The organism is Methanoregula sp. (assembly GCF_035543475.1).
Classification (GTDB): domain Archaea; phylum Halobacteriota; class Methanomicrobia; order Methanomicrobiales; family Methanospirillaceae; genus Methanoregula.
Window position 1 is genome coordinate 57,672 of the sequence record NZ_DATKKA010000019.1, and the last position, 57,671, is coordinate 115,342.

Below are 57,671 nucleotides of genomic sequence, written 5' to 3' on the forward strand. Positions count from 1 at the left end.
CGTGGGCTCCAGATATGGAAGGGCCTGGAGGCACAGAGAAAACTTGAGCGAAAGCTGAGCACCAGCGAATCCATCCTGCGTGCAATGCTGAATAACCCGATAGAACCCATTGCCCTGATCGATCGGGACGGTACCATACTCGATTTGAATACTACCATGGCAAATCGTCTGGGCATGAATCCGCAAGCCCTGATCGGAACCTGCGCATTCAGTTATTTCACGAAAAATGTTGCAGCGTTACGGCGCCGGTATATTAAAAGAGTTTTCGAGACGGGAAATGCAGTACGCTTCGATGATGAACGCGATGGGATGTGGTATGATAATATTTTCCAGCCGGTCGTGGATCCTACCGGAAAAGTTATACAGGTCGTTGTTATCAGCAGGGATATCACCGAGCGCAAACGGATAGAAGAGACCCGCAGGATGTACGAAGTCCGGCTCAATTCTGCCATGGAGACCGGCAACCTGGCATGGTGGGAGATGGACCTGCCCGGCGGGGAGGTAAGGTTCGATGACCGGAAAGCCGCCATGCTGGGATATTCTCCCGATCGGTTTCATCATTATTCAGATTTTACGGCACTCCTCCACCCGGACGATCTTGAACCAACGATGCAGGCCATGCGCGATCATCTGAGCGGAACGCTGGCACAGTACTACACAGAATACCGTATCCGGTCAGCTGACGGGGAATACCGGTGGCTCCGGGATGTCGGGGGTATCACGAAACGGCATGCCGATGGCACACCGGCAACGGTGACCGGTATCGTCATTGATATTACCCCGGGAAAACATGCAGAGGAATCTCTGCGTGAGAGCGAGGCAAGGTACCGTATCCTGATTGAAGATCTTCCGGACTATGTCATCGTGCACCGGAATGGCGAGCTGTTGTATGTCAACAATGCGGTTTTGCAGTTACTGGGGATTTCCAAAGAAACCCTGCTCCATTCCAATATATTAACATACATCGCTCCGGAATCCCGGGATACCATTCTCAACGCGATAGAAAAACGGGATCAAGGCAGATTCTTGCCACCGTATGTTGCCAAGCTCCTCATACCAGACGGCTCGGTACGCTGGGTGGAGATCCGGGGTTCCAGCATCACCTTTGAGGGAAAACCGGCAAATCTCAATGTCCTGACCGATGTTACCGAAAAAAAATGGGCAGAAAAGGCTATCTTTGAAAGTGAATTGAAATTCCGGACTCTTGCGGATTATACCTTTGGGTGGGAATACTGGATCGGTACCGACGGTGAATTTATTTATAGTTCACCCTCCTGCGAACAGATCTCGGGATACTCACCGGAGGAGTTTTACCATAAGAAAGGTCTCATGGATCAGATCGTATTTCCCGAAGACCGGGAAAAGGTACGGGAATATTTCGAAAAGATATCTGATTCCGGGGATCCTGAAATTGGGACTTATCGCCTCCTGACCAAAGGGGGCGTCACCATTTGGATCGAGAACGTCTGCCGATCTATTCATAGCTCGGAAGGGGAGTATATCGGACTTCGGGGGAGCATCCGGGACATCACCGGGCGCAAACGAACGGAAGAAAACCTCCAAAAGAAACAACATGAGCTCGAAACGGCTCTCGACAAGTTAGCAACAACCGAAGAAGAGATCCGTTATAATTATGACCGACTGGTGGTAAGTCAGGAAGCTCTGAAAAAAAGTGAAACACTGCTCAACGAGACCCAGCATATTGCCAAATCTGGGGGATGGGTGTATGATATTGCCACTCAAAAGGTAACCTGGACAGACGAAGTTTTTCATATTCACGGGGTATCGAAAGATTACGATCCCGGCGACCCTCATACCAATATGAGATTTTATCCTCCTGATGATCAGAAAAAAATAGATCAGGCTTTCCAGGAACTTGTTGAGCGGGGAAAATCCTATGATCTGGAATTGCAGTTGGATACCGCCCGGGGAAAGAGAATATGGATACGTACATTTGGGAAAGCTGAGCGCAGGAAAGGCAAAATCGTCCGCGTTTTTGGCAATATAATGGATATTTCCGAGCGTAAACGGATGGAAAAGGCCCTGCGTGACAGCGAATTGAAATACCGTGAACTGGTAAGTCATATCCCATTTGGTGTCGGGATTGTTACTTTTGACGGTCGTGCTCTTACTTTCAACGATGCAATGTGCCGTATCTTTAGGGCGACTCCCAAACTATTGAAAGACACTAACTCTGTGCTTGCGTATTCTAACCCGGACGAACGTGCCCACTTGTTTAACCGCCTTATAAATGAAGGTGATATTAAGAATCACGAAATAAATCTGAAACGGAGGGACGGCACTTCTTTTGAAGCAAGCCTCAATCTTATCAAGTTTGTCCTCAATGATGAACCCGTCGTCTTCGTTGTAATCGAGGATATAACGGAGAGGAAAAAGGCAGAGCGGGTCCTTCGTGAAAGTGAGACCCGGTTCAAATCACTTTTCCAGAACTCTTCGGACATTATACGGATTCTCGATAAGGATGGGAAAATCTTATTTGAGTCTCCATCATCGGAGCGTATTCTCGGCTATCCACAGGGTACTCTGATCGGGAAGACTGCCATAAATTACATCCACCCGGATGACCGGGAGCGGGTTATTAAGGAGTTCCAGATGGTTGTTGACCGGAAAAACACCGGTGTACCAACAGAGTTTCGTATCAGGAGGGCAGACGGCACATACACATGGGTTGATTCCATTGGTGTGAACCTTCTCGGGGTCCTCGGGGTTGACGGGATCGTTATTACAACCCGGCAGATTGACAAGCGCAAGGAGATGGAAACTACACTCAAGGAGAGCGAGGAACGGTACCGTAACATCTTCAACCTTTCGCCGGTGGGAATCCTCATCTCGGATCCGAAGGGGATTGTCGTGGATGTGAACGATGCCCTGCTGGAGACTTTCAACTATACAAGGGAAGAAATCCTGAAGATAAATTGTTCCGCATTGTATGCTCATCCGGAAGAGAGGGAAAAAATTGTTGAGTCCCTCCTTCACAAAGGAGTGATCAGGGATGATGAGGTGATATACAAACATAACGATGGAAGCACATTCCCCGGAATTTTAAACAGCTCCCGGGTGTTACGGGGGGAAAAAACACTGTTTCAGTCAACTATTATTGATATCACCGACCGCAAACTGATGGAGGAAGAGATCCGGTCATTAAACAGGGCGCTGGAACAACGGGTTGTGCAGCGCACCAATGAGCTCCGCGCATCACTTGAGGAGAAGGAGATCCTCCTCCGCGAGATCCATCACCGGGTGAAGAATAACCTCCAGGTCATTATCAGTATTATCAGGCTCCAGAAACACCAGATTATTGATCCCGGGACGCTCGCTGTCCTTCTCGACAGCGAAAGCCGGGTACGGTCCATGGCACTGGTCCACGAGAAACTCTACCGTTCACAGGACCTGGCACATATCGATATCGGAGACTATCTCAGGACCCTTACCCAGTACCTGTTTACTACCTATTCGATCAACCAGAAACAGGTGACATTCCATGTCGAGATCACTAACCTCGAACTGGATATCAACCGCGCGATCCCGGTCGGTCTTATCCTGAACGAGCTGATCTCCAATTCCTTAAAACACGCATTTCCTCAGGGAAGGGAAGGGAGAATAATGATAACAGGAAAACAGGAAGGAGAAGGCGAGATCGTCCTTTCCATCAGGGATGACGGGACCGGGATGCCGGCTGGTTTTGACTGGCGACACTCTCCGTCCCTGGGAATGCATCTTGTCATGACCCTCACGGAACAGGTTCAGGGAACAATTGACATGGCCGACAGCGAAAAAGGGGTACATTTCATTATCAGGATCCCCGGGGATCCCGGACGGTGACAGAATGCCAAAGGCACGGATACTGATTGTAGAGGATGAATTGATCGTCGCAGAGGATCTCAGCACGACACTGAGTTCTCTGGGCCACGAAGTCGTGGGGATCGCCGGATCCGGAGAACGCGCTATAGAACTGGCCGATGAGAAAAACCCGGAAGTTATTCTCATGGATATTATGCTCAGTGGAAAACTTGACGGTATTGCCACTGCCAATACAATCCACGCGAAACATGATATCCCTGTGATTTATGTCACCGCATACGCTGACGAGGCATTGATCGCACGGGCTAAAAAGACAGAGCCATTCGGTTATATTGTCAAGCCGTTCAATGAACGGGAGGTCCAGTCAAATATTGAAATTGCACTTTACCGTCACAAGATGGAACAGGATATCAAAAAGCGCGATGCAATCCTGTTTGCTGTCGGTTCCGGTATAGAATGGTTCCTCCGGGAGTTTGCCAGCAGCCATAAAATCCTTCCCGGAAAATCTGCCAATACATCCAGACCGCCGGGGTATTACCCCATACTTGAAAGCATCGGGAGCGCCATGAACCTTTACCGGATTGCGGTTTTCCGCTATGATACCCATGATGCAAAAACAATGACCCTAAACGGTGAATGGACATCCACGGGGTCTGCTTCGCTGATCAATGCGCCCCATGTTGAAAAGATCGATCCGATCCGGTTCGGGCTAGCATCCCGACTTGCAGAACTTAAGCAGGGTCGTCCGGTCATTATCAGGATTGACGATTTTGATTCGGCAATGAAAAAGATCTTTGCCTCATACCGGTTTGCAAGTATGGCTGTCTTCGAGATCCAGGTTCATGAAGAGCCATACGGTCTGGTCTTCTTTATCGATAAAGAAGATCGCTCTTGGCCGTCAGAGGAGATTGAGGCCATGCGCATCGCGACAAACATTCTCGGGAGTGCCATGGGTCTCTCTGCAAAAAATGACTAAAATGCGGTTTACAATGGACTAAAAGGAGGATATGCATGGAAAAGATTGCAGTAATCGACGATGACCCTTCCATTGTTGAAGTTTTTTCGGACATGCTCACGGCATTCGACTTTCAGCCCTCCCCCTACCTTAACCCCGTGGAAGCTCTCGAGCGTATTCCCGGGGAAAAACCGCTTCCGTCACTCATTCTGCTCGACCTGATGATGGTTCCTATAACCGGACTCCAGTTCCTGGAAGAACGGAGAAAAAACGAGACCCTGAAAGCAATACCGGTTTTTATCGTATCGGCCTGGGATCTCCCTGAAGATGATCGCAAACGATTTGGATCAGAAATCTCGTGCGTGATCAGGAAACCGATTCTCCCAAAGGATCTGGTAAATCTTATCCGTACCAAACTGGACCGGGGAATTGAACATAAATCCGGGGCGGACTCTGCATAATCAGTTTTGATGTTCCGCAAAAATGCCTATGTTCCTGGACCTGCTAAAATGCGGATGGGTGTAAAATTCTGTTCCACACCAGCATAAAGACGACACGATCTTTGGTATTACAGGACTTAATGCCGTTTTGCGGGATCGTGTAGAAATTGCCCTTTGGATAATTGGCTATTCATTAAAATCCAGCCGGATTCTCCCGGCAAACTTCTATCCCGACTGGCGCCATAATTCGTTCCTTTCTTCATTGAGGGTAAATACCTGCCTGTGGAGGGCGGTGGTGCCGGAACGGGATGCATGAACCGAAACTCTCCCGGAAAATACCGGGAGGGAAAATTTGAGATCCCGACAATGCACCAGCCCCCTCTCCGATTCCTTAAAATATCATAAGGGAGTAAGCCTCGGTGAGGGGTCATTATGCAGAAACAAAACGTTTCCCGCTCTCCCCCATGGGGTTATGCCGGCCTCATTCTTGCCGTCATGGTACTGCTGCTCATGGCAAATCCCGTATCTGCAGGATCGGGTGAGACCGGGCCCACCGATGTTTCCATCTCCGTAACCGTCCAGCTGCAGGTCGGGGAAAAAGGGACCGGGACCCCGGTCCCCCAGGTTTCGGTGTACCTGGATGGCAGTCTCGTGGGTACCACGGATAACTCCGGGTCCATCACCCTCTCCAAAGTTGTGGTACGGACACACATCCTGAAACTGACAAAGAGCGGGTACCTTGACTATAGCGCGTCCTTTACCCCCAGCTGCAACCCGGGGTCCTGCCCGTCAACGGAAGTGCATGTGCTCAACGTGATGGTCTCTACCATCCCGACCACGGTCGTGGTGACCCCGACCGGGAGCACAACGCGGGTAGTGACGCCCTTCCCGACCACCATTCACGTAACGCCTTCGCCTTTGGTGACTCACAATACCGGGACAACAAAAACCTGCACAGACCCGGATTACCCGTACTACAACAGTAACGACGGGCGGTGTTACACCATCCCCTGTTTCGATACAAATTATCCGTATTACAATCCGACCGACGGGAAATGTTACGCCACTCCCTGCCTCGATCCCAATTACCCCGATTACAATCCGGGCGACGGGAAGTGCTACGCATCGACCACCTGCTCGGACCCCACGTACCCGTACTACAACAGCGACGACGGGAAGTGTTACACCACTCCCTGTTTCGATACAAATTATCCGTACTACAACAGTGACGACGGGAAATGTTACGCGACCCCCTGTTCCGATCCCGAGTACCCCACCTACAACCCGGCTGACGGGAAATGCTACGCATCGACAACCACCTGTTCAGACCCGGGTTACCCGTATTACAACAGTAACGACGGGAAGTGTTACGCCACTCCCTGTTTCGATCCGAATTATCCCACCTACAACCCGACCGATGGGAAATGTTACGCATCCACGAGCTGTTCAAACTCCGCCTATCCGTATTACAACAGCAATGACGGGAAGTGTTATTCCACGCCCTGCTTCGATGCAAATTACCCGTATTATTACAACGGGCAGTGCAATGCCTGCGAGAACGGGTACAGCCAGTACTCAACAAGCGGTGGCAACTGCTGCCCTGACGGGTATCCCTACTATTACAACGGGCAGTGTCATGCCTGCGAGAGCGGGTACGGCCAGTACACGACAAGCGGCGGCAACTGCTGTCCGGCCGGGTATCCCTACTATTACAACGGACAGTGCAATGCCTGCGAGAGCGGGTACGGCCAGTACACAACAAGCGGGGGATACTGTTGCCCGGACGGGTACCCGTATTATTACAACGGACAGTGTCACGCCTGCGAGAGCGGGTACAGCCAGTACTCGACAAGCGGTGGCGCCTGCTGTCCTGACGGGTATCCTTACTATTACAACGGGCAGTGCTGGAACCAGCCATAGTGCGGGAAACACGGCAGGATCATTTTTCCTTTTTCCGGGGCCGGAAAACCCATCGATCCATTAAAATATTTTAAGAGAGTAAGCCCCGGTGAGGGGTCGTTCGTGCAGAAACAGAAATTCTCCCGCTTCCCCCGGTGGGGTTATGCCGGCCTCACCGGTGCCGTTATCGTACTGCTGCTCATGGTAAGTCCCGTATCTGCCATTACTGACGTGTCCTCGGTCATATCGGTCCAGCTGCAGATCGGACAAACCGGGACCGGGACTCCCGTCTCCCAGGCTTCGGTGTACCTGGACGGTACTCTTGCAGGTACCACTGATGACTACGGGTCCCTTACCATCCCCGGTGTTGTGGTAAAAACGCACACCCTGAAATTTTCAAAGAGCGGGTACCAGGATTACACCACGTCTTTTACCCCCACGTGCAACCCGGGTTCCTGCCCGTCTCCTGAGGCGCATGTTTTCAACGTGATGGTGCCTGTCCAGCCAACCCCGGCACAGGTGGGCACAACCCCGGCAACAAGTCCGGATGCAAACGTCCAAAGTGGCGTAACACCCCAGGCCTACCGGACCCAAGCCGCAAGCACGCCCGCAAACGGATTCCAGAATGGCGTGACCCCGCAGGCGTACAGGACGCAGGGCGGGTCCGTCACCCCGGGGGGAGTGGCAGGGCAGCAGACCACTGCCGGGACTCTGGCGATCACCCCGGTCATCGCCCTTGTCCTGATCGCGGGGATCGCCGTGATCCGCCGGGGCCGGAACTCCCGGTAAGCGTATTTTGTTCCTGCATGCCCGGCGGATGAAGGGTTCTGCCTCACGGGAAGGCACGAGGCAACCGGAAATTATTTTCTCTTCGTTAACGCGAATATCCACGTTGTAAGCGGGGTGCCGGCCTGAGGGCACGCACACCCTATCCTTTTTTGTATCCGCCACCAAACGTCACGTAGTACCATGACGGTGGAACGGGACGACCCCGGCCAACACGCTGCAGGACCGGGAGACCAGCACAGGGACAGGAAGATCATTTCCGGCATCCGGAAACACGGCGTACTTGCCGGTGTCATTCTCGTGGCGGTGATAACTGTCTCCCTGCTCCTGCTGGCATTGTATCCCGGCACCGGCACCTCACCCCAGGCATGCGGCGAAAAGGTCATCGGGTACATCAACGCAAACCTCGTCCCCGCGGGTACGAGTGCAACCCTCGTCTCCGTATCGGAAGAGAAGGGTGTGTACCTCATCAAAACCGCGTACCAGTCGCACGAGATCGATACCTACGCCACAAAGGATTGCACCCTGTTGTTTAACGGCGGTACTGCCCTGACCTCCTCACCGGCAGGTCCGGCCGGCCCGGGACCGGCACCGGTGATCTCCGCCCGGCCGGAAGTGGAATTGTTCGTGATGTCCCTGTGTCCCTACGGGACGCAGGCCGAGGCCGCGATGGCACCGGTGGTCCGGCTCCTGGGGACGACCGCGGATTTCCACGTCAGGTACCTTGCAACGGTGGGAGATGCCACCAGTGCCGCCCCGGTACAGTCGCTGCACGGCCCGGCCGAAGCGGCAGAAGATCTCCGGCAGGCCTGTATCCAGTCCCATGATCCTTCGCTCTTCTGGACATACCTGGAAAACTTTGATGCGCAGTGCTATCCCACAGGGCAGGACAGTACGGCCCTTGTGAGCTGCGGGAACCAGACCGCCCGGGACCTGGGGATTGATACCGGAGACATTACGACCTGCGCCCGGGGCGATGAGGGGTTGTCGCTGCTCGGGGCCGATGAGAACCAGTCACTCCGGGAAAATGCCGACAGTTCGCCAACCCTGCTCATCAACGGAGTACCCTACCAGGGTGCCCGGACGCCGGATGCGTACAGGCAGGCCATCTGCCGCAGCTACGCGGTCGCGCCCCCTGCATGCAACACTACGCTTGCCGCCCCGGTGGTTACCGGCAGCGGGGCCGCGTGTGGATGAAAGGATTAACGTCCCCTGCCGGCAATTGTCTGTCTGGGAAAGACCGTGACACGACAGAGAACCATGGCATACAAGATGAGACTGGCGGGAGTGTTAGCGATCCTCGCGGTGTTCGCCCTTGTTATTCTTCCTCCCGCAACCGCCGACTCCCCCCCGCCCGTGACCACCCTGACCGTGAATTTCGAACAGAATTCGGTCCCGGTGAACGATACCATCCAGTTTACCCTGAACTGCTCTGCATATGAATGCGGAACCGGGGGCTGCGAAGAGGGAGAAGCAGTCAACGGCTATGGGGATGTCTACTCCATCACGGCAGTATGCCCGTCATCCGGGTGTTTCATGACGGAATACCGGTACGAGGATTACCCGAGCCTGACCTCCTGCGATTTTACCGGCGAAATGAAAGGCGAACAGATGGTGATCCTCAACCTGGCCCATCCCTTCTCCTGTACCTCGTTTAACGGGAACTCCCGGTCATGCGATCTCCATATAAATCTCGCATCCGCCACCATCACGCATCCCGGAACACCGGCAATAAATGCCACGCCCCTTCCGGACAATGCCGGTGTGGTCGTGATGTCAACCCCGCAAGGACCAGCGCAACCGGAAAGCCTGCTGGATAGCATCCTGTGCTTTTTCAAAACGGTATTTGGCGGGACCTGTTAGGATGATCTACCCGTCCCTGTTTTTTCTTGCCTTAGGAATAAACTGTCTTGTTGAGATCCCCATCCTCTGGTTTTGTCTTCGCACGGTCCTGAAAATGCAGAACGTCCCGGTCACCCGGATCGTGTTTACCGGGATTCTTGCAAATGCGCTCTCCCTTCCGTATCTCTGGTTTGTACTGCCCTCATTTTTGGGAGGAACGTACTTTCTCCCCATCGGTGAACTCATCGTGATTGCGATCGAGGGCGTTGTCCTGAACCAGCTCTTGCGGACACGCCCGGGAACCTCGCTTGCCCTATCAGCGGTCATGAACACCGTATCGTTCCTTGCCGGCTGGTGGGTTGTGAACCTCTGACGGGCCGCAGGCAAAAAGGGCCGGACGGTATTCCCCTTTGCAGGGGTGCTCTCGCACGATATCGCTATGTTTTTATCCCGCCCTGCCAATCCCGTCAGCTGAGGTGAGAAGGTTGAAGATTGGTGAAAAAAATGTCGGAATGATCGACCGGATCGTCAGGATCGTTCTCGGGATTGTGCTTCTTGCAGTATTTGCCCTCAACGTGGTCGCAGCGCCGTGGTCATATCTCGTTGCACTCATCGGGTTGATCGCACTTGTAACCGGGGCTGTCGGGACCTGCACGTTATATTCCGTTCTGGGAATAAGCACGCAAAAAAAGCAGGCGTAAAAAAGGCTGTTCTGCCACAAAGAAGAAAGCGGCGTTCACGAGGTAGTGCCAGGTACCCCATGCGTATTTTGCCGGATCCGCATCACGTTTTTTCCAGGTCCCGGGCCATCGCCTCTTTGATCATGTCCATTGCTTCCCGGATGGTTTCCCGGGCATCCTCCCGCTCGATCCGGTAGAGTTTCTGCAGGGGGGCAAGGGCCCGGGGATCCCCGAGCATGCCCAGCGCCCAGGCCGCTTTCAACCGTACCCGTGCATCGTCGTCCCACAGGGTGTCGATCAGTGGCTGCACGGCCCCGGGGTCTCCCAGTCTTCCTAACGATTCCGCCGCCTGCCACCGCGTCCCTTCATTATCGTCAAGGAGTCGTTCGATCAGGCCTTCAAGGGTACTGGACGTTTGTCATCACCTTCTCTGGGAGGTTGTTCCTGTCCGGGGGCAGGAAGCCTTCATGATCCCGGAAGCACCATGGCGTACTTCATTTTTCCCGTTGGATGCTTCCGGTTTATCAGGATTGCCAAAAAAAATACTCTTATTAAGTTCTTGGTAGAGCAATATCCATCATCATACACCTGTCCCTGTCATGTATTCCGTTCTCTATGTCGACGATGAAGCCGGGCTGCTTGAGATCGGCAAACTCTTCCTTGAGCAGAGCGGGCACTTTTCTGTCGACACGATTGTCTCCGCACCAGCCGCACTTGCCCTGATGAAGGAGAAGACCTACGACGCCATCATCTCGGATTACCAGATGCCGGTGATGGATGGCATTGAATTTTTAAGAAAGGTCAGGGCTTCGGGAAACATCATCCCGTTTATCCTTTTTACCGGGAGAGGACGCGAGGAGGTGGTCATCCAGGCGTTAAACGAAGGCGCCGATTTCTATCTCCAGAAAGGCGGGGAACCGGTGTCGCAGTTCGCCGAACTCGAGCACCATGTCATCCAGGCCGTGAAACGAAAACAGGCCGAGAACGATCTGGCGAAAAGTGAGGACAAATACCGCCGGATTGTCGATACCGCGGACGAGGGTATCTGGCAGATGGATGAGAAGTTTGACACGGTTTATGTAAACCGGCGCATGGCGGAGATGCTCGGGTACACTGCAGAGGAGATGCAGGGCAAAAATCTCCTGTTGTTTGTTGCAGCCGAAGACCTGCCGGATCAGGCCGCCCGTCTGGAGGAACGCAGGCAGGGGAAGAGCGGGCGGTACGAGCGCCGCCTTGTACAAAAAGACGGGAGTATCCGGTGGATGCAGGTATCTGCAACCCCCCTCATGGACCCGCAGGGCAGGTTCGCGGGGTCCTTTGCCATGTATTCCGATATCACGGAACGTAAATCTGCAGAGATGGAGAGTGCCCGCCGCAACGAGGACCTCCAGACCGCGTATGAACAGCTGACGGTGACCGAAGAAGAGCTCAAGCAGAATTATGACGAACTGGCAAAAAGCCAGCGCCTGCTCCAGGAAAGCGAGAAGCAGTACAGGAACGTGGTTGAGGACCAGACCGAATTTATCTCCCGGTTTTTGCCGGACGGAACCCATGTTTTCGTCAATGAAGCGTATTGCCGGTATTTCGGCATGCAGCGCGACGAGCTCCTCGGGCACCGGTTCAGGCCGGAAATCCCGGTCGAAGACCGGGAGCGTGTGGACCGGTTCTTTGCTTCCCTGACCGTGGATCATCCGGCCGGTACTATCAAGCACCGGGTTATCATGCCGGATGGCACCCTGCGGTGGCACTGGTGGAGCGACCGGGCCATCTTCGATCTGTCAGGGACGGTTGCCGAATACCAGTCGGTAGGCCGGGATATTACGGAAGAAAAGATCACAGAGATCGCATTGGAAGAGAGCAAGCGCCGCAACGCCGCCATGATCGCTGCGATGCCCGACCTTCTTTTTGTGATCGCACGTGACGGAACCTGTCTCGATTTCCAGGCAGCAGACACGAACCTTCTGGCCCTGCCGCCCTCCCGGATCATCGGAAGGAATCTGTTTGACGCCGGCTTTGATGAGGATGCAAAAAAGGCGGTCCTTCATGCAATATCAGCAGCAATTGAGACCGGTGCCCTCCAGCAGGTCGAATACAAACTTTCTGTGCCTGCCGGCACCTCCTGGTTCGAGGCAAGGATCGTCCGGCTTACTGCCGACCGCGTCCTTGGCATCGTCCGGGACATCACCGCCCGGAAGGCAGCGGAAGAGGAAATCAGGGATGCCTGCGATAAACTGGAAGACCGGGTAAACCAGCGGACGGCCGACCTGAGTGCTGCCAACCAGATGCTGGAAGAGGAGATCGAGACCAGCAGGCAGATCGGTTCCGCATTGAAGGAAAGCGAGGAGCGGTTCCGGACATTGATCGAGAAAGCCCCCGAGGCAATCCTTGTTTTTGACATGGATCTCGACCGGTACGTGGAGGCGAATGCAAAGGCCGAACAGTTGTTCGGGTGCAGCCGCCAGCAGTTGTTCGATGCCGGTCCCCAGCAGTTCTACCTGCCTGACCAGTCCGACGGCCGGCCATTCCGCGAAACCGTCCCTGAACACCGCAGACAGGTGATGGAGGGCGCAGAGCTCGTGTTTGAACGGCGTATCCGGAACGCCCGGGGCGAAGATCGCGTTGTTGAAGTACGGCTTGTGCGCCTGCCCTCATCCACAAAGAGGCTCATCCGGAGCAGTTATATCGATATCACCGATCGCAAACGGGTCGAAGAGTTACTCAGGGAGAGCGAAGAGCGGTATCGCACCATTGTCGAACAGGACTACCGCAGCATCCTGGAAAACATGCAGGATATTTTTTACCGGACCAACCGGAAAGGAGACCTTATCCTTGTCAGCCCTTCCGGGGCTGCACTCCTCGGGTATGCGGGGACAGAGGAGATGATTGGCCGGCCTGCCGCGGAATTTTATGCCGATCCGGTACAGAGAGAAGCCTTCCTTGCGGCCCTCGAAAAAAACCAGTCGGTCGCAAACAGGGAGGTCACCCTCAAAAGAAAAGACGGCACACCGGTCACGGTCTCGACGAGCAGCCATGTCTATAAAGATGCCAGCGGGAACTATGCCGGGGTGGAGGGGATCCTCCGGGATATTACCCCGTTAAAACAGGCCGGGGAGGCCCTGCGGGAGAGTGAGTCCCGGTACCGATCCATCCTCGATGCCATTCCCGATGTTGTTGCAATAACGGATCTCCAGGGAGTGATCCGCCAGGTCTCCCCCGCGGTACAGAAAATTTTTGGCTATGGGCAGGAGGAGATCCCCGGTAAGCCCATTGTCATGTTCCTTGTCCCGGAAGACCGGGAGCGTGCCGGGGCAAATATCGCGCTGATGCACAAGGGAGTTTTTACCGGTCCGGGGGAATACCGTGCACTGCGGGCTGACGGGAGTACGCTGGATATTATCGCTAACGCCGAATTTGTGAGGGATACTGCAGGAAATCCCACCGGCATGGTGTTCGTTGTACACGATATCACCGAACGCAAGCGGATGGAAATTGCGCTCCGGGAAAACGAGGGAAAATACCAGTCAATTATTGAGGCGTTACCCGATGCGGTCAGCGTTGTCGACAAAGATTTTCATGTGACCTTTGCCAATGCCAATCTCCTGTCATGGCTGCATGAAATAGGGCAAAACAATGACATTATCGGAAAAACGATCCTCGATGCATTCCCCTTCCTTTCATCCGCCGTCCTGGATGAGTATCGCACGGTCTTTTTGAAGGGAAAAATTATCGTCACCCAGGAGTCTGCCCGAATCGGCGATACGGAGATTGTGACCGAGACCCATAAGATCCCCATCGAAGAGAATGGGAAAGTAGTTGCAGTCCTTGCCATTATCCGGAACATCACCGAACGCAAGGAGGCGGAGAATGCACTCCGGGCAAGTGAAGACCGGTACAGGCACCTGATTGAGACCACCGGCACCGGCTATGTTATCCTGGATACGGAGGGGAAAGTCATTACGGCAAACGATGAATACGTCCGGCTTACCGGCCGGTCATCACTTGCCGATATAACGGGGAAACCGGTGACCGAATGGACTGCCCCCTATGATCTCACGAGGAATGCCGCAGAGGTTGAACAGTGCCTCAGGAAGGGACGGACATGGGGGTTTGAGATCGATTATCAAAAGCCGGACGGTACCATCCAGCCCATAGAAATCAATGCAACGGTTGTTTCCTCCGCAAACGGGCTGACCATCCTGACCCTCTGCCGGGACATCACCGGGCGCAAGCGGATGGATGAGGCACTAAGGGAGAGTGAAGACAGGTTCCGGAAGATCTTCGAAAACAGTCCCCTGGGTATGGTCCTTGTTACGCCGGATTTCCGGTTTTTTGCGGTCAACCCGGCATGGGCATCCATGACCGGATATTCAGAAAAAGAACTGCTGGATATGTCATTTAAGGATATCACTCACCCGGAACATCTCGACAGTGATCTTGTGCACATACAGGAACTGGCGGCAGGAACGATTCCGGCATATAATACTGAAAAACGGTATATCAGGAAAGACGGCAGTATCCTCTGGGGATTGGTCCGGATCATGTCCATCCGCGATCAACAGGGTTCCCTTAAGTACTTTGCTGCCCAGATCGAGAACATCACCGAACGCAAAGCGGCTGAGGAGGCACTCCGGGAAAGTGAGGCCCGGTTAAGACGTGCAGAAGAGATCGGCAGGTCAGGCAGCTGGGAGTTCCGGCTCAATGAAGGTACGGTCGAGGCTTCCCGCGGGGCACGTCTCCTGTATGGCCTGGGAGAAACGCAATGGACCATTGAAAAAGTCCAGATGATTCCCCTTCCCGGGTACCGTCCTCTCCTCAATGCTGCCTTACGGGACCTGATCGCTGGAAAATCTCCCTACAAGTCAGAGTTCAGGATCAAAAGGCCGTCCGATGGAGCGGTCCTGGACATCCAGTCCGTCGCGGAGTACGATCCGGAACGCAACGTTGTCTTCGGTGTCATTCACGATATTACCGAACGCAAGCGGGCGGAGGCGGCCCTCAGGCTAAGCGAGGAGAAGTTCCGGGGCATCTTTGACACAATAAATGATGGGATTCACATTCACGAGATTATGCCCGACGGGAAGCCGGGAAAATTTATTGAGGTAAACGAAGCCGCCTGCAGGATGCTTCAATATACGCGTGAAGAGCTGCTAAAGTTCGGGCCTCTTGACATTGTTACTGAATACCACAGCCGGCCTTTCAATGACATAATCGCAGAACTGTCTGCAACAGGCCAATCGATTTTTGAGACCGGACACCGGAGAAAGGATGGAACTATTGTTCCGGTCGAGATCAATTCCCATGTGGTTACACTTCAGGGGAAAAAGGTGGGTGTAACAATGATCCGGGACATCAGCGAACGCAAGAGGGCTGATGAGGCGCTCCGCCAGGTAAACCGGAAACTCAATCTTCTCTCCAGTGTCACCCGACACGATATCAACAACCTGTTGACCCTACTGCAGGGCTACCTCCACCTGATGGAAAAGAACCGGTCCGAGCCCGCATTTGCCGAGTATTTCGGGAAAGTGAAAACCACCGTGGAGCGCATCTCTGCCAATATCACGTTTACCCGGGAATACGAAGAGATCGGTATCAAAGCCCCACTCTGGCAGGATTGCCGCGCTCTCGTTGACATGGCGGTAACGAAAGCCAACGTGGGAAAGATCAGCGTGATAAACGATCTCCCCGGGGGAACTGAAATATTCTCCGACCCGCTGGTGGAGAAGGTCTTCTCTAACCTGATCGACAATGCTCTCCGGCATGGCGGGGGGAATCTGACACACATCCGGTTCTTCTCCAAAAAAGCCGGTAATACTCTTATTCTCATCTGCGAGGATGACGGGGCCGGGATCAGCAGCGGGGATAAAAAGCGCATTTTCGAGAGAGGATTTGGGAAAAATACCGGCCTTGGCCTCTTTTTGTCCCGCGAGATCCTCTCGATTACCGGAATTACCATTTCCGAGACCAGCAAGCCGGGTAACGGCGCCCGGTTCGAGATGGTGGTGCCAAAAGATATGTACCGCCTTGCCGGAGTGCAGGAAGAAACGGGAAAGTAAAAAACGGCTGCGGGGATTTTCTCCGGGGAAAACAGCCCCTGCGGGATATGTACCCGAAGGGTTGCTTACGCGGTTTTGAACCGGTACCCGCCCCGGGGGATCGTAATCTCGAACCGTGAGCCTTTGCCCGGGACCCCGTTCTCCCGTATGGTCATCTGGGTGATGGAGAGGATCTCGCGGGCAAGGAACAGGCCGTAGTCTCCCGGTTTCCGAAACCCGCGTTCGAAGATCATTTCCTTGTCATTTTGGGGGATGCCTGCCCCGTTATCTTCGATAAGGAGGACAAGACCGGCGGGAGACTCCTCGTAACGGAGGGTCACCTCTGTCACGTGTTCCCCGTACAGGGTAATGGCCTGCAGGAGAGAGAAAAACGCCCGTTCCAGCAGGGGGTCTGCATAGATCTCAAGGGACCCAAGGGAACTCCTGCGGGTGATGGTGCGGAAGTCCAGGTGGGAGATTGCGTAAATGAAGACTTCTTCGGCGTTTACCCAGAGTGGGGGCCGAAGCCCCATATTCTGGTAATCCTCGGCAAACGCAAGGGTATCTCCCATTGCCCGGATCAGTGCCTCCTCTTTTTCGAAATACGCAGATTCCTTCCCTTTTGTCCCGGTACTTTTTTCCAGGTCGAAATAGCCAAGCAGGGTAAAGGCCTGGCTTTTGAGATCCTGCGTGGTGAGGGTGTTGAGGATATGCAGTTTCCTGCGGGCAAGGTCGAGTGCAGCCCCGGTCCGGTACCGTTCGGTGATGTCCAGCGCTGAGGTCAGCACGTACGTCTTCCCGCCAATCTCCAGGAGCTCAAGGCTGACGAAAAGAACCGGGTTCTCAAGGGTTTTCGTGCGGTAGGTGGTGATCTCCCGGTTCCGGATATGCCCTTTCTTCCGGAGCTCGGCATACAGGCCGGCGCGTACCCCGGGATCGAGACTGATCCCCAGTTCATCGGAGTTCTTCCCGATCACGTCCTCGCGGTTAAACCCGTACAGGGTAAGCCATGCAGAATTCACATCCACAAAATTTCCGTTTTGGGCGTCACAGAGGGAGATGGCGATCGGGGACTGCTCGTAAATAATCGAAAATTTCCTCTCGCTTTCCCGGAGTTCTTCCTCCAGGCGCTTTTGCCCGGTGATATCGATAGAGATTCCCCCGAGAAGCACCGGCTTTCCCTCAATGCGGAGGGGAAATTTTATGGTTTTGAAGGTGCGCATGACGCCGTGAGAGTCCGTCACGTTTTCCTGGATCTCAAGGGGGCCTTCTGCAAGGGCTTTCCTGTCGTCATCAGCCATCTGCAGCCCGGTCTGCCCGTCAACCAGTTCGGGAGTGTTCTTTCCCTCCCAGTCATGGATACCCAGCAGGTCCTGGAGATAGGGATTGACATACAGCGTCTGCCCGGTGCCGCTCTTGACAAAAGCGGCAGCCGGCAGACGGGACATAAACTCACGGAACCTCTCCTCGCTGTCCCGTAATTTCCGTCCGGCTTTCTTTTGCTCGGTGATATCCTGGATCACACCCAGTACCTTTACCGGGGTGCCGGTCTCGTCACGGACCATTTCCCCTACAGACCGGACGATCTTTGTACCGGAGCCGTCTGCTGCCGTGATGGTCATCTCGATATCGTACGGCCTCTTTCCTGCAAGAAAATCTTCCCGTGCCTGGATGACCGTGTCCCTGTCGGTGGTGCAGGCGTCCACCTTATCAACAGGAATATCACCTGCAGGAGAGGGGACAAGACCGTATATCCGGTACGCTTCATCGGATCCCCACAGCCTGTTCTTGCGCAGGTCAATTTCCCAGCTCCCGATATGCGCAACGGTCTGGGATCGTTGCAGTCTCTGCTCATCATTTTTGAGGTTTTTCTCGCTCTCTTCCAGATCGCTCGTCTTTTTCCGGAGGGCAAGCGAGAGATACGTGATGATCGCGGCGATCGCAATAAAAAAGATTACGCGTTCAAGGGCACCTTCGATGAGAACAGGGTCCCGGCTAAACTGCGCGAAGAGGTCAAAATAGGCCAGGGATACCAGGACAGAAATTACAAATCCCCGTTTTGCATAAAAAAAACAGAAGAGGATGATGGGGAAATAAAAGAAGTTCTGGTAGACGGAATAGAGCCCGTTTTCAAACGAGACAATGCTTACCGCAATGCAGAAGATGGTGAGCACTACCCCGGCAATCCAGGGGGCATTTTTCCGGATAGCCTGTTGCGAAAATGCCTGGACGTCCATGTTCACATACTCCTGCCTTCCTGCCGGAAACAACCGCTTTCCTTCCCGGGGAGTCCCCCGGCCCGGCACCACCGGGGCCGGAGATCCCGTTTGCGGGGATGTTTCCCGGAATTAATCCTACATTGTGTGACCGGGGATTTAAACCGATTGTCTGTGACCACCTCTGAGGTGCCGGGCGGTGGTACGCACGGGGGATTGTACGGGAGGAAAAACCCGGACAAAAACGCTTCCCTGGAAAATCCTTTTTTGTCGTGTGGCCGGTTTCAGGGATGAAATTAAAAACCGAGGGTTCATCTGTCCTGACGTTTGATCCTGATCAGTACCAACACATCAACAAAAGGTGACACAGATGCACACAATTCTCGTGGTGGACGATCATCGTGCTGTCGCTGATGTATTTGTAGAGATGCTGGAACACGGAGGGTACCGCACCTTTGCCGCCTATGGGGGGGAGGAAGGTCTCGAAACCCTCAAAACAGTTACCCCGGACCTTATCCTCCTCGATATCATGATGGAACCACGAGACGGCTGGGAGGTACTGGAAACGATCAAAAAGGATGCGGCCACGGCATCGACCCCGGTCCTCATGCTCACCTCAAAACAGCTGACTCCTGCCGAAATGGAGAAGTACGGCGATGCAATCGAGGATTATGTCCTTAAGCCGGTCACCGACTTTGAGCTGTTTTCTGCGATCGAGCACGTGCTCCAGCGCCGGCAGGCGATCCGGTCCAACGTGGACCGGGCCACCCGGGAGGGTATTGACAGCGAGATTATCCGGGAATATGCCCTTCTTGTGCGGAGCATCGATATCAACAAGCGGTTCCTGAATATTTTCGAGACCCGGTATAATCTCAATAACTCGTTTTCCACCTCGAATGACAGTATCGGCCAGGCGCTCAAAAACCTGGATGCCACAATAAGGGTCCAGAAAACCCGCCTCCAGGAGATCGAGGCCAGAATCCGGTGACAGACCGGGGTTTTTCCCCCGGCAGGTCGCATCCCTCCCTCCTCTACCCGCACCTTTATGGGATCCGGGAGGATATTGACCACCATGCCACTCAAAGAGCAGATCCTGGAAGTCATCAGTGGCCCTCATGTTGCCGCTGTTGCAACGCTGGACGGCAAACACCCGGCGGTCCGGTTCATGGTGCTTGCCGGCATGCCTGACATGACCCTGGTCGGGGCGACGATGAAGGCCTCAAAAAAGGTCGGGCAGATCCAGAAAAACCCTGACGCAGCCCTTGCCATCTGGTCGGGAAAGGAATACTCCGATCCGTACGTGGAGATTGTGGCAAAAGGCAAGGTCCACGATGATATTGCCACGAAAAAAAAGTACTGGAACCCGATGCTCGAACAGCACTTTAAGACACCGGAGAATCCTGATTTCGTGGTGCTCGTGTTCACCGCGGGCGAGATCACCTACCACGGAAAGAACATGTCGAGCGTGGACGTCTGGAAACGCTAAAAAACCATCCCTGTTTTTTTGTAAACGCCGTCCTTTTGCAACGCCTTGACCGGAAGCCCCGGATGCCCTGCCGTACCTTCCCGTTTTCCCCGATGCGCCCCCATCCATACCTTCATCATGCTACACGCCATTAATTCTACATCTCCCGGAGATGTTTGCATTAATAATCATGGAAAAAAACCTGGCAGTTCCGATGGTCAACCTGAATTCAATCCCGATGGGACACCGGTTGTCCGTATACGGCTGCCTAAAAAGCGGCTCAATGAGCAGTTCGCCCGCGCCGACCTGATGATGGGCGCAAACCATATCCGTGTCCAGTGCCATGATGGCATCGAACGGATGGGCAGGATCAAGGGCAAGATCAAGAAACGCGCCTGGATCCGCGAAGGCGACATCCTGATTGTCGCTCCCTGGAGTTTCCAGGACTCAAAATGTGATATCCTGTACCGGTACCTGCCTCCCCAGACAGTCTGGTTACGGAAGAACAATTACCTGTAACCCCTTTTTGGGGCACAGATCTTTTTTTTGGATTTTGCACCTGTTACCGTGCATCATTCTATCTGCCGGGAGAGCGAAGACTGTACGCACGCTTAACCGTTTTGCCCTCCGGGAATTATTCGAAGGAACCCGTTTTTCCGGCATCCTGGCTCTTTTGCAGAACGTTTTTTGATCGCAAAAACCCGTGACTCCGCAGAGCAGCAGGGAGCCGGGCCAGAGGAATACCTGCAAAAACCCGGATCATGAAAACCCTGAAAGTTTATCCTGAAGCAGAGGGCACCCGGACCGGATACACGATCCTGTATACCTGCCCCTCCTGCATGACCAAGAGCACCATTGTCAACAGCTCGCCCCGGGACCATTTTAAAAACGCACGGATTGTCTCCTGCCGGCACTGCCGGATACGCGTTACCGTGCTGACGCCCGGGAGGGGAACGTAAAAGGCTATCCCGGCCCGGGCCCGTTTCCCGCCGGCAACGGTTGATCCGGTACTTTTTCCCGTAATCTCCCGGTCCGGTACTTCAGCCGGCGCTCGCGGGACAGCACTTTACCTAAAAAACCCGTATCCAAAAAAAAAAGACTGCCCGGTCAGGGTGCTTCTTCGGGCTTGAGCAGGATCCGGCCCCGCGACGTCAGGCGCAGGACGATCTCGCTTGAGGATTTTCCCTCATCAAGACAGTGTTTGGAGAGGAGAATGCGGACACCGGACCGGATGCTGCTCTCGCTGCGGTCCGGGTACAACGTATTCACGATATCCCTGATATGACAGCCCTGCCTGTCGGCAACAGCCCGGAGGATATCGAGCTGAATTTCCGTGGGCACGAAAATTTCCGGAGTTTCATAGCTGATTTTTTCCATGGTTTTCCCTGCGGTTGTCCTGGTGCTTGTTTTTTAGAAAATCAAAAAGTCCCTGTGGCGGTTTTTTTGCTGCAGGGAGAATCTTCTATCTATTATTGGACGGCTGAGATGATGTAACCATGCCCCGGGGAACTGCAAAAAAATCTTCACTTATCGCTCTTTTTATCCCGTTTAGTCGTAAAACAGAATATATTGGTGTGTATTTAATATCGGGACAAGGATGGAATTTTTATGAGAACAGAGCGACTGGTGTATTTTTCAGCAGAGGAGGAAGAGTTCGCAAACCTCCTCATCGGGATCGGACTCCGGAAAAACATTGCAAAGGTCCTGGTGTTTTTGGCAAACCACCCTGAGGCGAGCTCCCGCGCCGTAGAACGGGGTGCCGATATGCGCCAGCCGGAAGTGAGCCTTGTCATGCGGGCCCTCATGGATTATGGCTGGATCTCCAGCCGCGAGACCCGGTTCGAGAGCAGGGGGCGGCCGGTCTGCATGTACAGGCTTGCAAAGCCTCTTCCCGAGATCATGGACTGTATTGAGTCAGAGAAAAGGAAGGAAGCCACTGACCGGCTTGCCATGATCCAGAGACTGCGGAGTTTTGTCTGAAGAGATCCGGACGCTTTTTGCCCGGGTGCCGGGGATACGACGGGCGGTGTGAGACTGGACGACCACGGGCGACAGCCGGATGGTGTGTCCCCGGCCCCGCCTGCCTTTTGCAAGAGAAGTCTCGCTCAGGAAATTCAGAAAATTCTGATTTATCTGATAAGGTTTAAGAACGAAGAGCGTGCAGCTCTTCCCGGGAAGGGACTATGGCTAAAAAAAAGGAGATCCATGTCACCGGCGATCTGGAAACGTCCGTGTGCAAATGCGGGCCGGATGCCGTCTGCCGGCTCGAAGCCGTCCTCTCCATTGACGAGCGGGGACAGATGGTGCTCCCCAAAGACGTCAGGGAGAAGATCGGGGCAGGGGCCGGGGAAAAGTTTGCGCTTGTCAGCTGGGGAAAGGAGGGGAAGATCTGCTGTCTTGCCCTTACCCGGGTCGAGAACCTGAATGATCCTGTTCGCGATCTCTTAGGGCCGATGATCCGCGGAGAGGACTAAGGCGCACCGGCACATTTTGCGGTGCAGGGGAATGGGACATGGCAGCATTCGATCCGTCCATCATCGGCATCTTTGTCTTCGGTCTCATTGCCGGGATCTGCCCGTGCAACAGTGTCCTGTGCCTGGGACTGATCGGGTATCTCACGAGCGGCGAGACAAAACTGTCCCTGCAAAACATCCTTATGCTGACAATCTCGTTCTGCATCGGGACCGTCCTTGTCCTCCTCCCGCTCGGGTTTATTGCCGGGTTCATCGGGAAGTACCTCCTCTTTATCAGCAGTGCAGCCGCATGGGCGATCGGCGGTGTGCTGCTCATCCTGATGGGGCTGCAGCTCCTCCATCTCTACAAGCCGCCGATACGGAGCATCTTCCGGTTTTTTAAGGTGCCGGTCTCCTACACGATCACCGGCGCGTTCCTGCTGGGCCTGTCATTCGGGGCTATCACGGTTGGCCGCGGCGCCCCGATGCTCCTTATCGTCCTGACATACATTGCCCTGTACCAGACCGCAGTCGAGGGAGTGTTTACGATGCTTGTGTACGCGGTCGGTCTCTCCATCCCGCTCATTGCCATCAGCTCGCTTGGCGGTGCCGTGGGAAAGCAGATCAAGGAGAAGGCCCGGATCAGCGGCGAGGTCTTCGACCGGGTGGTTGGTGTCCTGATCATCGCGATCGGGATCTATTTCCTGTACCTCGCGTTCGGGTAACGGGAGTGTTGGCTGCACACCCGCACGCGGGGCAACGACAGTCCCCGGGCAAGCTCCGGGGCCCAAAAGGACAAATGGATCTGCGGATTAATACTCCGTAAGGTGGGTCCCTTGGAAAAAAAGTCCATCCTGATTATTGAAAAGGATGAAGCTTCTGCGAAAAAACTCCGGGAAATGCTGGTTTCCTTCGGGTACGAGATCGCCGGTATCGCACGCACGGGAGAAGAGGCTGTCGATATCGTGGACAAGCAGGTCCCTGACCTGATTCTTTCGGCCATCAGCCTCGGCGGAAAGATGAGCGGCATTGATACGGCAAGGGACATTCTCTCGCGCCAATTTGTCCCGGTCATTTACCTCACGATGTACGCGGATCCCGACATCGTTGAGAAGGCAAAAGAGACCCGCCCGTACGGGTACCTGATCAAACCGTACGACGAACAGACAATCCGGACCGAGATCGAAATAGCGCTCTACAAATTCGGGCTCGACCGGAATTTCCAGGCCGAGCATGCCCGGCTTGCCGAGTGGGTACGGCAGCGGACCGAGGAACTCGCAAAAGCAAACGAGGAGATCAAGGTAAACGAGGCAAAATTCCGCGAGATCTTCAATGCCGCGAATGACGGGATCGAACTGCATGAAATTGATGATAACGGCCTTCCGGGAAAGTATGTGGATGCAAACGAAGTCTCCTGCAGGATGCTCGGGTATACCAAGGAAGAGCTCCTGCAGCTTTCGCCGCTGGACATATCTGCGGAGTACCACTCTATTCCTCTTACAGAGATCGGGAACCAGTTACTGGCAAAGGGTTCCGTGATCTTTGAGACCGTTCACCGGAAAAAGGATGGGGGAACGGTCCCGGTTGAAGTCAACGCCCACGTGGTTGAGATCGGCGGGAAACGGCTGGTCCTTTCGGTCATCCGCGACATCACGGAACGAAAACAGCTTTTCAACGAGGTGGTCAGGTCCCGCGACGAATGGGAGCGTACCTTTGACGCTGTCCCGGACCTGATCGCGATCATCGATGAGAACTACCAGGTCCGGCGGCTGAACAGGGCAATGGCAGATGCTTTGGGCCTTTTACCGGGGGCAGCCGCCGGCAGGCACTGTTACGAGCTTGTCCACCATGCCTCGTCTCCTCCGGTTATCTGCCCGCACACTCAGCTCCTTGCGGACCGCAGGAGCCACACGATCGATATCCATGAGGAGAACCTTCACGGGGATTACCAGCTCACGGTCTCTCCTCTCTTTGGCCAGGACGGGAAAATCACCGGCAGCGTCCATATCCTGCATGACATCACCCGGCGAAAGAAGAACGAACAGGCCCTCAGGGCCATGAGCGGGGAGCTCCAGGCCATCATCGATAATGCCCCTGCCATGATCTGGTACAAGGACACAGGGAATACGTTTATCCGGGTAAACCCCGCAGCTGCCCGGGCCTTTGGCCGGCCTCCCGACCAGATCGTGGGAAAGAACGCCCGGGATCTGTTCCCCCAAAAACTCGCCGATCAGTACTACAAGGACGATCTCGACGTAATCAGGACGGGAAAACCAAAACTCAATATTATCGAGCAGATAACCGATGCATCGGGAGAAACCCGCTGGGTGCAGACCGAGAAGTTACCCGTTTTTGGTGAAAACGGGGCCGTCACCGGCCTCCTCCTTTTTATGGTGGACATTACGGACCGTAAGATGGCCCAGGACGCCCTTGCCCTTGCCAATAAGAAACTCGGGCTCATGTCAAGTATTACCCGGCACGATATCCTCAACCAGCTCACCGCCCTGAACTCGTACATCGAGCTCTGCAGGCTGGCCTCGCCTCCGCAGGAGATTGAGGAGTATATCAGAAAGCTCGCAAAGATCTCCTCCACGATAGAACGCCACATAAAATTCACCCAGGACTACCAGACGATCGGTGTGAATGAGCCCATATGGCAGGACGTGGGAGGCTGCATTTTCCGCTCTGTTGCCGCGCTCCCCCTGGGACGTGTCCAGGTCACCACGGACATCCACGAGGTAAAGGTGCTGGCAGACCCGCTTCTGGAGAAGATCTTTTACAACCTGATTGAAAACGCCCTCCGCCATGGCGGCACAACGATGACATCGATCCATATCTATTCCGAAGAAGTGGATTCGGGATTAAAGATCATTATCGAAGACAACGGGAATGGAATTGCACCGGAAGATCATCCCCACCTGTTCACCAAGGGATTTGGCAAAAACACCGGCCTTGGTCTTTTCCTGTCGCGTGAAATCCTCGAGATCACCGGGATGAAGATCCAGGAGAACGGGACCTTTGGCAAGGGGGCAAGGTTTGAGATCTCGGTTCCAAAAGGGGTGTACAGGATAAGCACCTGATATTTCCCTGAAATACACCCGGTACCGGGATGCCTGATCCCTCAGTCTTTTTTGCCCGGCCCGCTGCCTCGGCAAAAATCAAAGTCCAAATCTCTTTTTGCACGGTTCATAACCGCATCTTCCGGAATGCATACGTCCCGATGAGGATCATGGCTGCCGAAAAGAGGCAGATAATAAGAAAATCAAGGCCGACAGCGAACTGGTGCAGCCCCACAAGGATTCCACGGATCCCGTCCACCGCGTACGTGGCCGGGTTCAGAAGAACAAACGGCATGAGCCAGCCGGGAAGATTGTCGATGGGAAAGAGCGCCCCGGAAAGGAAGAACATGGGCGTGACCAGAAAGCTGCCGATCAGCTGGAACCCTTCCGGGCTCTCCATCTGGGACCCAAGGATGAGACCGATGCTTGCAAAACCTGCGGTAATCACGAACAGGAACGCGAGCACCATGACGATTGCCGTCACCGAAAAGGGAAGTGGTTCCATGATCCCTGCCAGGGAAAAGAGATAGCCCAGTACGAGAAGGATGGCGAGCTGGATGAGGGAATCCGTGGACCCCCCCAGGACCTTGCCGATAAATATGGAGGTCCGGGACAGCGGGGAGACCAGGACCTCTTTTAAGAAATCGATTTTTTTGTCCCAGACAATATACACGCCGAAAAAGACTGCAGAGAAGAGCGAGAGCTGGACAAGGATCCCCGGGAAAAGGAAGGTGAGGAAGCTGACATTCCCAAACGAAATAACGGACCCGAACCCTCCGCCGATGATGAGCAGCCACAGGACCGGGTTTACGATGGATGCAACCAGCCGGGACCGCTCGCGCAAAAAGACCTTGAACTCCCGGTACCAGAGTGCATAGATCCCGGAGAGGTCGCTCATCTGCGTACCCCCGCCTGCATGGCCTTGGTTGCCCAGTCGCCTTCCGGCGATCCTTCCCGCATCTCCCTTCCCGTATAATGCAGGAACACGTCCTCAAGCGTCACCGGCCGGACATCTACTGATTCTACCGGGCCCGACCGGGCAAGGATCTCCTGCAGGTGCCGTCGTGCGTCCTGCACGACAAGACTGATACCGCCCGGGACCGGCACGGCCTGCGTGACAAACGCAAGATCCCTGAAGTGTTCACCGTCTCCTTTTGCCCCCTGCAGGAACACCCGGTCCCCGCCGATCTCCTGCTTGAGCCGGGCCGGAGGGCCAAGCGCTGCCACTTTCCCCCGGTCAATGATAGCGATCCGGTCGCAGAGCCGGTCTGCCTCCTCCATGTAGTGGGTGGTAAGAATAATCGTGATATTTTTCTTTTCTGCCAGGTTTTTTACGTACTCCCAGATGTGCTCCCGTGCCTGGGGGTCAAGGCCAAGGGTGGGTTCGTCAAGAAAGAGGATTCTGGGATGGTGCATCAGGCCCCGGGCCAGTTCGAGCCTCCGCCGCATTCCGCCGGAATATTTTTTCACCACGTCGTCTTTTCGCCCGGTAAGCCCGACAAGCGCAAGGACTTCGGCAATCTGTTGTTCGCGTAAGGGTGCAGGCATATCGTACAGCATGCCGTGCAGTTTGAGGTTCTCGTAGCCGGTCAGGGTCTCGTCGGAACTGGGGTCCTGGAAGACCACACCGATCGATTTTCTCACCTTGTCTGCCCGGGTAACAATATCAAAGCCGTTTACCGAGGCAGTGCCGGACGTGGGCGGGACAAGCGTGACAAGCATCATTAAGGTGGTGGTCTTTCCCGCACCATTGGGGCCCAGAAGCCCGAAGACCTCGCCCTCTTCGATCTCAAGGCTGATGCTGTCAACAGCACAAAGAGTCCCGTACTTTTTTTTCAGGTTCTGGATACTGACGGCCGGCATAGGAGGCAGGTAACTATCGCAGAGTTCGGCTCTTGGTGGGTAAATACCTGCGGATGTTTCACCACCGGGTACGAAAAAAGGTACAACCCACGCAGTGCAAACAATGCGATGGCTTTACTCCCGGTAAACGCCAAGAAGAATGGTGAGACGACAGCCATGAAACAGACAAAAGCCACGGCCGGGGACTATGCCTTCCTCGAAGAGGCCGCCCGCCGGCTCGGCGCGGCGGATGCAAAGGTGATCCCTGCATCGGAGATCGTTGTCGAGAACCGCGTGACCATGAAATGCCGGGCCGGCTGCATCGGGTACGGGAAGAAGCTCACCTGCCCGCCGCATGTGCCCACCCCGGACGAGTTCCGGCGTGTCCTGGCCGAGTACCATGCGGCCCTGCTCGTGAAGTTTGTCTCGCCGGCACAGGCAGAGCCTGACGTGATCTGCTCGATCTACAAATACTGGCTCGACCCTGCGGCCCCTGCCGACAGGAAAGCACAGGCGGAAAAGTTCTGGAAGGACCATTTCAACGGCACCGGCGCCTTTGCCCCGATGATGCTTGAGCTCGAACGGATCGCTTTTAACGCCGGCAACCCGTTCGCGCTCGCGTTTGTGAACGGCTCGTGCCGGCTCTGCGAGACCTGTAACGTGAAGGGCGGTATCTGCATCCACCCGACGCAGGCCCGGATCCCCGAGCACGCGGTGGGTGTCAACATGGTTGCGACCGCAGAAAAGGCGGGCATGCCGATCGCGTTTCCCGTCAAAGGGCATCCCGAGCTCATGGCGCTCCTCTTGATCGACTGACCGGGCTGCCGGGAAAAAGACCTGAACTTATTTACCCGGGCAACGAGAGTGTACCGTACAGGAAACAAGGGTGACCGGCACATGATGATCATCGTTCCAGCAGTTATCGGGGTGGTCCGGCTTGCGGTAGCCATCCTCTTTTCCGTGGTCGCACTGTATGCAGGGCTCTCTACCTTCAACCACCTCACCGGGGGGTTCGATGCGCCGGGCGAACTCCGGAAGGGGAACTGTGCTGTCGGGGTTTTGATCTTTTCGGTCTTTCTTGGCATCTCGCTTCCCGTCTATGCCGGTGTCCAGGCAATCCTCTCCGGGCTTTTTGCCATTGCAGCCGAAGGCGTGCTGACCCCCGATGGGATCCTGCACCTCGCACTCGTCCTTGTCCTCCTGCTGGTAACCATCGTCCTTGCCATTGGCTCGGTTTATTTTGCCATGTACCTTGTGGCGCAGGTGAGCCCCACGATGGACGTGCTCCGCGAGATCAAGTACGGCAATACGGCGGTGGCTGTCGGGGTGGCAGGGGTCATCCTCGCGGTCTGCATCGTGGTCCAGCTGGGCGTCACCAGTCTCTTCCCGGCAGTCCTCTCGTAACCTGCAGGAACACCCGGGATCCCAAAGGGAGCCGGTGGGCCGGAAGGCCGGCAGGAGCCCATGTTTTTCCCTTGTACGAACGGGAGAGGTCACAATCAAAAGATATTTTGCCCCACAGGCGTACGACTTTCCATACCGGGCTGATCGTGTGCCTCCGCCCCTCTCCGTGCTGTATGTCGACGACGAAGCAGGCCTTCTCGAGATAGCACAGCTCTTTTTGGAACGGGACGGGGAATTTACCGTCACAACCGTACTGTCGGCAAAAGAAGCGCTCGCCTCCTCCGGGATCCCTGCCTACGACGCCATTGTTGCCGACTACCAGATGCCCGAAATGGACGGCATCGCCCTCTTAAAAGAGGTGCGCAGGCAGTACGGCGATATCCCGTTCATCCTCTTTACCGGCCGGGGCCGCGAGGAGGTGGTGATCGAGGCGATCAACAACGGTGTTGATTTCTATCTCCAGAAAGGTGGAGACCCCGTTGCCCAGTTCGCCGAGCTCGCGCACAAGATCCGGGTGGCGGTCAAGCGCAGGAAGGCTGAGGGTGCAAGGCGCGAGAGCGAGGAGAAGTACCGGACCCTTTTTGAGACTACAGGAACAGCCATGGTCCTCATCGAGGAGGATACGACACTCTCCCTGGTCAACAACGAATTTTTGCAGAAAACCGGCTATTCCCGGGAAGAGGTCGAGAACCGGAAGAAGTGGACCGAGTTCGTGGTAAAAGAGGACCTGGACCGGATGCTCTCCCAGCATGCACTCCGGAGAACGGACCACGACAAGGCACTAACGCACTACGAGTTTGGCCTGCTCACCAAATCCGGCGCTGTCCGGGACATCCACCTCACCATCGATACCATCCCCGGTACAAAAAAAAGCGTTGCATCCCTCCTCGACATCACGGATCGCAAGAGAGCAGAGGAAGCCCTGCGGGAAAGCGAAGCGAAATTCCGGTCAATCGTGGAGACCTCCCCCAATATCATCTGGGAAATTGATGTGAGGGGAACGACGGTATACATCAGTCCCGGGATCCGGGAGATTGTGGGATTTTCCCCGGAGGAGATCATTGGCAGGTCGTTTATGGAGATGCTCCCCCCCTCCCAAAAAGAGGCTGCCGTACAGATGTTCAAGAACATCCTTGTCACGGGGAAACCTCCGGTCTCATTCGAGATCCCGGTCGCCAATAGCAACGGGCAGATGAGGATCATCGAGATCCGCCCGTTTGTCATGAGAGGCAATGACGGAAAGATTACCGGCCTGCGGGGGGTAGCGATCGATATCACCGGCCATAAGGAGGCAGAGGAGAAGCTCCGCGAGAGCGAGCGGATGGTCCGGGCCATCTTTGACTCCACGTTCCAGTTCACCGGCATCGTCTCCCCGGAGGGGATCCTCCTTGACGCCAATCGCACGGCACTGGATTTTGTCGGGGTATCTCTTTCGGCGGTGGTAAACCGTCCCTTCTGGGATGGCCCATGGTGGAATGACGACAAAGAGAAGGTTGAGCGGCTCAGGCAGGCGATCCATGATGCAGCCGGGGGTGCGTTCGTGCGGTACGAAGCGGGATTCCGGGGAGCCAACGGTTCCCGGGTCTTCACCGATTTCTCCCTAAAGCCGGTCCGTTCTTCCGATGGTACGGTCCGGATGCTCGTTGCCGAAGCGCGTGATATCACCGAACGCGTCCTTGCCGAAGAGGCCCGCAAAAAGAGCGAAGAGCAGTTTTCCCTCCTTTTTGATCATATGAACGAGGGCGTGGCCCTCCACGAGATCATCACCGGCCCGGACGGGAAACCGGCAGATTACCGGATCCTCGCCACCAACCGGATCTATGAGTGCCACACCGGCCTTTCCCGGTCTGCGGTGGTGGGAAAGACCGCAAGTGAAGCCTATGGCACCAGGGAGCCGCCCTACCTCGACGTCTATGGCCGGGTCGCAATCACCGGCACACCCGAGGTCTTCGAGGCCTATTTTGCGCCCCTGAAAAAACACTTCCGGATCTCTGTCTACTCCCCGGGAAAAAACCAGTTTGCCACGGTCTTTTTTGATATCACCGCAAGCAAAGAGGCACAAGAAGCGCTCCTTGCAAAGACCCGCGAAATGGATACGTTCTTCCAGACCAGCCGGGATCTCTTCTGCATCGCCGATACGGACGGGTACTTCCGGCGCCTTAACCCGGAATGGGAGAAGACGCTCGGGTATCCGGTAGCCGAGCTGGAAGGAAAGAGGTTCCTCGATTATGTCCACCCGGATGACCGTACCGCCACGCTGGCAGCTCTTGCCGATCTGAGTGGACAGAGACCGGTTATCAACTTCACAAACCGGTTCCGCGCGATGGATGGGACCTACCGCTGGATTGAATGGAGATCGGTACCGCAGGGCAACCTGATCTATGCCGCCGCCCGGGACATTACTCACCACTATCTTGACGAACATTATTCTGCCGGGCTCGGTGTGCTCAAGCGTGATCTTCTCCTTGCCGCCCCCACCGAAAAGAAACTGAAACGTATCACGGACTGCTGTGTCAGCCTTTTTGGCGCGGATTTTGCCCGGATCTGGATGACAAGGCCCGGGGACCTCTGCGAAAAGGGATGCATCCATGCAGGAGTGAGCACGGGATCGGGTGCCTGCCGGGACCATGCGAGCTGCCTCCACCTTGTGGTCAGCTCCGGGAGGTACATGCACACGGACGGGAGCCACCGCAGGATGCCATTCGGGGCGTATAAGATCGGGAGAATTGGAAGCGGGGACGAGGAACGCATCGTCACCAACGATGTGATCCACGACCCCCGGATCCATGACCGGGCCTGGGCAGAATCCCTCGGGCTTGTCTCGTTTGCCGGGTTCCGGATCCTTTCCCCTGCGGGAAAACCGGTCGGTGTCCTCGCGTTCTTTTCCCGGCAGCCGGTGCTTCCGGAGATGATCGCGTATCTCGACGATCTTACACTAACCGCATCCCACGTGATCCAGACGGCGCTGGCAGAAGAGGCGTTGCAGGAGAGCGAACAGAGCTACCGGTCTATCATCGAGAATATGCAGGAGATGTTCTACCGGGCCGACCTGGCAGGAAACCTGACACTGGTCAGCCCGGCCGGTGCCCGGCTTGTAGGCTATGACAGCCCGGACCAGATGATCGGGAAAAACATTGCCGATTACTGGGTACACCCGGCGGGGCGCAAAAAGTTTGTTGAGATCCTTGAGCGGGACGGTTCCGTCCTGGGGTATCCTGCAACGGTCAGGGACCGGTATGGTTCGGTGCATTATCTCAGCACGAGCTGCCATCTCTATAGAGACAAAAACGGCACGGTCCTTGGCATCGAGGGCGTGGCCCACGACATCACCGCCCTCAGGGAGGCTGAAGAAGCGCTGCAGGCTGCCCGGGAAAAATACTCCACGATCTTCCGGGACGCCCCGGATGCCATCACCATCAGTGAACTGGAGACCGGGGTGTTCATCGAGGTCAACGATGCAGCAACACGGATCTTCGGGTACTCGCGGGATGAGCTGGTCGGGCACAATGCCGTTGACCTTGGCATCTGGCAGAGCAGGGAGCAGCGGGAAGCCTTCATCTCCCGGCTGCAGAAGGAAAGGCGCGTTGAGCAGTACGAATCTGTCGAGCGGCGCAAGTCCGGGGAATTGTTCTATGCCCACACCAATGCCGATATTATCACCATCGGGGACCGCAGGTGTTTCCTCGCCATCATCCGGGATGTGACCCGGGAAAAACAAGTCGAGGAGGCACTGAAAAAAGGCCGTGACGAGCTGGAAACCCGGGTACAGGAGCGGACTGCAGCCCTCGCGGAGAGCGAGGAGCGGCTCCGGCTGAAACTGGATTCGGTCCTGTCCCCTCAGAGCAGCATCAACGGGCTGGAACTGGCAAACATCCTCGATATCCCGGAAATCCAGTCCCTGATGGAGGACTTCTCGAACCTCACCGGCATGGGAACGGCGATCCTGGACCTGAAAGGAAACATCCTCGAATCCTCCGGCTGGCAGGAGATCTGCACAAGGTTCCACCGCGCAAACGAGAAGACCGCAGCCTTTTGCCGGGAGAGCGATACGGCCCTCACCCGGGGGGAGATCCCACCCGGCCAGTACGTGATGTACAAGTGCAAAAACGGCCTCTGGGACATCGCAACACCCATCTATCTCGGGACAAAACACGCCGGCAATGTCTACATCGGGCAGTTCTTCCTGGCGGACGAGACCGTAGACAGGGACGCTTTTGGTGCCCGGGCAGAGGAGTGCGGCTTTGACCGCGACGCATACCTCGCCGCCCTGTCCCGTGTATCCCGGTTTACCCGGGAGCAGGTCGGGGTTTTCATGGATTATATGGTCCGGTTTACCGGCCTCATCTCCCGGCTGAGTTATTCCAACCTGAAACTTGCGCAGGCCATGACCCGGCAGGAACAGGCGGCCGAAGAACTCAGGAATTTATCCGAAGACCTGGACAAGCGCGTGGTCGCCCGGACCGCCGAACTGAGCCTGACCCAGGATGCCTACCGGAGGGCAAACCAGAAACTGAATCTTTTGACGAGTATCACCCGCCATGATATCACAAACCAGCTGATTATCCTCCAGGGATACCTGGAACTCTCCCAAACGTCGGGAGGCAACCCGCAAACTGCAGCGGAGTTCCTGCAGAAAAGCAACAGGGCAATTGAGACCATCCGGCACCAGATCGAGTTTACCCGGGTATACCAGGACCTGGGGACCCAGGCTCCCGCGTGGCAGGACGTGGAGGACAGTGTCCGGCAGGCAGCCCGAGAACTCGATCTCTCCCGGATCAGCCTGGATATTCCGGGCATGCACGGGGTGGAGATCTTTGCCGATCCCATGCTCCATAAGGTGTTCTTCAACCTCTTTGACAATGCCCTGCGGTACGGGGGCGAAAAGATGACGCAGATCCGGGTAACTGTTCAGGAGTCCGGTGACGTGCTCCTGATTGCCTGCGAGGATGACGGGAACGGGATCGATGCCGACGAAAAGGAGAGGATCTTCGAACGCGGGTACGGGAAAAACACCGGCCTTGGCCTCTTTTTAGTACGGCAGATCCTCGGGATCACCGGGATGATGATTACGGAAACCGGGTCACCGGGAACGGGGGCCCGGTTTGAGATTACTGTACCAAAAGCGGCGTACCGGTATTCAAAATCATAAGGGAAAATTATGCTTTTTGGCGGGCGATGCCAAACAGCATCACCATACCAACGATTATTGTTGCCACCCCGGCAATGCTTACGATAATGCCGATAGCAAGGGGAATTGAGGATTGAAAAAGGAGTTCTCCGGCAATGAGCACGGCTCCAATGAGCATCGCCACGACAGGGGTCATGACCGGTTCGGTTATACGAATCTCTCCTGTACCATGTGTAGCTGATTAATATTTTTAGCAGTTTCCATTTTGTTTTTACGGTCCCGCGACCCGGTGTACCATCCCGATAGTGCACCAAGACTCACTCAAAAGGTCATTTCCAATGTCCGGAGAAAATCCCTCATGTCCCGCCATTTCTTGCAGGGGCTGGACGAATCAGCTGTTTCTCTTGCAGAACCTCCGCCATCCTCCCAATTTATACGGGAATGCCGGGCAATGTTCAGGTACTACGGACGGGATCCGCCTGACACCTATCACGCCCACCACGCTTCTTGAGTATTCCGGTGCCGGCCTCGGTATCCTGGGGTGGCTGGGTGTCCGGCAGGTTGGTTCCCTTGGAGCCCAGGAGATCGGGTTTATCGTCTGGATCATAAGCGGCCTTGTCCTGATTGTATGGGGATACCACACGAAGGCCCGGGCGATCATGGTGATCAACGTGGTCAACGTGATCATGGCCGCATCAGCACTCGTGGCCCTTACGTGAACCGGGAAGCGATGACCCCATCGTGCCGTATCTGCCCGAAAAAAGTGAGTGATCGTCCGCCTCAGGTAACGAGAATCAGGTACATGCAGATGACGGCCAGCACAAGGAGGGCGATCATGAAGATCTCGCGGTACCAGATGAGCTTCTTGTTCTTTGCCGTTTCCGGCTCGGTACGCTCGAGCAGTTCTGCCATGATTGCATAACCCACCCCGGCCCCTAACAGGAAGACAAAGAGCGTGTGGCCGAAGAGGTTTTCCAGGCTTGCCATACAGACACGTCTGCGGGGAACAGTATTAACCGTTCATATTCCGGCCCCGGCCTCCCGGGGCAGCTGGGCGCACGGTACCGGTAAAATAAGATGTTATCCCAGGGGTACCAGTTCGGCGCCCGGGTAACGATATGATGTGATCACATGAGTGGCGGGATTAATCGTAAACGGGACCGACCAGACCCGGTACGACGCTGTCCCGTCTGTCCCGTCAGCCGCCATGTCATACGTGAAGGGGACTGTCGGGTAACTGTCTATCCTTGCCGAGCCGGTGCCGTCCGGGTACAGCGTTATCGTGCCGGTATGGGGGGAGTCCTGGAGTGTCCAGGTCTCAGGTAAAGCCATTCCCACGATCACCGAATTCGTACCCGGCGGATAATAGATTTTGGAACCGGTATTCACGGTACTGACATCAAGCGAACCATCGGGTTCAATTCCGGTGATCGTTGCCGAATAGGTCTCCTGTGGCCACAGGGAGTTCCACACAGAATAGTCGGGTATGTGTAAGACCTGCCCGGCGGTGGTGATCACTTCATAATTGCCGTTGTTGACGGTAGCCGACAGGACCGTAAACCCAACGGTCATGGGATAAGGAGATACCTGCAATCCTCCCGGGAACGCGGAAACGGTAGCGGGTGAGGACGAGGCACGACTGACTGTCCCGGCATCCAGTGCGCCGTTTGCCTCAATCCCGGTGATAGTCGCGGCGTAGGTGTCCTGTGGCAACAATGAGTTCCATGTCGCAAAGTCGGGCACATAGAGGATACTCCCGGTCGTTGTCTCGACCTGGTAATGCCCGTTCGCGGAGGTGGTTGACAGGACCGTAAATTCCATGTCATAGGGGTACTGTTGTACCGGTGATGCCACGGTCGACGCGGAATCTGTGGCAGATGCAACTGCAGGAGCAGTGGTTAGTTCTGCTGCTTCATTGAGGCAGTAATTCACGAAACCCATCCCGATCCAGCATCCGATGATTGCGATGCCTGCGACAGCAAAGAAGTAGAGCACTCCTTTCTTTATGGTATCTGTTTCTATGACGAGCTGGGACATACATTATCCAGATAATGCTGATATATTCTTCTGACGATCCGGTCTTCGCAGGCCCGGGGAAAACCAGTGTCCGGGTATACCCGGGCCTGCGGTCCGGTTTTATTCTGGAAACTGACGAGTTACACCCTGTTCCAGTTTGGCGGTTGTCCGTTTATCACCCGTTGTCCGGTAACCTGGTTTGATGCAACCTGGGTCGTTCTTAACCCGTCGTACCGGTAGTACATTCCCGAGTAGTAATAGTACCATGGGTAAGAGACCGGATACGTTACCGGGGGATAATAGATCCGGTAGATCAGGTTTACTGCACTGGCATCCAGTGCCCCATTCACTTCAACTCCGGTGATCGTTGCAGAATAGGTGTTCTGCGGGTAACAGGAATTCCACGAAGAGAAGTCTGATATGTACAGGGTTTGCCCGGCGGTTGTGAACACGGTATAGTGTCCGTTTGCGATGGTGGTCGACAGGACCGTAAATTCGATGATATACGGGTACTGTTGTACCGGTGATGCCACCGTGGAGGTAGAAGCAGTAACAGGAGCAATCACCGGAGCCGTAACCGGTGTACTCGCAGAAGCTACCGCCTGCTGTACTTCCTCGCTGATGTAATGGTCTACGATACCCATCCCGATCCAGCATCCGATGATTGCGATGCCCACGATCGCAAAGAAGTAGAGTACTCCTTTTTTGATCGAATCCGTTTCTATAACGACTTGTGACATCGATGTTCCCCTCACGTTACATCTAGTACAAGCTGGTTGTTACATGGATGGTCGGATATATTCCCAAGATCGTTTGGGTTGTTTGATTGAACCGCCAGGTTAGTACAATGAAAAAATGCCGGAAGGGAGGGTGCCCCCACGTAAACAAATCTCGCCCAAATCTCCCGGATTGCCGGAAATCCCCGGATAACTACAGGAATTTTCGCAGTCATCGCCGTGTATTTATATCCGGGGCTGCGACAGGATGGTATGCAGAAAAAGACCCTTGCTATCCTTGCCGTGTGTATCGTCGCCCTTGTTGCGATCGCCGGCGCTTTCGTTTTCTTTGGCGGTAGTTCCCCGCAATACACGGACCATAAAGGGGGCCCGGCAGTCCTCTCGTACGGGGATGCCCAGTCCTGGTCGTCAGCCCGGGCAGACTCGTCGCTTGTCGCGTACGCCCCGGTGCCGACCGCGGCCCCCACCTCTGTCGGGGGAGAGGGCCAGAGCGTTGACACCAAGATCATCCGGACCGCGGATGTCACGCTCGAGGTTCCCAATGTTACGAGCGCAGCAGCGGCCGTAGCCGCGATCGGCACGGGCTCCGGGGGCTATGTCTCAACTACGAATATCGGCACAGACTACTCCGGCCAGCCGTACGGGACGGTCGTGATCCGGATTCCTGCGGCGAAATTTGATGCTGCACTCTCGGGCGTGCAGGGCCTTGGAACTACCAAATCCATCTCCACGCAGGGCCAGGACGTGACCGAGGAGTACGTGGACGTGCAGGCCCAGATCACGGCCTACCAGAACCAGCTCGCCCAGTACAACCTGATCCTGAAGAATGCCACAAAGGTCGAGGACGTGCTGGCCGTCCAGCAGCAGATCGACGAGGTGCAGACCAATCTTGACCGCGTCACCGGGCGCATGAAATATCTCAACAGCCAGGTGGACTACTCGACCATCACCGTCTCCCTGCAGGAACCGGCACCGGTCGGGGGAACGCAGGGCCATGACTTTGTGTCCGCCATCAACCAGGGCATTGCCGGATTCTTTGGCGTGATCGACGCGATCATCATCTTTGTCATTTCTGTCCTGCCACTCGTGATCCTCGGCTGCGTCGTATATGCCGGTTACCGGTTCTGGAAGGGCAGGCAGCACGGACAGCCGTAACGCCGGAAACGGGCACAAAACTCTCCTCTTTTTTCCCGGTCCACCTCGCCAACCAGCCTGTAATCAGGATCACACCTATTTTATAATACAGAATAAAATATTTTAAAAACGGGAACGGGAGTGATTCTCCCGTCTCACGTCCAATGAAAGGTGTGTTTCTGTGGAAGTCGGGCCCGCAACAAGTGTAGGAACAGAGGTGTATGTCGACCCCGACCTGTGCCACCGGTCCCATCACTGCCATACAAAACACCGGTGCGTGGACCTCTGTTCCATGGGTGTCTTTGTTTCGGTCAAAGGAGACGGGGTGTATCCCGAGAAGAGCCAGCTCTGCTGCATGTGTTTTTTGTGTCATGAATTCTGCCCGTCACACGCGATCACCGTGCGCTGGACGCTCCGGGCATAATCATCCATAACGGGACCGGCCGTTTTGCCGGTGATAAGATCTTTTCAGGAAGGCAGGGACCGGGTACCGGCCCTCCACAACCGTGTATTGAGATCCCGTGGCAATGCATTCCCTGCTCCCACTCTATCCCCTCTGATCCATCCTCTAACCTGCAGGTTCAGCATACTTACCCCAACTATTTGTCAAATATATATGACATTCAGCCGCACGATTGGTTGCACGCCCCAACACGGGGCACACGCACACAAAAGAGAGGGAAAACAATGAAAACCCGCATGCCTGTCATATCCTGCATCTGCGCCGTGCTTCTCGTTGCACTGGTGCTCCCCGTCTATGCCGACGACTCCACGCAGGTAACTGTAACGCCCAATGCAACCGTCACTGCCGCCCCGGCCTTTGACCCCTTCGGGTCGCTCGCGACTATCATCGGCCTGCGCCACGATGACCAGAACCTCACGCAGGACATCCACGCAGACAACCAGGAGATCCACTCAAACTGGTGGGACAGCCTGAATATCTTCCAGAACATTCTCGGCAACCGTGCCACCGTCCGTTCCGACCAGGAAGCAGATCTCACCAACCGCTCGGATAATATCGGGTACCGTGAACAGATCCACACCGACCAGCAGGACATAAAGAGCGGCTCCGGTAACCAGACCGACGAACAGCAGCAGATTGCCGCAGACCGCGCCGACATCCACCAGGACTGGCAGGGCAATGCCGCCACGCACCAGGATATCCGAAACGAGCGCAACGCAAGCCAGCAGGACTGGTCGCAGATCGATGCAAACCGGCAGCAGGACATCACGGTCCGGGAGACGAATGAAGCAGATCGCGAACAGATCCAGGACAACCGCCAGCAGATCCGCGATGACCGCGGGAACGGCGATTCGTCCAGTGGATCCTCCGGCTCATCCTAACTTTTTCCTGCGACCCGATACCAGCCACTTCAGGAAACGGGACAAAACCTGAGTCCTGATGTCAGACCTTTATTCCGGGGGGAAAAAACTCCCGCGTATTTCCCCTGAGATCAAAGCATAATGGTTATCGCTTCCTGACCGAATCAGGAATGTATGAAAGTAATCTCCCTTTTCATGCTCCTTGCCGCCTGTATCCTGGTGGTTCTCGCGGCCGGGTGCACAACTACCTCCACACCGGCAGCCACGGTCACACCGACCCCGGAGGTCATCTATGTCACGGTCACCGTTACCCCAACCGCGACTACAACGAACTGCTACTGGAACCCCCAGACGATGTCCTGCTCCGACAAACCGTTTGCCGCGCCAACAGCAACTGCGGCAGTGACAACTGCAACCACGGCTGCCCCTGACCCCATCCTTCACCGGTGGATCCGGCAGTATGGCGACGGGAACGGGTACGAGTTCCGGTTCTATCCCGATGGCACCGCGATCTACAAACAGGGACCGATCATCACCGTGAACCAGAATCTCAAGATACCCTCACCGGTAACTTCGGGCTCGGGAAGCTGGTCGAAGATGGGCAGCACGGATTACCAGGTCAGGATATGGTACCCGGGGGACAGCGGGGCTCCCGATATCATCCGGGACTACACGATTGTTCCGCAGTACGCAACAATCCCCCTGCACCTGGTGAGCAGCTACGAGCAGGCCGATGTTGATACGGCCACTGCAAACGGCACCATCCATTCTTTCTCAACCGATGTCTTTTACCTGGAACAGGCCCCGCAGGACGCTGAATAACCAACCTTTTTTTCGCGATAACTGCGAATATTTTCGAAATCAAGACAATGATTATCTTCTTTTTTGTGCCATATCAGGGTGATACCGATGCGCCACGACCGTATTGTATTCCTCATCCTCTCCGTTGCGTTTGTCGCTGTGCTGGCAGGTGCTGCCGGCTGCGTGAATGCATCAGCCCCGAATACCTCTCCCGCCTTTCCTCCGTCCGGTGATAATATCACCAGTACCCCGGCCCCGTCCAATGCAACCCTGACCGTGCCGGTCCCCCGGCCGGCTACGATCTGCCACTGCCCCATGATACCCGCAGGAGTACCGGCAACTCCCGTGACGCCATACCCTGACGACGGCCTTTGCCATTGCCCGTAAGCGAAGATGGCATAACGAAAAAGGTGACGGGGGCATACCCGGTTCCCGGAATATCTGACCGAAACGGTAAACACGCCTGCCGCCCACCCTACCATGATGGCAGAGGAGAAGTATAAGATCGTGGTCTTCGGTGCGTTCGGGGCCGGGAAGACCACGCTGATCCAGACGCTCGACCCGCAGGCAAAGCATATCGAGGCAGAGTGTGCCGGGGGCACGACCACGATTGCACTCGATTACGGCCGGGTCCAGATCGGGGACAAACGGGTGTACCTTTACGGCACCCCGGGGCAGGAGCGCTTCGAGTTCGCCCGGGAGATCATCGGAAAGGGCATGGACGGCGCGATCCTGCTCGTGGATGCAACCAGCCCGGTCGACGAGTTCGTGGAGCACCTCCATACCGCAATTACCGGGGAGAAGATCCCGTTTGTGGTCTTTATCAACAAATGTGACGCGGTTGGTGCCCGGCCAGGACCGGTACAGGCGCATTTTACCGGGGCAGGGACAAAAATCGTCTCCGCAAAAGACCGGCGCAGGGCACGGGAAGAGCTTGAAGGGTTTATCGGTACGCTCCGGCCCCATCAGGCAGAAAAAAAGATCTAGAAAAGAGCGTCAGCGGCGCTTCTTTTTTGCATTGCATCCCGGTTTTTCTGGATGCAGGGGCACGAACTTTGTGCCCTGCATACGGATCCCGGTAACGATTGAATGACCGGCGGCATGAGAGTCGGGGTCAGGATCCGGTGTCCGTTTTCTCATGGCGTTTCCTGTACATCTACTGTCGTTTGCGCCCGGCAGGCGCCAACTTTTTATATCGCCTGTCGGTTAATAACCCCTACAGGGAGCCGGGAAATCCATGATCCGCGTCCTCTATATCGATGACGAACCCGATCTTCTCGATATAGCCCGGCTCTTCCTGGAGGCCACGGGAGATTTTTTACTGGAGACAAAGATTTCGGGACAGGAAGGACTCGATGCCCTCAAAGCCGGGCAGTACGACGCTGTTGTCTCGGATTACCAGATGCCGGGGATGGACGGCATCGCCTTTCTCAAGGCGGTCAGATCCGGCTCCGGCAGCATCCCGTTCATCCTCTTTACCGGCCGGGGCCGCGAGGAGGTGGTCATCGAGGCCATCAACAGCGGGGCGGATTTTTACCTCCAGAAAGGAGGCGACCCCAGGGCGCAGTTTGCTGAACTCGCCCATAAGATCCGGCAGGCCGTTGCCCGGCACACTGCCGAGCGTTCGCGCATTGAATCGGAGAAGAGACTCTCCGATATCATCAATTTCCTCCCCGATGCCACGTTTGCCATCGACACGGCGGGGACGGTCATCGCGTGGAACCACGCCATCGAGGAAATGACCGGAATACCCGCGTCCGCGATGACGGGAAAGGGAAATTACGAGTACGCCGTCGCATTTTACGGGGAACGCCGGCCTATCCTGATCGATCTCGTCTTCTCCCCCCCCGAAGCGATCCGGCAAAATTATTCACATATCGTGCAGGACGGCACGATGCTTGCAGCCGAGACCGCGCTCCCCCGGGTGAAGGGGGAACCACGGACGCTCTGGGGTAAGGCTGTCCCCCTCTATGACCAGAACGGGCAGGTCAATGGCGCGATCGAGTCCATCCGTGACATCACCGAGAGGAAGAAATCGGAACAAAAACTCGCGGAGCAATACCGCCTCCTGACCGAGAGCGAGTCCCGGCTCCGGCGGGCAGAAGTGGTAGCCCGGATCGGTCACTGGGGGTTCCACCTGGATACTGGAATGATGACGGGATCCGAGAATGCCGCTGCAATTTACGGTGTAAAAAGCTTCGAACTGCCGATAATTGCCATCCAGAAGATCCCCCTGCCGGAATACCGTAAGGCCATGGACGATGCTTTGTCCGGCCTCATCAAACGCGGTGAGCCCTATAACATTGACTTCAGGATCCGGCGTCCCGGTGACGGGGCCCTGCGCGATATCCATTCAGTAGCGACATATGACCCGGAAAAACGCACGGTCTTTGGCATTATCCAGGATATCACCGAACGCAAGAAGATCGAGACGGAACTTGCCGCCGCAAACGAGCAGCTGGCCGCAGCGGATGAAGAGTTACGGGGACAATACGATTCGCTTGCGGCAAACCAGAAAGCGCTTGCCGCATCCGAAGAAAAATACCGGGCCATCCTTGACAATATCCAGGACGTGTACTACCGTACCGACGCGAAAGGGACCCTCGTTATGATCAGCCCGTCAGGGGCCAGTCTTCTCGGGTATGCAGGTGCTGACGAGATGACCGGCCGGCCCGCCAGGGATTTTTATGCCGACCCGGCCCAGCGGGACAAGCTTATTGCTGTGCTGAAAAAAGACGGTGCCGTCTCGAACCGGGAGACCATACTGAAACGAAAGGACGGGTCCCTGGTCACGGTGTCCACGAGCTCCCATGTCTATTATGATGCAGAGGGAACATACGCCGGGGTAGAAGGGATATTCCGGGACATCACGGAGCTTAAACGGGCGGAGGGAGAACTCCGGGCCGCGTACGAACAGCTGACGGCGGCAGATGAGGAACTGCGTGGGCAGTACGAGGAACTTGCCCGGGGCGAACAGGAACTCCGGGAAAACCAGGAGAACTTCCGGAACCTGGTGGAATCTGCACCTGATGCCATCTATATCTCTGTCGGGGAGCGTTTTGCCTACGTCAACCCGGCGATGGTCAGGCTGGTCGGGGCCTCGTCAGCAGAGGATCTTATCGGGATGCCGCTCTATGACCGGGTCGCCCCGCAGTGCCGGGAGAGCATCCACGATCGGGCCCGGGTTGTGATTGGCGAGCGCAGGCCGGTCGGGCTTCAAGAGACCGTGTACCTGAAGATGGACGGTACACCGGTCCCGGTCGAATCTTCCGTTGCCCTCTTCCGCTACCAGGACCACTTCGCCGGCCTCGTTATCCTCCGGGATATCACCGGGCATAAAAAAGCCGAGCAGGCACTGCTGGAAAGCGAGCAGAAATACCGGGCACTCGTTGAGGCGACCGGCACCGGGTTTGTGATCCTTGATGGAAACGGGAAGGTACTGGATGCAAATGAGGCCTATGTCCACCTCACCGGCCATGCCTCCCTTCTCGAAATTGTCGGAAGAAGCGTGACCGAATGGACGGCGGAATACGACCTGGAGAGGAATGCAGAGGCTGTCCGACAGTGCCTTGCGGCCGGGTTTATCCATAACCTTGAGATCGATTACACGGACAGCTCAGGACGTATCACCCCGGTCGAGATCAACGCATCGGTGATCTCTTCTGGAGATACGGTCAGGATATTCACACTCTGCCGGGACATCTCGGGACTAAGGAGATCATTTGCGGCACTCCGGGAGAGCGAGAAGAAGTACCGCGACATGTTCGAAATTAACAACGCCGTGATGTTCATAGTCGATCCGGATACCGGGCAGATCATGGATGCCAATGCCGCTGCATGCCGGTACTACGGGTACAGCCGGGAGGAATTCCTCCGGCTCACCATCGCGGCGATCAACGTCCAGGACCTGTCGGTCACGCAGAAGGACATGGCCCATGCACTGGTGGACCAGGGGGCTGTATTCCAGTTCCGGCACAAAAAGAAGGGCGGGGAGATCCGGGACGTGGAGGTCTTTTCCGCCCCCATCACGCAGAACGGCCACCGGTACCTTCACTCCATTGTCCAGGATGTGACCGACCAGCGCCTGGCAGAGGAGGCAATGAAACTTGCCAACCGGAAACTCAACCTCCTCTCGGCCATCACCCGGCACGACATAGGAAACCAGCTCACCGCGCTTTTCCAGTACATCGATCTTTCGAAGATGATGGCACAGGACCCGGGAATAAAGGGCCTGACAGAGAAAGAAGAGGCCATAGCCCGGAATATCCGGCGCCAGATCGAGTTTACCCGGGACTACGAGCAGCTGGGAGCCGGCACGCCCGCGTGGCAGGATGTGAAGGACTGCGTGGAGCGGGGGATTCTTGGTCTGGACCTTGCCGGAAAAAAAGTGGAGACCTCCGGTATTGGCCATGTTGCTATCTTTGCCGACCCCCTGCTCCAGAAGGTATTCTTCAACCTGGTGGACAACGCACTGCGCCACGGCGGAGATAAACTTACCACCATCCGGTTTTCATCACAGACGTCCGGAACCGGGCTGCTTATCATCTGCGAGGACGATGGGGAAGGGATCCCGGCCGGCCAGAAAGAGCTCGTCTTCGAGCGGGGATTCGGGAAGAATACGGGATTCGGTCTCTTTTTTATCCGGGAGATCCTGGGCATCACGGGTATCACGATCCAGGAGACCGGAGAACCTGGCCGGGGGGCCCGGTTTGAGATGTTTGTGCCGGAAGGAGTGTTCCGCGAGAGCACGGCTCCCTGAAAAAAATTGTGCAAAAAAGGGGGAGACGAAAAAGCCGGGGGTTATGGCTCACTCGATGGTTGCGTGGAGGATGGCTACCTTTGAAATCGGCCGGTCACCGGAGTCGGTTTTCGTGGCCCCGATCTTATCCACGACGTCCATACCCTCAACAATCTTTCCAAAGACCGGGTGTTTGCCGTCGAGGAAGTTGTTGTTGACCAGGTTGATGAAGAACTGCGAACCTCCGGTGTTGGGACCCGCGTTTGCCATGGAGATCGTACCCCGGTCGTTCCTGTTGCGGGGGGTAAACTCGTCCTTGATCGCGTAACCCGGCCCACCCCGGCCGGTACCGGTGGGATCGCCACCCTGGATCATGAACCCCGCAATCACGCGGTGGAAGATTACGCCATCGTAGTAGCCCTTTTTTACCAGCGTTTCGAAGTTGCCTGCCGTGATGGGCATGTCGGGGTCGAGTTCGATGACGACCGTGCCCATGTTCGTTTCAAGTCGTGCCCTTTTTCCGGGTGCCTGTGTGGATGTCATGGTTATGTACGAAATGGTTGTTTCTTTTTGGTATTCTTTCCTGTGGGTCAGGCAGCGGGATTGCCTGCCGTTCCCGTTTACAGCATCTCCGCACGGAGGATCGTTACGTTCGTGAGCGGGCGGTTTTTGTCTCCGGTGGGCACGTTTGCAATTGCATCCGCCACATCCATGCCACCCATCACGGTTCCAAAGACCGGGTACCCGGTATCCAGGTACGTGTTGTCGACCAGGTTGATGAAGAACTGCGAGCCGCCGGTGTTGGGCTGGCCGGTGTTTGCCATCGCGACCGTGCCGCGGAGGTTGTGGTTGTGGGAGGAAAACTCATCCGGGATGGTGTAGCCCGGCCCACCAGTGCCGGTACCCGTGGGGTCCCCTGCCTGGATCATGAAGCCGGGGATAACCCGGTGGAAGGTGACCCCGTTGTAGAACCCGCTTTTTACCAGTTTCTCAAAGTTGCCCGCCGTGATAGGCATATCCGGGTCGAGTGCAATCGTGATATTTCCCATCGTTGTCTGGAGCAGGACACGATCCCAGCCTGACGGGGCGGTAGTGGTGGCCGGTGGCGTGGCTGGCGTTGCCTGAGCCGGTGCAGAACCGACCGCCTGCGTGCACCCGCAGGTGAGGATCAGGGCGGCGGCGAGGAACACAAAGAGGATGAGATGGCCGTAACGGAACATGGGGTACCCGTTCTTCCCCCGGGAAAAAATAGGTTTGGGAAAGTGCAGTTACGGGGCCGGTCCGCTGCCGTCTGATTTGCGGCCGAAGGCATAGAGAAGGCAGAGCACGATGATGATGGAGACAACCCCGGTTGCGATGATCCACCCGCCCTGGGTGGTCGCGGAAACGTAATCCTTTGCAGACACATCAATGCCGAGGACAGCATAGGTGTTGCCGTTGGAATCCATGGCAGAGTCGTCGATGGGCGCGTAAGCGGACACAAACGTACCCCACTGGTCGGTATACGGCGACGGTGATGCGGTAGGGCCTGAAAGCGCTTCCAGGATCTCGAGTTTATCAGGAGGGTTGTAGGCCTCGCCAATCTTTGCCGAGTCTGACGGATCGAGCGGATACAGGTCATCGACCAGGAATGTGGCCGAATGATCCGTGGTATTTACCCGGATGATGTATGCGTTGAGGAGGTAATCGTTCATGCTGCGCATGGTCCGCAGCTTTGCGGCAATGGCCAGGTACTGGGGCGTGTTCTCGTCTCCCGGCGTGAGACCCTGTATCTCGCTTGCATTGATCTGGGCGGCCATGACCCCGGCCGTGGATTCGAGTCCCGACTTTGCGATATCCTTGAGCGCCGTGTTCGAACTGGTGTACGCGAACGCCGTGAGCGCCGAGATGATCACCACCGCGATGATGGCGGCGGCAACCAGTTTTGTCTGGTGTGAACAGGTCTGTGCCATATCAGCTTCGTCTCCTGAGGTATCCCCCGATCATTGCCATGGCGGCAAGGGCGCCGATGACCAGCACCGGCCCGGGAGCCGGGGCGGGGGTCGGGGTAGGTGTGGGGGCCGCGGCCAGCGTGAGCGCGAGTGGTGAGACCTGCCCCGCGGTCACGGTCGTGGTCGTGGTGTAATCCACGTACCCTTCCTCCGATACCCGGACCAGGTGATCACCTGCCGCGAGATCGGTTACGGTGAGCGGGGTAGTCCCACGGTACAGGTTGTCGACATAGGCCTGTGCGTTTGACGGGGACGAGGAAATTGCAAGGCTTCCTGAAGACTGGACCGGGGTCGGTGATACCCCCGAGGGTGTGAGGGTCGCGGAGATCGTGTTGACCGTGTTTGCCTGGATGTAGACCGTGTTCATCCAGTCATTATACCCCGGCGCAGTCAGCTTGAAGAGATGGTTGCCCATGTTTACACCGGTGAGCGTGAGGCTCCCGGAAGAACCAATCGTACCTGCCGCGTTGCTGTCGATGAAGACCGTGGCGCCGGGAATGGAGGAGATTACGACAGTTCCCTGGGTTGCCGTGGTCATGGTGGCCTGCAGGTTCTGGGCCTGGCCGGCAGTGACCCAGAGGTTTGTCGAGTAATCGTTATAACCGGTATACCTGACCACGATCTGGTGGGTGCCCGGGTAGAGGTTGACGGTTAAGGGCGTTGTCCCATAATACCCGCCATCGGCATAGACCGAGGCATGGGTCGGTGTGGAGGTCACGTATACCCATCCGGTCTGGTGGGGCTGGGGCGACTGCTGGAGATTCGGATAATACGCGGCGGTCTGCCCGGCATACACGTTCACCAGCGTATTATCGGGGGTGTAACCGGAGAGCGTGGCCTTCATGGCGTAGGTGCCGGGCCCGAGCCCCGGGATCGTCAGCGGTGAATACCCATAGAAGTTCCCGTTCATGTAAATTGCCGCCCCGGCGGGGCTTGACTGGGCATAGATTGCCCCGGTCGAGGGTGGCGGCGGGATGGTGGTGGGAATTGTCGTGAGCGGGTTGATGGTTGCATAGACCGTGACGTGCTGGCCCGGTGACGGCATGGAGGACGGACTGCCGGTCCAGGTTGTATACCCGGACTGGGTAACGGTGATTGTCCGGACCGGAGTCCCCGTTACAGACACTTGTACGGACAGGATGCCACCCGCCGTTGTCCCCTCTAATGTATTGTCAAAATAGACCCGGGATCCGTCAACATTACAGTATACGTCAATCCAGCCTTGGTCGTGCCCCGGCACACCGGTTGTTACCACGGTGGTTGGTTCGGAAGTCGGTTCTGTAAGGGTAGGCAGCAGGGTGGGAACGGTCGTTTCCTCCGTGGTGGTATCGATGATCACCGGGCCCGGCCCCAGCGGGATGCCCCCGGTGTTTTCACCGAGAGCAAGCGGGGAAAGGACGACCATCCAGAATGCCAGCACGAGCATAAGTACAAGCAGTTTCTTGGTCACGCTATCTCTTCCTGTAATATTACATCTGGCAGAGCCTGCTATAAATAAAAATAGGATTTATGTGAGCATGTCGAAAAAAGTCGAATTCGCCTGCCTTTTTCCCGGGAAGCGGGGGCAGGGGACGATTATGGTCCCGGTCATTTCCGGGAAAGGGCGGCGATAACGCCGGCGAGCCGGTGCATCCCTTCGGTGATCTTCCCTTCATCAGCATTCGAAAAGTTGAGCCGGATCGTATCGGTGCCGCCACCGTCAACAAAGAACGGCATCCCGGGCAGTACAGCGACCTTCTGCCGGATCCCCTCGGAGAAGACATCCATTGCCTGAAGACCGGGCGGCAGCGTGGCGGTGAGGAACATGCCCCCCTCCGGGTTTGTGTGGGAAAGGGACGGCATCAGGTCATCGAAGAGATCGCACATCAGCCGGCACTGCCTGCCGTAGACCGAGACGACTTTTTGGATATGGGTATCGAGGTCGCAAGAGGTGAGGTACCGGTGAAGGATCTGCTGGCAGAGGAAGTTTGAATGGAGGTCTGCTGCCTGTTTTGCAGTGTTGAACGCCGACAGGATCTCCTGCGGGGCGTACAGCCACCCGATCCTCATGCCCGGCGCGGTGATCTTGGAAAACGATCCGGCAATCACGGTACTATCGGGCAGAAAACGCTTGACCGGGAGACGGGGCTTATGGTCAAAGAAGAGCTCGCCAAACGCGTCGTCCTCGTAAAAAACAGTGGAGGTGCCGGATAGCATCTCTGCTATCTCCTTGCGCCGCTCCTGCGAGTACGTACAACCCGAGGGATTCTGGGAATTGGGGATACCGTAGAAGAATTTGACCGGTTTTTCCCGCATCATCTCCCCAAATGCCACCGGGTCCGGGCCCTCCCGGTCAAACGGTACAGCAGTAAATTCCGGCTCGTAGAGCGAGAACGCTTCGATCGCCCCCAGGTACCCCGGCCGCTCCATGCCCACGCGGTCACCGGGGTCCAGAAAGATCTTGGCAAAGAGGTCCAGGCACTGCTGGGAGCCATTGGTGATCTGGATCTCATCGGCTGTGGCAGGGACGCCCAGCCGTGTACGGTAACGGGCCGCGATGTACTCCCGCAGCGGGCGGTAGCCGTCAGTCGTCGAGTACTGCAGGGCGGTACGAGGATCCGTGGCAAAGACCTCGCGTGCAGCAGCGGAGAGCCCGTCTGTATCGATCAGCGCGGATGAGGGCAGTCCCCCGGCAAACGAGATGATGGCGGGATCTGAAGAGACCCGGAACAGCTCAGAAAGAAACGAGGCGGGGGCATGCCGGATACGTCGGGCAAAAGGAAAGGTCATGGTACTCACCGGGCTGCTCTGCGGCAGGTGATACAAGTGTTGGCCGTTTCCCGTACAAATAACGTACCTTTGAGACGGTACATCGCGCGTCTTATCTCATTTTGGGGATAATGCCGTACTATGACCCTGACACGGGCGGACGATGCGGCTGCCCTTTTTACTGCCGGGTACTCCTGCTCCCAGGCAGTCTGCGCCGCATTTGCAGAGGACTTCGGGATCGACCGCACCACGGCACTGCGGATCTCCTGTGGTTTTGGTGGCGGAATGGCGCATACGGGCAACACCTGCGGGGCAGTCACCGGGGCGCTCATGGTGATCGGGATGAAGTACGGCCGGACTGAGATCGGCGATCTTGCAGCAAAGGAGAAGACCTATGCTATAGCCAATGCCTTCATCACCGAATTTTTGCACCGGGAGCACGCAACCCGCTGCACGGATCTTATCGGGCTTGACCTGTCCGATCCAAAAAACCTCGCTGAAGCCCGGGAGAGCGATCTCTTCCGCACGAAGTGCACAGGATATGTCCGCGATGCAGCTGAAATCCTTGAAAAATTGTTGTGAATTTTTTTGCCGGGAAAACTTCCGGCATGCGTGCGCCCGCGCCTTTATACGGCTTCAGCCACTTCGATCCGGATAATCTCGGAGGAGAGTGACTGGATCGTCTGGTGCAGGTCGGCCTCCCAGGCCAGCTGCACCTGCCCGATCGCCGCCCTGAGGCGGGTGAGCGCTTCGCTCTTGTCTGCACCGTGGCAGACCGTCCCCGGGAGCTCGACGCAGCGTGCGGCAAAACCGCCGCCATCGCCGGGTTCGAGGACAATGGTGTATTGCATGATCTCTTATATTTTATCTGAGTCTATACAGCCTTTCCTGTCGGCAAATACTGCCGCAGGCGGCAGGGTACGGTAAATGCGTCCCGTACACGGGCCCGGGCGTACCCCGGCCGGTATCCTCTCTAACCGGGCGGTTCAATGGCGTTACCCGGGCAATCTTGGAAATATATACCAGCCGCCCGGCAACATCAGGGGCAGATGCGTCCCGGCAGTATGCTGCACGGGGCATCACCGAACGATACCAGGGTGAAAGATAATGAACCACACACGAATTGTCCTGATCGGCAGCCTCTGTGTTGCCTGCCTTATTCTGGCAGTCATGCCGGTTGCCGCGGATCCCGTTACAGGGAATAACGCATGGAACACCAATCCCGAACATGTTGCCGCGATGCAAGCCCGGGTAGCCTACGCTGGCGCTAAGGGTACAGCACAGATGGACGGTGCGATCAGCTACATCGGCACCATCAGCAATGGCGCCGGCACTGCTCCGCTCTCTTCTCTTGAGACGCAGTTTGAAGGCACAGTTACCTCGGTCCAGTCCATGACCTCCGGTGACCAGATCCAGCAGGCAGAATCGCAGCTCAAGACCGACCGGACGGATTTCATGTCCACAGCGAAGTCCGATCTTAAACAGTACAACGGGACCGGAAAGGCACTCGAGCAGAGCGTCAATGCCTCGGTAATGGCACAGGCATCCACCCTCCAGGGGCTGGAGAACACGTATTGGACGGACCGCCAGAAAGCCCGCATGGATGAGTTTACTGCAAACGACCAGAAAAGAAACGGCATCCTTACCAACCTGACCGCAAAGGGCATCGATGTCTCACAGGCCCAGGCAGTCGAGAACCAGATCCAGCAGGAAGGGTCCGCGCTCAATGCTGCACTCACCAGCCGTGATGAGAGCGCTATCAAGACTGCAAACCAGGATCTTGCGACCCTCAACCAGCAGTTCGCAGGCATCATCAAGGGCTACCGGTCCGAGCACCGGGCCAAGGCGACCACTACCGTCTCACCCGGCACAACCGTAGTTCCGGCTGCAACCCTGTAAGGGTGCGCCGGTCTTTTTTTATTCTGTACTATCCTGCAGAAAGGAGATTACGCCGGGGAGATACGGTATGCTCCTTTAGGGACAAGGATCTCGAATTGTGCTCCACTCCCGGGAATGCCGGTCTCGGTGATGCTGATCCCGGTCGTGGCAAGGATCTCCCGGATCAAAAAGAGACCAAGGCCGGTATTGCGCCCGTAGCCCTTGAGAAAGATCTTCTCTTTCTCCGGCGCCTGAATCCCGATCCCGTCATCAGTATAGCGGATCACGATGCCTTTTTCCGTCTCCTCTTCGGCAAACGATATCGCCTTTACCCTGATGCCATGCCGCAGGGAGTTCTCGAGAAGGTTGTACCAGACTTTTCCCACCAGCGGATCGGCATAGATAAAGACATTCTTCCTCCCCGGGTCAAGGGCGATTCCGTCAAGAGGCAGCTGGCGTGCCTCATCGAGGACTCCCTGGTACACATCGAACCAGCCGGCATTTACGGTTCCCAGTTCCTCGTAGTAACGCGTGAACTCGATCTGGCGTTCAATGGCATCGCTGCAGGCGACCAGTTTCCCTATATGCTCCTGCAGGGCAGGGTCCTCGGGCACTTCGCTTTTTACCATCTGTAAAAAGACACCAAGCCCGGTGAGCTGATTCTTGATATCGTGACGCGTGACCGAGGAGAGCATCGAGAGTTTTTTGTTGGTCTTCTGGAGGGTGTCCTCCGCAAGCTTGCGGTCGTGAATGTCTATGAACAGGGGAAGGAAATAGAGGGGAGAACCATCTGCATCCCTGATGAGCCGGACTGAGAGCCGCACCCAGATACTGTCCCCGTTCTTTTTTACCAGGCGGAGATCTCTCTCGTCAAGGTCTGCGTTGCCGCACAGGAGGGCCTCCGAACAGGAGAGGACGGTGTCCATCTCGCCGGGAGCGATGAGCGAGGTGATCGAGCGGGCCAGGAGCTCTTCAGGGGAGTATCCCGTGATCTCGCACAGGGCAGCGTTCACGCGCGTAAACCGGAGATCCGGCGAACAGAGTGCGGCCCCGACCGGTGACTGGTCGAATGTCCGCCGCAGGCGTTCCTCGCGCTCCCGGAGATCCCGTTCCACCGCATGGCGCCGCTTTACTTCTTCAGAGAGCCGGGCAACATTCTCATAGTACGGTCTGAGGAGGTAGTACGCGAGAATCACGGTGATCCCGCTTGCAAAGAGGCTGGTAATCAGGTTCGAACGCCAGTCAGGTTCGTACGGGTAGAGAAACTGACCGGTAAATTCGAAGGCAGTCATCGCGGCGAAGGTCACGATAAAGATCAAAAAAAGCCGTTGATCGAATGGTGTCGGGCCTTCCTGCGAAACCATGAGGTAATATTATAAAAATACCTTCGTTAAAACCTTTGCTCCTGTACAACGGTATCCCACCGCGCTTTTACTCGGGTTGCACTTCCCCGTGGATCCGGCGCTTTGCAATCTCGCAATAGTGCGGGTCGATATCGACCCCGATCGCCCTGCGGTTGCACCGCAAAGCCGCTACAAGCGTGCTCCCGCTCCCCATGAACGGATCGAGCACGATATCGTCCACAAACGAAAAGAGTTTCATACAGCGCAGCGGCAGTTCGACCGGGAAGGGAGCGGGGTGGCCGATCCGGGTCTTGCGTTCACCGTTGAAGGTCCACAGGCCGTTGGTCCACTCCATGAACTCCTCCTTTGTCATGTCCGACTGCCGCGAACCGCTGGTCTTCTTCCACGAATCCTTGTAGAGCACAACGATCAGTTCAACGGGTGCGATCACGTACGGTGCCGAGGCGCTTGCCCAGGAACCCCAGGCGGTCCGGCGCGAGATATTTCCCTCATTCCAGATGATGGTGGAGTGATACGCAAACCCGCAATCTTTTGCGATCCTGGTGAGGTCAGCCCCTACACTCTGCTGGCCTCCCTTGTTCTTGTCCAGGGGGATATTGAGGCAGAACCGGCCGTCTGCCTTGAGCCAGCGGTAGCAGCGCTTCATCCACCGCTTCGAGAAAGCGAGGTACTCGTCATACGTGAGGCGGTCATCGTGGGAATTGTACCGTATATCCACATTGTATGGTGGCGAGGTGACCACGAGATCGATCCCCTGCGCGGGGATGGCCCGGGTGGTAAAAATATCCTCGTTTATGATGGAAAGGCTGTCCGTCCGGTAAAAAGCATCCCGACCCATGGCGGTATTCCTGTGTGAAGGAGCGTTGATCGTTCTCCCTAAAGAAGTTCCCGGCCCCATGGCCCCGGAATTTTTACCTTCAGAGTACAATATTCCTCCATGCACGATACATCAGGCCCGGCCTTCTCGTACCGGGCGATCGGCACAATCCATTCGCCCTATACCGATGTTGCCGGTATGCCGATCCAGCCGAGCGGGGCCCGGGGTGTGAAGGGGACCATCGAACTTGACCCGGATCTCTCCGGGGGACTTGCCGACCTTGAAGGGTTCTCCCGGATCATTCTCCTGTACGCCCTGCACCGCTGCACGGGGTATTCACTCAAGGTCACCCCGTTTCTTGACCCGGAGCCCCGCGGCGTATTTGCGACCCGGTCCCCGCGGCGCCCCAATGCGATCGGCCTCTCGGTGGTCCGGCTCACCGGCATCGAAGGCGGTGTGCTCTCGATCGAGGATGTGGATGTCCTTGACGGCACTCCGCTCCTGGACATCAAGCCCTATGTACCCGCATTTGATTCATATCCAGACGAGCGGTGCGGCTGGCTCGAGCAGGTGGCACACCATGCACAGCACACCCGGTCAGATGACCGGTTCCGCTAGCATCTCCCCGGCGGGGAATGCTTAAGTGGGAAAAACGCCCGACAGTTGATCTGCTATGACAGAAAACGAGCCCCTCCGCGGTATCCCCGGCATCCTGCGCCCGTACAAGGAATATATCAACAGCCTCAGGCTGAGCGATAAAGATCTCGTTGTCTACTACGGCTGCGTGGGGACCTGCACGCCGTTTGCCGAGCTGCTCGCGGTCGCTATCCGCGGCCTTCATCTCCGTCAGGCCTTCGTGCCCCTGCTGGACGAGACAAAAGCGCACGCGATGCATGATGTGCCGGATATCGGCATGCAGGCGTCCGGGGAGCCGGTGGCGGTTACAAACCCGAAGGTCCTGGTCATCATGGGCGGACTTGCAATGCCCATGATGCCGGTGACCCGGGAGCAGGTCCGCGACCTTGCTCTCAGTCACCCCGGGGCAAAGGTGGTCGGTGTCTGTTTCCAGGACATGTTTGCCCGGGCCGGCTGGGTGGGGACGGTGCCCTTTGACCTTGCCATCAGCGCCATGATCGACCCGGTGACCGTCACCCGGGCGGGACAATAATCCCTTACCCCCCTCCCCGGCGGATACGCCTTCCGGGGACGGTACGTATTTTCTCCTTTTACAGTACACCAGTACGCATGGCTTCTTTTGTCCACCGCATAGAAGTTCACTACAAAAAAGATCCCCGCGAGAAGATCCGGACGGACAGGATCCGGTCCCTTGGCTTTGGTATCGAGGCGCTGCAGCTCGTGGATGTATACACGGTTGCAACCGCCCGGCGGGATCTTTCCCCGGCCGAGCTTGCGGAGATCGGTGCCCGGCTCACCAATCCCGTGGTGCAGGAGTTCGTGGTGGACGAAGCTACCCATGCCCTTTTCGATTATGCGATCGAGGTCGGGTTCCTGCCCGGGGTGACCGACAACGTGGGGATGACCGCAAGGCAGCTGATCGAGGACTACCTGGGCATCACCTTTAGCGAGGGCGAGATGGTCTCCTCCTCTTCGCTCTACCTGGTCCGGGGCAGGCTCGCCCCCGACATTCTGGCACAGCTCCCGGCCATGTTTGCAAATCCGCTCATCAACCGCGTGAGCACGAAGACCCGGCTGGAATACGGGGATGCGGGGATGGACCGGGTCGTCCCGGTGGTCAGGCTCCACGAGCTCCCCGCTGCAGGAACGGTGGACCTCGCGATCCCGGATGCAGAACTGGCACGGCTTGGAAAAGAGGGGATTGCTGACCCGCAGACCGGCGAGCGCCGGGGCCCCCTCGCACTCGACCTTGCCCAGCTCCACGCGATCCGGGACTATTTCGACCGGGCCGGGCGCAAACCTACCGATGTGGAGCTTGAGTCGCTGGCCCAGACATGGAGCGAACACTGCAAGCACACGATCTTTGCATCGCCCATGGACGACGATATTCCCCGGGGGCTGTACAAGACCTTCATCCAGGCAGCGACAAACGAGATCCGGGCAGAGAAGGGCGACCGGGATATCTGCGTCACGGTCTTTACCGATAACTCCGGCGCGATCGTCTTTGACGACCAGTATCTGGTGACCCACAAGGTGGAGACCCATAACTCGCCTTCCGCCCTTGATCCATTCGGCGGGGCGCTCACCGGGATCGTGGGCGTAAATCGCGACACGATCGGGTTTGGCCTGGGAGCAAAGCCCTGTATCAACGTGTACGGTTTCTGCGTCGGCGACCCGGCCTCGGCCCCGGAGTTGTACCGGGGCCGGGACAAATCCAGTCCCATCCTCTCCCCCCGGCAGATCCTTGACGGGGTCGTTCGGGGGGTCGGTGTCGGGGGCAACTGTTCAGGCATCCCCACACCCCAGGGATTCTGCTGGTTCGACGACCGGTATGCGGGAAAACCCCTTGTCTTTGCGGGTACTGTCGGGGTAATGCCCCGGGAGCACCAGGGCCGGAAGCTCTTCGAGAAGAAGGCAGAGCCCGGGGATCTCATCGTGATGGTGGGAGGCCGGGTCGGAAAGGATGGCATCCACGGTGCCACGTTCTCTTCCGAGGCGCTCGACCCGGCAAGCCCGGTCACCGCGGTACAGATCGGCGACCCGATCACCCAGAAGAAGTTCTCGGACGTGATCGTAAAAGAGGCCCGGGACCTTGGCCTGTACCGGAGTATCACGGATAACGGGGCCGGGGGTCTCTCCTGCTCTGTAGCTGAGATGGCAAAGGAATGCAACGGGTGCCACGTGGAACTTGACAAGGTTCCCCTGAAGTACCCCGGCATGGCCCCGTGGGAGATCTGGATCTCCGAGTCGCAGGAGCGCATGACTCTCGCGGTCCCCCCGGGAAAACTTGAAGAGTTCACCGGCCTTCTTGCCCGCCGGGAGGTCGAGGCAACGGTAATCGGGCAGTTTACGGACACGGGCCGGTGCGTAGTGGAGTACCACAAAAAGATCGTGATGGACATCGACCTTGCGTTCCTCCACGATGGCCTGCCCACAAAGCACCTCACCACCCGGCCGGTGCCGGCAGCTGAGACCGGTACTCTCCCGTCCTGCCCGGAGCGGCTTGGCGAGACTCTCGTGGCCATGCTCGGGCGCCGGAATATCTGCTCCACGGAATTTGTCACCATCCAGTACGACCATACCGTACAGGGGGGCCACGTGCTCGGTCCCGTCCAGGGGAAGGGCCGGGTGCAATCAGTTGCAACGGTTACCAAAGTTGTGCCCGGTTCGAAGCGGGCAGTCGGGCTCTCGCAGGCGCTCTTTCCCTCGTATGCCGAGATTGACCCGTACCACATGGCCGGTGCTGCCATTGACCTTGCGATCCGGGGGCTGGTTGCGACCGGGATCTCCCCCGACTCTATCGCGCTCCTCGATAATTTCTGCTGGTGCTCGTCCGATGAACCGGAGCGCCTGTGGCAGCTCAAAGAGGCTGCCCGCGGATGCTACGAGTACGCGAAATCCTTCGGTACGCCGTTTATCTCCGGCAAAGACAGCATGTTCAACGATTTCTCGGGATACGACGCGGAGAACAACCGGGTGAAGATCTCCGTCCCCCCTACCCTGCTCATCTCCTCCATCGGGATCCATAGCGATGTGATTAAGGCAGTCTCTCTTGACGCAAAACTCGCCGGCGACCTCGTGTACGTGATTGGCGCAACAGAGGAGGAACTCGCCGGGTCGGAATACTTCGCCCACCTCGGCGCCAGCGGAACCGCTGTACCCCGGCTCGATGCAGCAGCGGCACGGGCCCGGTACGTCCGGTTCTCTGATGCGATCGCCCACGAGCTTGTGGCATCCGCATACCCGGTGGGCCATGGGGGCCTGGGTGTGGCGCTTGCAAAGGTAGCGATCGCCGGGCGGCTTGGTATGGACCTCACTCTCCCCGGCTCTTTACGCCCGGATATCTTCCTCTTCTCCGAAACGCCCGGCCGGTTCGTGGTTACGGTGGCGCCGGATCACAAGCGGTCATTTGAACAGGCGCTCGGTGCCGATGCGCTGCTGCTGGGAATAACAGGGGGAAGCCGG

Annotated in this window: 51 protein-coding genes (2 of these 51 cut by a window edge); 34 read left to right on the plus strand and 17 right to left on the minus strand. The window is 56.5% G+C overall.

Going from position 1 to position 57,671, the window contains the following annotated elements:
- The 9 genes from VMS83_RS06490 to VMS83_RS06530 all read left to right on the plus strand — a co-directional run.
- On the plus strand, positions 1–3,843 hold the 3' portion of the coding sequence (locus VMS83_RS06490; RefSeq protein ID WP_325411033.1) for a PAS domain S-box protein. 411 nt of this gene lie to the left of the window's left edge; 3,843 of the gene's 4,254 nt are visible here — the last part of the coding sequence; its start codon lies off the left edge, out of view; it ends in the stop codon at positions 3,841–3,843.
- A gap of 4 nt (positions 3,844–3,847) precedes the next feature.
- Positions 3,848–4,798, plus strand: coding sequence for a response regulator (locus tag VMS83_RS06495; RefSeq protein WP_325411035.1), 951 nt, complete (start codon positions 3,848–3,850; stop codon positions 4,796–4,798).
- A 35-nt stretch (positions 4,799–4,833) separates the two neighbouring features.
- Positions 4,834–5,238, plus strand: coding sequence for a response regulator (locus tag VMS83_RS06500; protein WP_325411037.1), 405 nt, complete (start codon positions 4,834–4,836; stop codon positions 5,236–5,238).
- Positions 5,239–5,649: 411 nt separating this feature from the next.
- Positions 5,650–7,137: a hypothetical protein gene (locus VMS83_RS06505; protein ID WP_325411039.1), complete on the plus strand. Its 1,488-nt coding sequence runs from the start codon at positions 5,650–5,652 to the stop codon at positions 7,135–7,137.
- A 102-nt stretch (positions 7,138–7,239) separates the two neighbouring features.
- Positions 7,240–7,905: a hypothetical protein gene (locus tag VMS83_RS06510; RefSeq protein WP_325411041.1), complete on the plus strand. Its 666-nt coding sequence runs from the start codon at positions 7,240–7,242 to the stop codon at positions 7,903–7,905.
- A gap of 180 nt (positions 7,906–8,085) precedes the next feature.
- Entirely contained in the window at positions 8,086–9,099 is a 1,014-nt protein-coding gene (locus tag VMS83_RS06515; protein WP_325411042.1) for a hypothetical protein, read from the plus strand.
- Between the two features lie 45 nt (positions 9,100–9,144).
- Positions 9,145–9,765, plus strand: coding sequence for a hypothetical protein (locus VMS83_RS06520; protein ID WP_325411044.1), 621 nt, complete (start codon positions 9,145–9,147; stop codon positions 9,763–9,765).
- 1 nt (position 9,766) lies between these two features.
- Complete coding sequence (locus tag VMS83_RS06525; protein WP_325411046.1) at positions 9,767–10,117, plus strand: hypothetical protein; 351 nt, start codon at positions 9,767–9,769, stop codon at positions 10,115–10,117.
- Between the two features lie 112 nt (positions 10,118–10,229).
- Positions 10,230–10,445, plus strand: coding sequence for a DUF2892 domain-containing protein (locus tag VMS83_RS06530; RefSeq protein WP_325411048.1), 216 nt, complete (start codon positions 10,230–10,232; stop codon positions 10,443–10,445).
- Positions 10,446–10,527: 82 nt separating this feature from the next.
- Here the strand turns inward: VMS83_RS06530 and VMS83_RS06535 are convergent, their stop codons facing one another.
- A complete protein-coding gene (locus VMS83_RS06535) occupies positions 10,528–10,818 on the minus strand; it encodes a HEAT repeat domain-containing protein (protein ID WP_325411160.1) in 291 nt (96 codons plus the stop codon).
- A gap of 205 nt (positions 10,819–11,023) precedes the next feature.
- Here VMS83_RS06535 and VMS83_RS06540 point away from each other — a divergent pair, with 205 nt between their 5' ends.
- Positions 11,024–16,477: a PAS domain S-box protein gene (locus VMS83_RS06540; protein WP_325411050.1), complete on the plus strand. Its 5,454-nt coding sequence runs from the start codon at positions 11,024–11,026 to the stop codon at positions 16,475–16,477.
- Between the two features lie 65 nt (positions 16,478–16,542).
- Here VMS83_RS06540 and VMS83_RS06545 read toward each other — a convergent pair whose 3' ends face one another.
- Positions 16,543–18,693 (minus strand): PAS domain S-box protein, encoded by a 2,151-nt coding sequence (locus VMS83_RS06545; RefSeq protein WP_325411052.1) that lies wholly within the window; start codon positions 18,691–18,693, stop codon positions 16,543–16,545.
- Positions 18,694–19,042: 349 nt separating this feature from the next.
- Between VMS83_RS06545 and VMS83_RS06550 the strand changes: the two genes are divergently transcribed.
- The 4 genes from VMS83_RS06550 to VMS83_RS06565 all read left to right on the plus strand — a co-directional run bounded on the left by VMS83_RS06550 (position 19,043) and on the right by VMS83_RS06565 (position 21,096).
- A complete protein-coding gene (locus VMS83_RS06550; RefSeq protein WP_325411054.1) occupies positions 19,043–19,660 on the plus strand; it encodes a response regulator in 618 nt (205 codons plus the stop codon).
- An 84-nt stretch (positions 19,661–19,744) separates the two neighbouring features.
- The gene (locus VMS83_RS06555; RefSeq protein ID WP_325411057.1) at positions 19,745–20,158 is read left to right on the plus strand and encodes a pyridoxamine 5'-phosphate oxidase family protein; all 414 of its coding nucleotides are present in this window, start codon (positions 19,745–19,747) and stop codon (positions 20,156–20,158) included.
- A gap of 117 nt (positions 20,159–20,275) precedes the next feature.
- Positions 20,276–20,656, plus strand: a complete 381-nt coding sequence (gene eif1A, locus VMS83_RS06560; protein WP_325411059.1) for a translation initiation factor eIF-1A — start codon at positions 20,276–20,278, stop codon at positions 20,654–20,656.
- A 242-nt stretch (positions 20,657–20,898) separates the two neighbouring features.
- On the plus strand, positions 20,899–21,096 hold the full coding sequence (locus tag VMS83_RS06565; protein WP_325411061.1) for a hypothetical protein: 198 nt from the start codon (positions 20,899–20,901) through the stop codon (positions 21,094–21,096).
- 148 nt (positions 21,097–21,244) lie between these two features.
- Here VMS83_RS06565 and VMS83_RS06570 read toward each other — a convergent pair whose 3' ends face one another.
- A complete protein-coding gene (locus VMS83_RS06570) occupies positions 21,245–21,514 on the minus strand; it encodes a hypothetical protein (RefSeq protein WP_325411063.1) in 270 nt (89 codons plus the stop codon).
- Positions 21,515–21,745: 231 nt separating this feature from the next.
- Here VMS83_RS06570 and VMS83_RS06575 point away from each other — a divergent pair, with 231 nt between their 5' ends.
- The 4 genes from VMS83_RS06575 (at position 21,746) to VMS83_RS06590 (ending at position 25,670) form a co-directional block, all read left to right on the plus strand.
- On the plus strand, positions 21,746–22,117 hold the full coding sequence (locus tag VMS83_RS06575; RefSeq protein WP_325411065.1) for an ArsR family transcriptional regulator: 372 nt from the start codon (positions 21,746–21,748) through the stop codon (positions 22,115–22,117).
- A gap of 203 nt (positions 22,118–22,320) precedes the next feature.
- Positions 22,321–22,611 carry an HgcAB-associated protein HgcC gene (gene hgcC, locus VMS83_RS06580; RefSeq protein WP_325411067.1) on the plus strand — a complete coding sequence of 97 codons (291 nt, stop codon included), beginning with the start codon at positions 22,321–22,323 and terminating at the stop codon, positions 22,609–22,611.
- 38 nt (positions 22,612–22,649) lie between these two features.
- On the plus strand, positions 22,650–23,315 hold the full coding sequence (locus VMS83_RS06585) for a cytochrome c biogenesis CcdA family protein (RefSeq protein ID WP_325411069.1): 666 nt from the start codon (positions 22,650–22,652) through the stop codon (positions 23,313–23,315).
- Positions 23,316–23,426: 111 nt separating this feature from the next.
- Positions 23,427–25,670, plus strand: a complete 2,244-nt coding sequence (locus VMS83_RS06590; protein ID WP_325411071.1) for a PAS domain S-box protein — start codon at positions 23,427–23,429, stop codon at positions 25,668–25,670.
- Positions 25,671–25,776: 106 nt separating this feature from the next.
- On the opposite strand, the gene VMS83_RS06595 is transcribed toward VMS83_RS06590, so the two are convergent.
- Together VMS83_RS06595 and VMS83_RS06600 are read right to left on the minus strand one after the other, a co-directional pair.
- Complete coding sequence (locus VMS83_RS06595) at positions 25,777–26,547, minus strand: ABC transporter permease (protein ID WP_325411073.1); 771 nt, start codon at positions 26,545–26,547, stop codon at positions 25,777–25,779.
- Positions 26,544–27,512, minus strand: coding sequence for an ATP-binding cassette domain-containing protein (locus VMS83_RS06600; RefSeq protein WP_325411075.1), 969 nt, complete (start codon positions 27,510–27,512; stop codon positions 26,544–26,546). The genes VMS83_RS06595 and VMS83_RS06600 overlap by 4 nt, the downstream gene beginning before the upstream one ends.
- 156 nt (positions 27,513–27,668) lie before the next feature.
- Here VMS83_RS06600 and VMS83_RS06605 point away from each other — a divergent pair, with 156 nt between their 5' ends.
- From VMS83_RS06605 to VMS83_RS06615, 3 genes are all read left to right on the plus strand, one after another.
- Entirely contained in the window at positions 27,669–28,307 is a 639-nt protein-coding gene (locus tag VMS83_RS06605; RefSeq protein ID WP_325411077.1) for a DUF2284 domain-containing protein, read from the plus strand.
- A gap of 81 nt (positions 28,308–28,388) precedes the next feature.
- Positions 28,389–28,895 (plus strand): DUF350 domain-containing protein, encoded by a 507-nt coding sequence (locus VMS83_RS06610; protein ID WP_325411079.1) that lies wholly within the window; start codon positions 28,389–28,391, stop codon positions 28,893–28,895.
- 148 nt (positions 28,896–29,043) lie between these two features.
- Positions 29,044–34,044, plus strand: a complete 5,001-nt coding sequence (locus VMS83_RS06615; RefSeq protein WP_325411081.1) for a PAS domain S-box protein — start codon at positions 29,044–29,046, stop codon at positions 34,042–34,044.
- Between the two features lie 7 nt (positions 34,045–34,051).
- On the opposite strand, the gene VMS83_RS06620 is transcribed toward VMS83_RS06615, so the two are convergent.
- Positions 34,052–34,219, minus strand: a complete 168-nt coding sequence (locus VMS83_RS06620; protein WP_325411083.1) for a hypothetical protein — start codon at positions 34,217–34,219, stop codon at positions 34,052–34,054.
- Positions 34,220–34,427: 208 nt separating this feature from the next.
- Between VMS83_RS06620 and VMS83_RS06625 the strand changes: the two genes are divergently transcribed.
- Entirely contained in the window at positions 34,428–34,742 is a 315-nt protein-coding gene (locus tag VMS83_RS06625; protein WP_325411085.1) for a hypothetical protein, read from the plus strand.
- A 61-nt stretch (positions 34,743–34,803) separates the two neighbouring features.
- Here the strand turns inward: VMS83_RS06625 and VMS83_RS06630 are convergent, their stop codons facing one another.
- The 3 genes from VMS83_RS06630 to VMS83_RS06640 form a co-directional block, all read right to left on the minus strand.
- A complete protein-coding gene (locus VMS83_RS06630) occupies positions 34,804–35,010 on the minus strand; it encodes a hypothetical protein (protein ID WP_325411086.1) in 207 nt (68 codons plus the stop codon).
- A gap of 93 nt (positions 35,011–35,103) precedes the next feature.
- Complete coding sequence (locus VMS83_RS06635; RefSeq protein WP_325411088.1) at positions 35,104–36,060, minus strand: hypothetical protein; 957 nt, start codon at positions 36,058–36,060, stop codon at positions 35,104–35,106.
- A 119-nt stretch (positions 36,061–36,179) separates the two neighbouring features.
- Positions 36,180–36,779 (minus strand): hypothetical protein, encoded by a 600-nt coding sequence (locus VMS83_RS06640; RefSeq protein ID WP_325411090.1) that lies wholly within the window; start codon positions 36,777–36,779, stop codon positions 36,180–36,182.
- A gap of 249 nt (positions 36,780–37,028) precedes the next feature.
- Between VMS83_RS06640 and VMS83_RS06645 the strand changes: the two genes are divergently transcribed.
- From VMS83_RS06645 to VMS83_RS06675, 7 genes are all read left to right on the plus strand, one after another.
- Complete coding sequence (locus tag VMS83_RS06645) at positions 37,029–37,931, plus strand: DUF4349 domain-containing protein (RefSeq protein ID WP_325411092.1); 903 nt, start codon at positions 37,029–37,031, stop codon at positions 37,929–37,931.
- A gap of 160 nt (positions 37,932–38,091) precedes the next feature.
- The gene (locus VMS83_RS06650; protein WP_325411094.1) at positions 38,092–38,334 is read left to right on the plus strand and encodes a hypothetical protein; all 243 of its coding nucleotides are present in this window, start codon (positions 38,092–38,094) and stop codon (positions 38,332–38,334) included.
- A 275-nt stretch (positions 38,335–38,609) separates the two neighbouring features.
- On the plus strand, positions 38,610–39,254 hold the full coding sequence (locus VMS83_RS06655; protein ID WP_325411096.1) for a hypothetical protein: 645 nt from the start codon (positions 38,610–38,612) through the stop codon (positions 39,252–39,254).
- Between the two features lie 153 nt (positions 39,255–39,407).
- Positions 39,408–40,055, plus strand: coding sequence for a hypothetical protein (locus VMS83_RS06660; RefSeq protein WP_325411098.1), 648 nt, complete (start codon positions 39,408–39,410; stop codon positions 40,053–40,055).
- Positions 40,056–40,142: 87 nt separating this feature from the next.
- Positions 40,143–40,421, plus strand: a complete 279-nt coding sequence (locus VMS83_RS06665; RefSeq protein ID WP_325411100.1) for a hypothetical protein — start codon at positions 40,143–40,145, stop codon at positions 40,419–40,421.
- Positions 40,422–40,517: 96 nt separating this feature from the next.
- Positions 40,518–41,021, plus strand: coding sequence for a GTP-binding protein (locus VMS83_RS06670; RefSeq protein ID WP_325411102.1), 504 nt, complete (start codon positions 40,518–40,520; stop codon positions 41,019–41,021).
- A 250-nt stretch (positions 41,022–41,271) separates the two neighbouring features.
- Positions 41,272–44,793 (plus strand): PAS domain S-box protein, encoded by a 3,522-nt coding sequence (locus VMS83_RS06675; RefSeq protein WP_325411104.1) that lies wholly within the window; start codon positions 41,272–41,274, stop codon positions 44,791–44,793.
- Positions 44,794–44,841: 48 nt separating this feature from the next.
- Here the strand turns inward: VMS83_RS06675 and VMS83_RS06680 are convergent, their stop codons facing one another.
- The 5 genes from VMS83_RS06680 to VMS83_RS06700 form a co-directional block, all read right to left on the minus strand.
- Complete coding sequence (locus VMS83_RS06680) at positions 44,842–45,315, minus strand: peptidylprolyl isomerase (RefSeq protein WP_325411106.1); 474 nt, start codon at positions 45,313–45,315, stop codon at positions 44,842–44,844.
- 77 nt (positions 45,316–45,392) lie between these two features.
- A complete protein-coding gene (locus VMS83_RS06685; RefSeq protein ID WP_325411108.1) occupies positions 45,393–45,992 on the minus strand; it encodes a peptidylprolyl isomerase in 600 nt (199 codons plus the stop codon).
- 48 nt (positions 45,993–46,040) lie between these two features.
- A complete protein-coding gene (locus VMS83_RS06690) occupies positions 46,041–46,724 on the minus strand; it encodes a hypothetical protein (protein ID WP_325411109.1) in 684 nt (227 codons plus the stop codon).
- 1 nt (position 46,725) lies between these two features.
- Positions 46,726–48,213: a PEGA domain-containing protein gene (locus VMS83_RS06695; RefSeq protein ID WP_325411111.1), complete on the minus strand. Its 1,488-nt coding sequence runs from the start codon at positions 48,211–48,213 to the stop codon at positions 46,726–46,728.
- 137 nt (positions 48,214–48,350) lie between these two features.
- The gene (locus VMS83_RS06700; RefSeq protein WP_325411113.1) at positions 48,351–49,532 is read right to left on the minus strand and encodes a PLP-dependent aminotransferase family protein; all 1,182 of its coding nucleotides are present in this window, start codon (positions 49,530–49,532) and stop codon (positions 48,351–48,353) included.
- A gap of 120 nt (positions 49,533–49,652) precedes the next feature.
- Between VMS83_RS06700 and VMS83_RS06705 the strand changes: the two genes are divergently transcribed.
- A complete protein-coding gene (locus VMS83_RS06705; protein WP_325411115.1) occupies positions 49,653–50,093 on the plus strand; it encodes a C-GCAxxG-C-C family protein in 441 nt (146 codons plus the stop codon).
- Positions 50,094–50,137: 44 nt separating this feature from the next.
- Here the strand turns inward: VMS83_RS06705 and VMS83_RS06710 are convergent, their stop codons facing one another.
- On the minus strand, positions 50,138–50,362 hold the full coding sequence (locus VMS83_RS06710) for a type II toxin-antitoxin system HicB family antitoxin (protein ID WP_325411117.1): 225 nt from the start codon (positions 50,360–50,362) through the stop codon (positions 50,138–50,140).
- Positions 50,363–50,618: 256 nt separating this feature from the next.
- On the opposite strand from VMS83_RS06710, the gene VMS83_RS06715 reads away from it, so the two are divergent.
- The gene (locus VMS83_RS06715; protein ID WP_325411119.1) at positions 50,619–51,410 is read left to right on the plus strand and encodes a hypothetical protein; all 792 of its coding nucleotides are present in this window, start codon (positions 50,619–50,621) and stop codon (positions 51,408–51,410) included.
- 47 nt (positions 51,411–51,457) lie between these two features.
- Here the strand turns inward: VMS83_RS06715 and VMS83_RS06720 are convergent, their stop codons facing one another.
- Positions 51,458–52,753: a PAS domain S-box protein gene (locus tag VMS83_RS06720; protein WP_325411120.1), complete on the minus strand. Its 1,296-nt coding sequence runs from the start codon at positions 52,751–52,753 to the stop codon at positions 51,458–51,460.
- A gap of 67 nt (positions 52,754–52,820) precedes the next feature.
- Positions 52,821–53,591 (minus strand): site-specific DNA-methyltransferase, encoded by a 771-nt coding sequence (locus VMS83_RS06725; protein ID WP_325411121.1) that lies wholly within the window; start codon positions 53,589–53,591, stop codon positions 52,821–52,823.
- Between the two features lie 99 nt (positions 53,592–53,690).
- On the opposite strand from VMS83_RS06725, the gene tsaA reads away from it, so the two are divergent.
- The 3 genes from tsaA to VMS83_RS06740 form a co-directional block, all read left to right on the plus strand.
- Positions 53,691–54,188 (plus strand): tRNA (N6-threonylcarbamoyladenosine(37)-N6)-methyltransferase TrmO, encoded by a 498-nt coding sequence (gene tsaA / locus VMS83_RS06730; protein ID WP_325411123.1) that lies wholly within the window; start codon positions 53,691–53,693, stop codon positions 54,186–54,188.
- Between the two features lie 55 nt (positions 54,189–54,243).
- On the plus strand, positions 54,244–54,738 hold the full coding sequence (locus VMS83_RS06735) for a DUF2124 domain-containing protein (protein ID WP_325411125.1): 495 nt from the start codon (positions 54,244–54,246) through the stop codon (positions 54,736–54,738).
- Positions 54,739–54,815: 77 nt separating this feature from the next.
- Positions 54,816–57,671, plus strand: the 5' portion of a protein-coding gene (locus VMS83_RS06740; protein WP_325411127.1) for an AIR synthase-related protein. The gene runs 87 nt beyond the window's last position; 2,856 of the gene's 2,943 nt are visible here — the first part of the coding sequence; the start codon lies at positions 54,816–54,818; its stop codon lies off the right edge, out of view.

Coding starts and splice junctions, on each gene's coding strand:
- VMS83_RS06495 (WP_325411035.1), top strand. CDS start 3,848: ATGCCAAAGGCACGGATACTGATTGTAGAGGATGAATTGATCGTCGCA.
- VMS83_RS06500 (WP_325411037.1), top strand. CDS start 4,834: ATGGAAAAGATTGCAGTAATCGACGATGACCCTTCCATTGTTGAAGTT.
- VMS83_RS06505 (WP_325411039.1), top strand. CDS start 5,650: ATGCAGAAACAAAACGTTTCCCGCTCTCCCCCATGGGGTTATGCCGGC.
- VMS83_RS06515 (WP_325411042.1), top strand. CDS start 8,086: ATGACGGTGGAACGGGACGACCCCGGCCAACACGCTGCAGGACCGGGA.
- VMS83_RS06525 (WP_325411046.1), top strand. CDS start 9,767: ATGATCTACCCGTCCCTGTTTTTTCTTGCCTTAGGAATAAACTGTCTT.
- VMS83_RS06540 (WP_325411050.1), top strand. CDS start 11,024: ATGTATTCCGTTCTCTATGTCGACGATGAAGCCGGGCTGCTTGAGATC.
- VMS83_RS06545 (WP_325411052.1), bottom strand. CDS start 18,693: ATGGACGTCCAGGCATTTTCGCAACAGGCTATCCGGAAAAATGCCCCC.
- VMS83_RS06550 (WP_325411054.1), top strand. CDS start 19,043: ATGCACACAATTCTCGTGGTGGACGATCATCGTGCTGTCGCTGATGTA.
- VMS83_RS06555 (WP_325411057.1), top strand. CDS start 19,745: ATGCCACTCAAAGAGCAGATCCTGGAAGTCATCAGTGGCCCTCATGTT.
- eif1A (WP_325411059.1), top strand. CDS start 20,276: ATGCTACACGCCATTAATTCTACATCTCCCGGAGATGTTTGCATTAAT.
- VMS83_RS06565 (WP_325411061.1), top strand. CDS start 20,899: ATGAAAACCCTGAAAGTTTATCCTGAAGCAGAGGGCACCCGGACCGGA.
- VMS83_RS06570 (WP_325411063.1), bottom strand. CDS start 21,514: ATGGAAAAAATCAGCTATGAAACTCCGGAAATTTTCGTGCCCACGGAA.
- VMS83_RS06575 (WP_325411065.1), top strand. CDS start 21,746: ATGAGAACAGAGCGACTGGTGTATTTTTCAGCAGAGGAGGAAGAGTTC.
- hgcC (WP_325411067.1), top strand. CDS start 22,321: ATGGCTAAAAAAAAGGAGATCCATGTCACCGGCGATCTGGAAACGTCC.
- VMS83_RS06585 (WP_325411069.1), top strand. CDS start 22,650: ATGGCAGCATTCGATCCGTCCATCATCGGCATCTTTGTCTTCGGTCTC.
- VMS83_RS06595 (WP_325411073.1), bottom strand. CDS start 26,547: ATGAGCGACCTCTCCGGGATCTATGCACTCTGGTACCGGGAGTTCAAG.
- VMS83_RS06600 (WP_325411075.1), bottom strand. CDS start 27,512: ATGCCGGCCGTCAGTATCCAGAACCTGAAAAAAAAGTACGGGACTCTT.
- VMS83_RS06605 (WP_325411077.1), top strand. CDS start 27,669: ATGAAACAGACAAAAGCCACGGCCGGGGACTATGCCTTCCTCGAAGAG.
- VMS83_RS06610 (WP_325411079.1), top strand. CDS start 28,389: ATGATGATCATCGTTCCAGCAGTTATCGGGGTGGTCCGGCTTGCGGTA.
- VMS83_RS06620 (WP_325411083.1), bottom strand. CDS start 34,219: ATGACCCCTGTCGTGGCGATGCTCATTGGAGCCGTGCTCATTGCCGGA.
- VMS83_RS06630 (WP_325411086.1), bottom strand. CDS start 35,010: ATGGCAAGCCTGGAAAACCTCTTCGGCCACACGCTCTTTGTCTTCCTG.
- VMS83_RS06635 (WP_325411088.1), bottom strand. CDS start 36,060: ATGTCCCAGCTCGTCATAGAAACAGATACCATAAAGAAAGGAGTGCTC.
- VMS83_RS06640 (WP_325411090.1), bottom strand. CDS start 36,779: ATGTCACAAGTCGTTATAGAAACGGATTCGATCAAAAAAGGAGTACTC.
- VMS83_RS06645 (WP_325411092.1), top strand. CDS start 37,029: ATGCAGAAAAAGACCCTTGCTATCCTTGCCGTGTGTATCGTCGCCCTT.
- VMS83_RS06655 (WP_325411096.1), top strand. CDS start 38,610: ATGCCTGTCATATCCTGCATCTGCGCCGTGCTTCTCGTTGCACTGGTG.
- VMS83_RS06660 (WP_325411098.1), top strand. CDS start 39,408: ATGAAAGTAATCTCCCTTTTCATGCTCCTTGCCGCCTGTATCCTGGTG.
- VMS83_RS06665 (WP_325411100.1), top strand. CDS start 40,143: ATGCGCCACGACCGTATTGTATTCCTCATCCTCTCCGTTGCGTTTGTC.
- VMS83_RS06670 (WP_325411102.1), top strand. CDS start 40,518: ATGGCAGAGGAGAAGTATAAGATCGTGGTCTTCGGTGCGTTCGGGGCC.
- VMS83_RS06675 (WP_325411104.1), top strand. CDS start 41,272: ATGATCCGCGTCCTCTATATCGATGACGAACCCGATCTTCTCGATATA.
- VMS83_RS06680 (WP_325411106.1), bottom strand. CDS start 45,315: ATGACATCCACACAGGCACCCGGAAAAAGGGCACGACTTGAAACGAAC.
- VMS83_RS06685 (WP_325411108.1), bottom strand. CDS start 45,992: ATGTTCCGTTACGGCCATCTCATCCTCTTTGTGTTCCTCGCCGCCGCC.
- VMS83_RS06690 (WP_325411109.1), bottom strand. CDS start 46,724: ATGGCACAGACCTGTTCACACCAGACAAAACTGGTTGCCGCCGCCATC.
- VMS83_RS06700 (WP_325411113.1), bottom strand. CDS start 49,532: ATGACCTTTCCTTTTGCCCGACGTATCCGGCATGCCCCCGCCTCGTTT.
- VMS83_RS06705 (WP_325411115.1), top strand. CDS start 49,653: ATGACCCTGACACGGGCGGACGATGCGGCTGCCCTTTTTACTGCCGGG.
- VMS83_RS06710 (WP_325411117.1), bottom strand. CDS start 50,362: ATGCAATACACCATTGTCCTCGAACCCGGCGATGGCGGCGGTTTTGCC.
- VMS83_RS06715 (WP_325411119.1), top strand. CDS start 50,619: ATGAACCACACACGAATTGTCCTGATCGGCAGCCTCTGTGTTGCCTGC.
- VMS83_RS06720 (WP_325411120.1), bottom strand. CDS start 52,753: ATGGTTTCGCAGGAAGGCCCGACACCATTCGATCAACGGCTTTTTTTG.
- VMS83_RS06725 (WP_325411121.1), bottom strand. CDS start 53,591: ATGGGTCGGGATGCTTTTTACCGGACGGACAGCCTTTCCATCATAAAC.
- tsaA (WP_325411123.1), top strand. CDS start 53,691: ATGCACGATACATCAGGCCCGGCCTTCTCGTACCGGGCGATCGGCACA.
- VMS83_RS06735 (WP_325411125.1), top strand. CDS start 54,244: ATGACAGAAAACGAGCCCCTCCGCGGTATCCCCGGCATCCTGCGCCCG.